Here is a 57,042-nt window from a genome sequence, read left to right on the forward strand (position 1 = left end):
GGCCGACCGAATCGCCGTCCGGCTCAGCTCCTGCGGATCTGGTCCTCGCCGGTGGCGGCCTGCGCGCGCCGCTCGTCCTCGGTGAGCGCGTCGGCCCGACCGGGCTCGCCGATGTCGGTGGCGGCCGGGTCGATCGCCGCGCCCTCGGCGTCGGGCACCTCGCCGCGGGTCTTGATCAGGCTGGCCACGGTGGCGACGAGCAGGACCACCAGGATCACCGTGAGGGACAGCCAGGTCGGGATCGCCGGGATGCTCTCCAGCGGCTCGCGCTCACCGGCGAAGGGGTACTGGTTCTCGTGCAGCGCCTCGAGGATCAGCTTGACGCCGATGAAGGCGAGGATCACGGCCAGCCCCAGCGACAGGTAGACCAGTCGCTTGAGCAGCCCGCCGAGCAGGAAGTACAGCTGACGCAGTCCCATCAGCGCGAAGATGTTCGCGGTGAAGACGATGAACGGCTCGCGGGTCAGGCCGAAGATGGCCGGGATGCTGTCCAGCGCGAAGAGCAGGTCGGTCGTGCCCAGCGCGAGGAACACCACGATCATCGGCGTCCACAGCTTCTTGCCGTTCTCGACGACCCGGATCTTGCTGTCGTGGAAGTCCTGGGTCATCGGGAGGACCTTGCGCATCCGGCGGATGAGCCCGTTCTCCTCGTAGTCCTCGTCCTCCTCGCGGTGCCGGACCAGGTTGATCGCGGTGTAGACGAGGAAGGCGCCGAAGAGGAAGAAGACCCAGATGAACCGCTCGATGACGGCGGCGCCGGCCAGGATGAAGAGGCCACGGAGCACCAGCGCGATGATGATCCCGACCATCAGGACCTCTTGCTGGAGCTTCCGGGGCACCCGGAAGCGGGCCATGATGATCACGAAGACGAAGAGGTTGTCGACCGAGAGCGAGTACTCGGTCAGCCAGCCGGCGTAGAACTCCGTGGCGAACTGGCCGTTGGTCACGGCCAGGACGATCCCGCCGAAGGCCAGCGCCAGACCCACGTAGAAGACCACCCACAGGGTCGCCTCCTTCACGGAGGGCTCGTGCGGACGACGGACGACGAGGGCGAGGTCGGCGAGCAGCAGGACGGTCAGCCCCACGAACGTCGAGATCTCGAACCAGACGGGGAGCTCCACGGGCGGGACTGTACAAGTTGGTTGCAGCCAGCACCCGGCCAGACAGGGCGCGCCGGGTGGGCGTCTGGCGGATGGTGCGCGGTTGCCCGCCGGAGGGCCCCGGGGACGACGGTCGTCGTCCCCGGGGCCGCGCCTGTGGTCAGTCGGTACGCGACTCCGGTCGGCTGACCGGCACCCCACGCGGGTCAGCCGGCGTGTCGGTCGTGTCGGCGTCCGGATCGCCCGGCGCCCCGATGTGCCGTCCGGTGCTGTCGGCGGCGGGCTCACCGGCGTCGCGCTGCTCGCGCCGCGCCGCGTCCTTCTTGTTCTTCCGCAGGCTGGCCCAGGTGGTCACCAAGAGGGTGACCAGGATGACCAGCAGCGACAGCCAGGTCGGGATCTCCGGGATCAGCGTCACGTGCTCACCGCCGTTGAGGAACGGCAGCGTGTTCTCGTGCAGGGCGTGGATCAGCAGCTTGATGCCGATGAACCCGAGGATGATCGAGAGGCCGTAGGCCAGGTACACGAGCTTGTCGAGCAGGCCGTCGATGAGGAAGAAGAGCTGGCGCAGGCCCAGCAGGGCGAACGCGTTCGCGGTGAAGACCAGGTAGGTCTCCTGGGTGAGACCGAAGATCGCCGGGATCGAGTCGACCGCGAAGAGGATGTCGGCGCTGCCGATGGCGATCAGCGCGATCATCAGGGGGGTGATGAACCGCTTGCCGTTGATCTTGGTGATCAGGCGGTCGGAGTGGTACTCCTCCGTCGTCGGGAGCACCTTGCGGGTCAGCCGCAGGACCGCGTTCTCCTCGAACTCCTCGTCGTCGTCGTGCCCACCGCTGCGGGCCTGGGCGATCGCGGTCCAGATGAGGAACCCGCCGAAGATGTAGAAGACCCAGCTGAAGTTCTCGATGGCCGCAGCCCCGAGGAAGATGAAGATCGTCCGCAGCACCAGCGCGAAGGCGATGCCGAACAGCAGGACCTTCTGCTGCAGCTCACGCGGCACGGCGAAGCTCGCCATGATCAGCACGAAGACGAACAGGTTGTCGACCGAGAGGCTCTTCTCGGTGACCCAGCCGGCGAAGTACTCACCGCCATAGGTGCCGCCCCAGACGACGAGCACCACCAGACCGAACAGCAGGGCGATCGCGACGTAGACCGCCGACCACGTCGCGGATTCCTTCAGGGTCGGCGCGTGCGGCGTGCGCACGTGGCCGTAGAAGTCGAAGACGAGCATCCCGACGATCGCCGCGACGGTGATCGCCCAGACCCACAGGGGGACGTCCATGCACATTCCTCCGGTGCTGGCAGGTGTCAGTACCGGAGGTCTCTCCCACCGACCCGAGTCACGGGTCGGCCAGCAGCGCCGGGGGTCATCGGACCCCGTGTTGACGACGGTGCCGTGCCGGGATACTCCCCTCCGCGTCGGGTCCGGTCACGGGGCAGCCGACAGCCACCCCGGTGAGGACCCGCAGAGCGAAACGCCCAGGGGCGCCGGGGAGTTCCCGCTGTGCGGAGTTTCTTCCCCGATCCCGATCCCGGCGGCGCGGGGCCGGCTGGTCCGGCCTCAGGCGTGTGCGGCGTCGAACTGCCGCAGCTCCTTCTTCAGCTCAGTGAGCTCGTCGCGCAGCCGGGCCGCCACCTCGAACTGCAGCTCACGGGCCGCGGCCAGCATCTGCTCGTTCATCGAGGTGATCATGTCGGCGAGCTCGTTGCGCGGCAGCCCCTGGACGTCGATCGACCCGGCCTTCGCCTTGCTCCGCGACGACAGTCCCGGCACCGGCGACTTGCCCCGCGACTGCTGCCGCCCCGAACCGCCCAGCAGCTCGGTCGACGTCATGTCCTCGGCGTCCTCGGCGGCCTTGTAGATGCCGTCGAGGATGTCGACGATCTTCTTGCGCAGCGGCTGCGGGTCGACGCCGTGCTCGGTGTTGTAGGCGATCTGCTTCTCGCGCCGCCGGCTGGTCTCGTCGATCGCCTGCGCCATCGACGGGGTGATCTTGTCGGCGTACATGTGCACCTGGCCGGAGACGTTGCGCGCGGCCCGGCCGATGGTCTGGATCAGCGAGGTGCCCGAGCGGAGGAAGCCCTCCTTGTCCGCGTCGAGGATCGCCACCAGCGACACCTCGGGCAGGTCGAGGCCCTCGCGCAGCAGGTTGATGCCGACCAGCACGTCGTACTCGCCCTGCCGCAGCTCCCGCAGCAGCTCGACCCGGCGCAGCGTGTCGACCTCCGAGTGCAGGTAGCGGACCTTGATGCCGAGCTCGAGCAGGTAGTCGGTGAGGTCCTCGGACATCTTCTTGGTCAGCGTGGTGACCAGGATCCGCTCGTCCTTCTCCGTGCGCAGCCGGATCTCGTGGACCAGGTCGTCGATCTGCCCCTTGGTCGGCTTGACGACGACCTCCGGGTCGACCAGCCCGGTCGGGCGGATCACCTGCTCCACCACGTCACCCTGGACCCGGCCGAGCTCGTAGTGGCCCGGGGTCGCCGAGAGGTAGACGGTCTGCTTGATGCGGTCGGTGAACTCCTCCCAGCGCAGCGGGCGGTTGTCCATCGCCGAGGGCAGCCGGAAGCCGTGCTCGACCAGCGTGCGCTTGCGGCTCATGTCGCCCTCGTACATGCCACCGATCTGCGGCACCGTCACGTGCGACTCGTCGATGACGAGCAGGAAGTCGTCGGGGAAGTAGTCGATCAGGCACGCGCCGGCGCTGCCGGGCGCCCGGCCGTCGATGTGCCGGGAGTAGTTCTCGATGCCCGAGCAGAACCCGACCTGTCGCATCATCTCGATGTCGTAGGTGGTGCGCATGCGCAGCCGCTGGGCCTCCAGCAGCTTGCCCTGCTTGTCCAGCTCGGCCAGCCGTTGCTCGAGCTCGGCCTCGATGCCACCGATGGCCCGCTCCATGCGCTCGGGACCGGCGACGTAGTGGGTGGCGGGGAAGACGAAGAGCTCGTCGACCTCGCGGATGACCTCGCCGGTCAACGGGTGCAGGTAGTACAGCCGCTCGACCTCGTCGCCGAACATCTCGATCCGGCAGGCGAGCTCCTCGTAGACCGGGAACACCTCGATGGTGTCGCCCCGGACCCGGAACGTGCCGCGGGTGAAGGCGAGGTCGTTGCGGGTGTACTGCTCGGTGACCAGGGTGCGCAGCAGCTCGTCGCGGTCGCGCTCCTCCCCCACCTTGATCTTCAGCGCCCGTTCGACGTACTCCTCGGGCGTGCCCAGGCCGTAGATGCAGGAGACCGTGGAGACGACCACCACGTCGCGCCGGGTGAGCAGGCTGTTCGTGGCGGAGTGCCGCAGCCGCTCGACCTCGTCGTTGACCGAGGAGTCCTTCTCGATGTAGGTGTCGGTCTGCGGGACGTAGGCCTCGGGCTGGTAGTAGTCGTAGTAGGAGACGAAGTACTCGACGGCGGCGTCGGGCATCAGCTCCTTGAACTCGTTGGCCAGCTGCGCGGCCAGCGTCTTGTTCGGCGCCATCACCAGGGTCGGGCGCTGCACCTGCTCGATCAGCCAGGCGGTGGTGGCCGACTTGCCGGTGCCGGTGGCGCCGAGCAGGACGGTGTCCTGCTCGCCGGCGTTCACCCGCTCGGCGAGGGCCTTGATCGCCGTGGGCTGGTCGCCGGAGGGCTGGAACTCGCTGACGACACGGAACCGCCCCTGGGTGGGCCGGATGTCGGTGGATGCACGCACGCCGACGACGGTACGACGGGCCTGTGACAGAACGGGCCCGAGCGCCGTCCCGGGCGTGACCGGCGTCCGGCTGGGCCGCATGGGCCGCGTGGGACGGGAGATCGGGTCACCGCCGCCGTGGGGCCTTGTCGACGCGCCGGTGGACCCCTACCGTCAGCGCCCGCAGGAGCGAGCAGCACCGGTCGCCGCCAGTGCCACCCGGGTCACCGGGCGAGGTCGGCGGCGCCGGGTTGCTGCGCCCGGCCGGGCCCGGCGCAGACCCTGCCGCACCCGTGCGCCGGGCCCCTCGGGTCGGCCCGGCGGGTCGGTACGGCGCGGGTGGGTGGACCCGCCTTGGCAGACTCAGTCCGAGGACCGCTCGCGATCGGCCTCCGAACGCCGACCGTGTCCTGCGCGTCACAGGTGTGCGGAGGCCGTCACGCGGGCATCCGACGACGAACCCACCGGTTCAGCCGTGACGACCCGCGCCCCCGCCCCGAGCCCAGGGGCGACCAGCTCAGGAGGACGAACTCTCATGACCACCCAGGTGTGGCCCGGTTCCGCATATCCCCTCGGGGCGACCTACGACGGCACCGGCACCAACTTCGCGATCTTCAGCGAGGTGGCCGAGAAGATCGAGCTGTGCCTGTTCGACGATGCAGGCAACGAGGAGCGCATCCGGCTCCCCGAGATGGACGCCTACGTCTGGCACGCCTTCCTCCCCGGCGTCCAGCCCGGCCAGCGCTACGGCTTCCGCGTGTACGGCCCGCACGACCCCGAGCAGGGGCACCGCTGCAACCCGAACAAGCTGCTGCTCGACCCGTACGCCAAGGCCATCGACGGCCAGGTCGACTGGGACGAGGCGGTGTTCGGCTACCACTTCGCGACCGGCGCCAAGAACGACGACGACTCGGCGGCGCACATGCCGAAGTCCGTCGTGATCAACCCCTACTTCGACTGGGGCGTGGACCGTCCGCCGAAGACGCCGTACAACAAGACGGTCATCTACGAGGCGCACGTCAAGGGCCTGACGATGACCCATCCGCGGATCCCCGAGGACCTGCGCGGCACCTATGCCGGCGTCGCCCACCCGGCGATCATCGAGCACCTGCTGGAGCTCGGGATCACCGCGATCGAGCTGATGCCGGTGCACCAGTTCGTGCAGGACGACACCCTGCTGCAGAAGGACCTGCGCAACTACTGGGGCTACAACACGATCGGCTTCTTCGCCCCGCACAACGAGTACGCGCAGCAGACCGACGGCCAGCAGGTGCAGGAGTTCAAGGGCATGGTCCGGGCCCTGCACGAGGCGGGCATCGAGGTGATCCTGGACGTCGTCTACAACCACACCGCCGAGGGCAACCACATGGGCCCGACGCTGTCCTTCCGGGGCATCGACAACTCGGCGTACTACCGGCTGGTCGAGGACGACAAGCAGTACTACATGGACACCACGGGCACCGGGAACTCGCTCAACGTCCGGACGCCGCAGTCGCTGCAGCTGATCATGGACTCGCTCCGCTACTGGGTCACCGAGATGCACGTCGACGGGTTCCGCTTCGACCTGGCGTCGTCCCTGGCCCGGCAGTTCCACGAGGTCGACCGACTGTCGGCGTTCTTCGACCTCTGCCACCAGGACCCGATCGTCAGCCAGGTGAAGCTGATCGCCGAGCCGTGGGACATCGGCGACGGCGGCTACCAGGTCGGCAACTTCCCGGCGCTGTGGACGGAGTGGAACGGGAAGTACCGCGACACCGTCCGCGACTTCTGGCGGGGCGAGAACGCCACCATCGGCGAGTTCGCCAGCCGGATCACCGGCTCGGCCGACCTCTACCAGCACTCCGGCCGGCGTCCGGTGGCCAGCATCAACTTCGTCACCGCGCACGACGGGTTCACGCTGAACGACCTGGTCTCCTACAACGAGAAGCACAACGAGGCCAACGGCGAGGACAACAACGACGGCGAGAGCCACAACCGCAGCTGGAACTCCGGTGTCGAGGGCGAGACCAAGGACCCCGCGATCCTGGCGCTGCGGGCGCAGCAGCGGCGCAACTTCATCACCACGCTGATGCTCTCCCAGGGCGTCCCGATGCTGCTGCACGGCGACGAGCTCGGCCGCACGCAGGGCGGCAACAACAACGGCTACTGCCAGGACTCCGAGATCACCTGGATCGACTGGGACGACGTCGACGAGGGCCTGCTGGAGTTCACCAAGCTGGTCACCAAGCTGCGCACCGACCACCCGACGTTCCGCCGTCGGCGGTTCTTCCACGGCCGCCCGGTGCGCCGCGCGGAGGGCGACCCGGTCCAGGACGTCGCCTGGTTCACCCACGCCGGTGAGCTGATGAGCGAGGAGGACTGGGACGCCCACTACGCCAAGTCCATCGGCGTGTACCTCAACGGCCACGGGATCCGGTCCACCGACGAGCGGGGCGAGCCCGTCGTCGACGACTGCTTCTACCTGGTGTTCAACGCCTGGCACGAGGACATCGAGTTCACCCTGCCCAGCAGCGAGTACGCCGAGGGCTGGACGGTCGTGGTGGACACCGCGGAGATGAGCGAGGTCGAGCCACTGGTGGTGAAGGCCGGTGACACGTTGACCGTCGCGGCGCGCGCCACCGTCGTCCTGCAGGCCGCCCCGTGACCCAGCCGGCCGCGAGTCACCCGGCCGAGAGCCGACGCCGGGAGGTGCCGGCCAGCACCTACCGGCTGCAGGTCACCGCCGACTTCACCCTCGACGACGCGGCGGCCGTGGCCGGCTACCTGGCCGACCTGGGCGTGACCCACGCGTACTCCTCCCCGCTGCTGCGCTCGGCAGCGGGGAGCACGCACGGCTACGACACGGTCGACCACGCGCACATCGACGAGCCGCGCGGTGGGCGGGCGGGGCTCGACCGGTTCGTGACCGCGCTGCACGAGCACGGGCTCGGCCTGGTGCTGGACCTGGTGCCCAACCACATGGGGGTCAGCGACCCGGCCGAGTCCCGCTGGTGGTGGGACCTGCTCCAGCACGGGAAGGAGTCGGCCCACGCCGACGCCTTCGACGTCGACTGGGACTTCGGCGGGGGCAGGATCCGGATCCCGGTGCTGGGCAGCGCAGGCGACGTCGCGGAGCTGCGGGTCGTGGAGAGCGCCGACGGTCCCGAGCTGCGCTACTACGACAACCGCTTCCCGGTCGCCCCGGGCACCGCTGGAGGCACGCCCCAGGAGGTGCACGACCGGCAGCACTACGAGCTGGTCGACTGGCGTCGCGCGGACGACCAGCTGAACTACCGGCGGTTCTTCGCGATCAACACCCTCGCGGGGCTCCGGGTCGAGGACCGGGACGTCTTCCGGGCCACGCACGCGCTCGTCGTCCAGCTGGTCGAGAACGGCTCCGTCGACGCGCTCCGGATCGACCACCCCGACGGGCTGGCCGACCCGAAGGGCTACCTGGACCTGCTCGCCGAGGCGACCGGCGACCGGTGGACCGTGGTGGAGAAGATCCTCGAGCCCGGGGAAGAGCTGCCGGAGAACTGGAAGACGGCCGGGACGACGGGGTACGACGCGCTGGCCGAGGTCGACGACGTGCTGGTCGACCCCGCCGGTGAGGCGGCGGTCACCGCGCTGGACACCGAGCTGGCCGGCGGCCCGGTCGACTACGCCCGGCTGGTGCACGACTGCAAGCGCGAGGTCACCGACGGGATGCTCGGGTCGGAGGTGGCCCGGCTGCACCGGATCGTCGGTGAGCTCGGGGGGGCGGGCACCGATGCAGTGGACGCCGAGCAGGTCACCGAGGGGCTGGCCGAGCTGCTGGCCGGCTTCCCGGTCTACCGCAGCTACCTGCCCGACGGCCGCGAGCACCTGGACGCCACGGTGGCCGCGGTGAAGCTCCGCCGGCCCGACCTCACCGCCGCCGTCGACGCCCTGCACCCGCTGCTGGGCTCGGCCGGCACCGAGCTGGCCACCCGGTTCGAGCAGACCTCGGGCCCGGTGATGGCCAAGGGGGTCGAGGACAGCGCCTACTACCGGTGGTCGCGCTTCGTCGCGCTCAACGAGGTGGGCGGTGACCCGGCCCGGTTCGGGTCGACGGTCGCGGAGTTCCACGCCGCCCAGCAGCGGCGCCAGGAGGTCAAGCCGGCCTCGATGACGACGCTGTCCACCCACGACACCAAGCGCAGCGAGGACGTCCGGGCCCGGCTGGCCGTGCTCGCCGAGGTGCCGTCCGAGTGGGCCGGCCTGGTCCGCGGCTGGCTGGGCCGGCACCCCCTGGCCGACCGCCCGCTGGCGCACCTGGTGTGGCAGAACCTGGTCGGCGCGTGGCCGCTGTCGCGGGAGCGGGCGCACGCCTACGTGGAGAAGGCAGCCCGGGAGGCGGGCACCTCGACCACCTGGACCAACCCGGTGCAGGAGTTCGAGGACCAGCTGCACGCCCTGGTGGACGCCGCGTTCGACGACGCCACCACGCACGCGGAGATCGAGCGGTTCGTGGCGCGGATCGCGCCCTTCGGCTGGTCGAACTCGCTGTCGCAGAAGCTGCTGCAGCTGACCGTCCCCGGGGTCCCGGACGTGTACCAGGGCAGCGAGCTGTGGGACTTCTCGCTGGTCGACCCGGACAACCGGCGTCCGGTCGACTACGGGCTGCGCCGGGAGCTGCTGTCCCGGCTGGACGGTGGCTGGGTGCCGCCGGTCGACGAGACCGGTGCGGCCAAGCTGCTGGTGGTCTCCCGGACGCTGCGGCACCGCCGGGACGTCCCGGAGGCGTGGTCGGGGTACACCCCGGTGCCGGCCCGCGGTCCGGCGGCCGACTCCGTCGTCGCCTTCGACCGCGGCGGCGTGGTCACCGTGGCGACCCGGCGGCCGGTGCACCTGGCCGAGACCGGCTGGGGCGACACCTCCGTCGGCTCGCGGACCGGCGCCTGGCGGGACCTGCTCACCGGCAGCCGGCTGGTCTCCGACTCCGGGGGCATCCGGCTGAGCGAGCTCTGCGCCCAGCTGCCGGTCGCCCTGCTCGTCCGGGACTGACCAGCCCCGGTCCTCGCCTCCGGTCTCCTGGTGGCGGGGACCGGGCGCTGCCCGGCTGCAGACGTGCGCACCGGCGACGGTTGACGGCCGGGCGCCCGGGCATGATCGACCTGCCCGTCCCCCGCACCGCCCTGGAGGCCCCCGCATGTCCGAGCCCGTCGAGTTCACCGTCTGGGCTCCGCTGCCCGCGCGGGTCCGCCTGCAGGTGGACGGCGAGGTGCACGAAATGCAGCGGGACGCCGCCGGCTGGTGGCACGCCACGGTCCCCGCCTCCCCCGAGGCCGACTACGGCTACCTGCTCGACGACAACCCGACGCCGCGCCCCGACCCACGGTCCCGCCGCCAGCCCGACGGCGTGCACGGTCTCTCCCGCCGCTTCGACCCGTCCGCGCACCGCTGGGGCGACGGCGCCTGGACCGGGCGCCCGCTCGCCGGTGGCGTCGTCTACGAGCTGCACATCGGCACCTTCAGCCGCGAGGGCACCTTCGACGCGGCGATCCGGAACCTCGACCACCTGGTCGACCTGGGCGTCGACTTCGTCGAGCTGCTGCCGGTCAACGGCTTCAACGGCACGCACAACTGGGGCTACGACGGCGTCGCCTGGTACGCGGTCCAGGAGACCTACGGCGGGCCCGCGGGCTACCAGCGCTTCGTCGACGCGTGCCACCAGCGGGGCCTCGGCGTCATCCAGGACGTCGTCTACAACCACCTGGGCCCGTCGGGCAACTACCTCCCTGAGTTCTTCCCGGTCTTCGCCGAGGGGGCGAACACCTGGGGCAACTCGATCAACCTCTCCGGCCCGGACTCCGACGAGGTGCGGCGCCACGTGCTGGACAACGCCCTGATGTGGTTGCGCGACATGCACGCGGACGGCCTGCGGCTGGACGCCGTCCACGCGCTGGTCGACGAGCGGGCCACGCACGTGCTCGAGGAGATGGCCGCCGAGGTCGCCCGGCTCTCGGTCGCCGAGGGCCGCCCCCTCACCCTGATCGCGGAGAGCGACCTCAACGACCCGCGGATGGTCACGCCCCGGGTGGCCGGCGGCACCGGCCTGGACGCGCAGTGGAGCGACGACTTCCACCACGCCCTGCACGCCCAGCTGACCGGGGAGGGGCAGGGCTACTACGCCGACTTCGAGGCGGCCGGGCTCGGCGGGCTGGCGAAGGTGCTCACCGGCGCGTTCTTCCACGCCGGCGACTGGTCCAGCTTCCGCCGGCGGCACCACGGCCGCCCGGTGGACACCGCGGCCCTGCCGGGGTGGAAGTTCCTCGCCTACCTGCAGGACCACGACCAGATCGGCAACCGGGCGGTCGGCGACCGGATCTCCGCCTCGCTCTCCCCCGGGCTGCTCGGCGTCGGCGCCACCCTGGTGCTGACCAGTCCGTTCACCCCGATGCTCTTCATGGGCGAGGAGTGGGGCGCCGCCACCCCGTGGCAGTTCTTCACCAGCCACCCGGAGCCGGAACTGGGCCGGGCCACCGCCGAGGGCCGGATCGGCGAGTTCGCCGAGCACGGCTGGGACGCCGCCGTGGTCCCCGACCCGCAGGACCCGGCGACCTTCACCCGCTCGAAGCTGGACTGGTCGGAGCTGGACCAGGAGCCGCACGCGCACGTGCTCGCCGTGCACAAGGCGCTGCTCGCGCTGCGCCGCCGGCACCCGGAGCTGGTCGACCCCGACCTGTCCGCGGTGCAGGTGCACTGGGACGACGCGGACCGGTGGCTGGTCGTGCACCGCGGGTCGTTGCGGGTGGTCGCCAACCTGTCCGACCAGCCGCGGGAGATCGACCTGGACACCGCAGCCACCCAGGTGCTGTTCGCCAGCGGCGAGCTGCCCGAGCTGGACGGGGCGCAGGTGACGGTGCCGGCGGAGAGCGCCGCCGTCCTGGCCACCCACTGAGCGTGACGCCGCTCCCGCACGACCCTGCCGAGCTGGCCGACGCCTACCGGGTGCCGGCCGGCCGGCACCTGCGGGTCAACTTCGTGGCCTCGCTCGACGGCGCGATCAGCGTCGACGGCCGCAGTGGCGGCCTGGGCTCGGACGGCGACCTGCGGGTGTTCCGCACGCTGCGCGCGCTCGCCGACGCCGTCCTGGTCGGCGCCGGGACGGCGGCAGCCGAGGGCTACCGGCCGGTGCTCCCCGACTCCGCCGTCGGCCGGCTGCGCACGCAGCTCGGCCGCCCGGGCGTCTGCCCGGTGGTGGTCGTGTCCCGGCGGGCGTCCCTGCGACCGGACGACCAGCTGGTCACCGCCGCGGTCACGCCGACCCTGCTGGTCACCTGCGCCGCGGCCGACGCCGAGCAGCGAGCGGCGCTCACCCAGGCCGGCGTCGAGGTGCTGGTCTGCGGCGACGACGAGGTGGACCTGCCGACCGCCCTGGACACCCTCGCGGGACGCGGTCACGAGCAGGTGCTGTGCGAGGGCGGTCCGGCGCTGTTCACCGCCGCCCTGGCCGCCGGGGTGGTCGACGAGCTGGACCTGTCGATCGCCCCGCTGCTGGTCGGCGGCGGCCCCGGCCTGCTGCCGCACGCCCTGCCCTCCCCCGTGCCGGCCCAGCTGCGGCAGGTGCTGGACGAGGACGGCGTCCTCTTCACCCGGTACGCCCTGCGCTGAGGTCGGGCACGCGGGTCGACCCGAAGGGCTGCCCGGCGTCGTCGGCGACTGCTTGACTGGCCGGCATGGACCTGCCCGTGAGCCCTCCGGTCAAGCCGATGCTCGCCAAGCCGGCGGCGACGCTGCCCACCGGTGACGGCTGGTTCTACGAGCCGAAGTGGGACGGGTTCCGCTGCATCGTCTTCCGGGACGGCGACGAGGTCGAGCTGGGCAGCCGCAACGAGCGCCCGCTGACCCGCTACTTCCCCGACGTCGTCGAGGCGGTGAAGACCCAGCTGCCCGAGCGCTGCGTGGTCGACGGGGAGATCGTCGTCCCGCGCGGGGACCGGCTGGACTTCGAGTCGCTGCTGCAGCGGATCCACCCCGCCGCCTCCCGGGTGACCCGGCTGGCCACCGAGACCCCGGCGTCCTTCGTCGCGTTCGACCTCCTCGCACTGGGCGAGGAGTCGCTGCTGGCCACGCCCTTCGCCGAACGGCAGGCCCGGCTGCGCGAGGCGCTGGCCGGTGCGCAGGCGCCGGTGTACGTCACCACGGTCACCTCCGACGCCGAGGTGGGGCAGCGCTGGTTCGCCGAGTTCGAGGGTGCCGGCCTGGACGGCGTCATCGCCAAGCGGGGTGACCAGCCCTACTCCCCCGACCAGCGGGTGATGACCAAGGTCAAGCACGTCCGGACGGCGGACTGCGTGGTGGCCGGCTTCCGCTGGCACAAGAGCGGGCCGGTGGTCGGCTCGCTGCTGCTGGGCCTCTACGACGACGCCGGCGCGCTGCAGCACATCGGCGTCGCGGCGTCCTTCTCGATGAAGCGCCGGGCCGAACTGGTCGAGGAGCTGGCCCCCCACCGGGCCGAGGCGCTGGACGGGCACCCCTGGCAGGACTGGGCGAACGCCCAGACGGACTCCGACGGCGAGCACCGGATGCCGGGGGCCACCAGCCGCTGGAACGCCGGCAAGGACCTGTCCTGGGTGCCGCTGCGGCCCGAGCTGGTGGTGGAGGTCAAGTACGACCAGCTGGAGGGCAGTCGGCTGCGGCACACCGGCCACTTCCTGCGCTGGCGCCCCGACCGGGACCCGCGGTCGTGCACCTACGAGCAGCTGGAGGTCCCGATCCGCTACGACCTCGCCGAGGTCCTCGGCGGGTCATCGGCAGCCGGGTCCGCGGGAGACTGAGCGCAGCCTCACGCCGAACCTGGCTGCCGCTCCCAGGTTCGGCTCCTACCCTTGCCGATCATGACCGCGCACCGCCGCCTGGCCACCGCCGGAGGAGCGTTCCTCGCCCTCGCCCTGACCCTCGCCGGGTGCACCTCCTCGGGAGAGGAGGAGACGGCCGCGGCCGGTTCCTCCTCCTCGGCGGCCCCGCCGGCCGAGCTGGAGGCGCCGCTGATCGAGTGGACCGACTGCGACAGCGAGATCGACCCGATCATCGCCGGGCGCCCCGGTTCGGAGCGCGACCTCCTCTTCTCCTGCGGGACGACGACGGTGCCGGTCAGCTACGAGGACCCCGAGGGCGGGACCCTGCAGCTGTTCCTGGTGCGGGCCAGCCTCGCCGGGCAGACCTACCCGATCGGCTCGCTGATGGTGAACCCCGGTGGCCCTGGGCAGTCCGCCGCCGATGCGGCCATCCAGGCGGCGCTGACCCTCCCCGACGCGGTCGTCAACCAGTTCGACATCGTCGGCCTCGACCCGCGGGGGACCGGGCTGTCCACCCCGGTCGAGTGCATCTCCGACGAGCAGAAGGACGAGCTCTTCGCGGCCGACCCGCGGGCCACCGACGCCGCCGCGCAGGACGCCCTGTTCACCCAGGTCGAGGAGGTCGCGGCCGGCTGCAGCGAGGAGTACCAGGAGGCGCTGGGCGCCTTCTCCACGGTGGACTCGGCCCGCGACCTGGACCTGGTCCGGCGGGCCCTCGGTGACGACCAGCTCAACTACCTGGGGTACTCGTACGGCACCACGCTGGGCTCCACCTACGCCGAGCTGTTCCCCGAGCAGGTGCGGGCGATGGTGCTCGACGGTGCGGTCGACCCCGACGCCACCCCGCAGGAGGCGGCCGAGGCGCAGGCGCAGGGCTTCGAGGCGGCCTACGACGCCTTCGCCGCCAACTGCCTGTCGCTGATCAGCGGCTGCCCGCTGGGGCCCGACCCGCGCGCGTTCCTCGACGAGCTGCTGGGCCAGGCCGCCGCGGCCCCGATCCCGAGCAGCCGGGAGGGCGAGACCCGGCAGGCGACGCCCGGCCTGATCCTGGGCGGCGTCCGCTCGGCCCTCTACCAGCCCTCGGCCTGGCCGCAGCTGGCCCAGTCGCTGGCCGCCGCCCGGAACGGTGACGCCGCCGGCATCCTGACCCTGGCGGACACCTACACCGGCCGCAACGACGACGGCAGCTACAGCAACGTGGTCGACGCCAACCTGGCGGTGAACTGCGCCGACACCGACGAGGAGTTCAGCGCCTCCGACGTGCAGGCCCTGGCCGCGGACTGGAACGCGCGCTACCCGCTCTTCGGCGCCGACGCTGCACTGAGCCTCTACACCTGCTCGGCGTGGGAGGCCCCGCGCACGCCCCTGCCCGAGCGGGACGCCGCGGGCAGTGCGCCGATCCTGGTCATCGGCACGCAGGGCGACCCGGTGACCCCGCTGACCGGCGCGGTCGACCTCGCGGAGGACCTGGAGAACGGGGTGCTGCTCACCTGGCAGGGCAGCGGGCACACTGCCTACCCCAAGACCGAGTGCGTGACGGCGGCGGTGAACGCGTACCTGATCGACCTCGCCGTCCCGCAGGACGGGGCGACCTGCCCGGCGTGACCGGCTCGGGCAGGATCGACCCCGCACCCGGTCCTGCCTGACCCGAACGGAGCCTCATGGCCAGCAGCAAGGACGCCGTCGTCCTGGAGCTCGACGGCCACGAGGTGCGGGTGAGCAATCCGGAGAAGCCCTACTTCGGGGACAAGGGCATCCGCAAGATCGACGTCGTGGAGTACTTCGTCGCCGTCGGCGAGGGCATCCTGTTCGCGCTGCGCGACCGGCCGACGACGCTGGAGCGCTGGCCGGGCGGGGTGTTCGAGGGCGCCCGGCTCTCCACCCGGGTCGACAACACCGGCGACGCGTTCTACCAGAAGCGGGTGCCGAAGAACGCCCCCGACTGGGTGCCGACGGCGCACATCAGCTTCCCCAGCGGCCGGACCGCGGACGAGATCGCCCCGGACTCCGTCGCCGTCGTCGCCTGGTGCGCGAACCTCGGGACGCTGACCTTCCACCCCTGGCCGGTGTCCAAGGGCGACGTCGAGTCCCCCGACCAGGTCCGGATCGACCTCGACCCGCAGCCGGGCACCGACTTCTCCGACGCCGTGTGGGTGGCCCCGCACGTGCGCGAGCTGCTGCACGAGTTCGGCATGGAGGGCTGGCCGAAGACCTCCGGCGGCCGGGGCGTGCACGTCTACGTCCCCATCCAACCGCGCTGGACCTTCCCCGAGGTGCGCCGGGCGGTGATCGCGTTCGGCCGGGAGCTGGAACGCCGCATCCCCGACCGGGTCACGATGAACTGGTGGAAGGAGGAACGCGGCGAGAAGATCTTCATCGACTACAACCAGATGGCCCGGGACCGCACGATCGCCAGCGCCTACTCGATCCGGCCGAAGCCGCACGCCCCGGTGAGCGCCCCCGTCGAGTGGGACGAGCTGCCCGACGTCTCGCCCTTCGACTTCGACGTCCGCACCATGCCGGCCCGCTTCGCCGCCGTCGGTGACAAGCACGCCGGCCTCGCCGACCACGCCTTCGACCTCACCCCGCTGATCGAGCTGGCCGACCAGCAGGAGCGGGACCTCGGACTGGGTGAGATGCCCTATCCGCCGGACTACCCGAAGATGCCCGGCGAGCCGATGCGGGTGCAGCCCAGCCGCGCGAAGAAGGTCCCCGCCGCGGAGGACTGACCCAGCAGGACCCCCGCGCTAGCGTCGCACCGTGGCCGAGCACCCGACCCAGGTCTGGGATCTGGTGGCGCAGGGGCATGCGCACCGGGTGGAGACGACCGGTTCCGTGTCGCGGACGGTGCGGTGGCGCGTCGACGGGCAGGTGGTGGCCGCCAAGAAGTCCAGCGAGGACACCGTGCGGCTCAAGCCGGGTGACCGGCTCGAGGGCGAGGACGACGTCAGCGAGGACGACGCCAGCCCGGACGACCAGCCGGCCGACGTGGAGCCGGACGTCGGCTCGGTCGCGGTCCAGTACACCGGCCTCGGGAAGCCGAAGCGGGCCACCTGGTACCCGCCCGCGGACGGCGCCGCCGTGCGCGCGGCGCTCGGCACCGGCGGGATCGACCTGGAGCCGGAGCCGGGGTCACCGGCCGCGCTCCGGGAGGAGCGGATCCGGCAGCACCCCCGCCGGTACGCCCTGGTCGCCACGGCCGGCGGCGTGGCCAAGGTGGTCCTCCCCCTCCTCCTCGGGCTGCTCGCCGTCCGGCTGACCGTCGCGCTCCCCTGGCCCGACTGGGACCTGCCGTCGATCCCGTGGCCGGACGTCGAACTGCCGTCGATCCCCTGGCCCGACGTGGACCTGCCCGACGTGGACCTGCCGGACTGGCAGGCCCCGGCCTGGATCCGGTGGATCGCCGACCAGGCCCAGTTCGTCTGGCCCGTCCTGCTGGCCGCCTACCTGGCCCGTCGGGAGATCCGGCGCCGGCGCGAGCAGGACGCCCTGCGGGCTCAGCGCCGGGCGGAGCAGCAGGCCCAGGCCGCCCACGAAGACGGCCGCGAGGCCGGTCACGAGGCGAGCCGCGAGGACGACGACCGGCCGCCGTCCGCCTGACGGGCCGCCGCCGGCGCCGGTGGCGCTCAGCCGGCCGGGCGACGGGCGGGCAGCTGACCGGCGACGTTGGCGCCGACGATCGCGGCGATGGCCAGCCACGCGTCCCAGGGCTGCCCCTGGCCCAGCACCACCAGGCCGACCACGGTGGCGATCACCGGGTGGATGCTCATGAACACCCCGTAGGCGCCGGCGGGCACCCGGCGCAGCGCCAGCAGGTCGAGGAACAGCGGCACCGCCGAGGCGAGCACGCCCGCGGTGACGGCGTACCCCACGGTCACCAGCGACGGCGGGTGCGCGACCAGCACCGCGATGCCGATGGGGAGGAACACCAGCGCCGACAGCCCCGCTGCAGTGGCCGGGCCGGTGCCGCCGGGCACCCGGGCACCCAGCTGCCGGTTGACCAGGATGTAGCCGGCCCAGCAGGCGGCGGCCAGCAGGCCCAGCGCGATCCCGGCGTGGTCGGTCGTCGGCTGCGGCCGGCTGAGCGCGACCACCCCCGCCAGGGCCACCAGCGCGCAGACCAGGTCGCGCCGCCGCCGCGAGGCCGCCAGCGCCACACCGAGCGGGCCGAGGAACTCCAGCGTGACCGCCAGGCCCAGGCCGATCCGCTCGATGGCCGCGTACAGCGACAGGTTCATCGTCGCGAACACCACGGCCAGCAGCAGGACGGGCCGCCACTGGGCGGCCGTGAGCCGCCACGGCCGGGGCCGGACGACGCCCACCAGCACGATCCCGGCGACCCACTGCCGCACGGCCACCACCCCGACCGCTCCGATCACCGGGAACGCCAGCGCCCCGACCGCCGCACCGACCTGGTTGGCCAGCGCACTGCCGAACATCAGCGCCACGCCGGCGCCCGCTCCCAGGTCACCGCCGGGGAGGTGGCTCGCCCGGCGGGCGGCGACCGGCGCGGTCCCTCCCGCCGCGGGCTGGTCGGTCGGCCGGGTGGTGGTCACCGGTCGACCCTGATCCCTGCGGCTGCATGCGCACAATGCACACACCGACCCATGCATACGCTGAGCGCATGAGCGTCGAGCTGCGGCACCTGCGGTGCCTGGTCACGATCGTGGACACCGGCACCTTCACCGATGCCGCGATCGAGCTGGGTGTCTCCCAGGCCGCCGTGTCCCGCGGCCTCGCCGCCCTCGAGGCCGAGCTCGGCACCCGGCTCCTGCGTCGCACCGCGCGCGAGGTCTCGCTCACCGCCGCCGGGCAGCGGGTGCTCGACCGCGCCCGCCGGGTCCTGGCCGAGGTCGGCCAGCTGGTCGAGGAGGCCGGCGGCACCGCGGCCCGGCTGCGGATCGGGCACGCCTGGTCCGCGATGGGCCGGCACACCCTGGACTTCCAGCGCCGCTGGGCGACCCAGCAGCCGGGCACCGAGCTCCGTCTGGTGCGCACCAACTCCCCCACCGCCGGCCTCGCCGAGGGCGCCTGCGACGTGGCCGTGCTCCGGGTGCCGCCGGACCCACAGCGCTTCGACAGCGTGCTGGTCGGGGTGGAGCGGCGCGTGTGCGCGGTCGCGGCCGACGACCCCTGGGCTCGCCGCCGTTCGCTGCGGATGGCCGAGATCGCCGAGCGGACCCTGCTGGTCGACCGCCGGACCGGGACGACGACGCCGGAGCTGTGGCCGGAGAGGGCGCGCCCGGCGATCGTGCACACCCAGGACGTCGACGACTGGCTCACCGCGATCGCCGCCGGCCGCTGTGTCGGGGTGACCGCGGAGGCGACCGCCGCCCAGTACCGGCGCCCCGGGGTCGCCTACCGGCCGATCCGGGACGCCGAGCCGGTCGCCGTCCGGCTGGCCTGGTGGCGTGACGACCCGCACCCGGCGTCCCCGGCCGCCGTCGCCCTGGCCACCGAGCTCTACCGGCGCACCTGACGCCGCCGGCTCACCCGCAGGGGTGAGCCGCCCGGCGTCGGCTGTCGCGAGGGGCGGTTCCTGTCGTTGAGGAAGCGTTCGGTCCAACGGTCAGACAGGCGACAGGAGCGGGGTCATGCGGGTCGCGTTCCTGGTGTACGGCGTGCTGTACGTCGTCATCGAGGTCGTCGGGTACCAGCTGGAGCAGGTCAGCTGGCCCGAGCTCACGACCCTGGACGTGGCCAGCGCGCTGACCAACGCCTTCCTCACCGTCGCCGTCCTCGTCGCCGTGCTCGTCGGGATCGACCTCGCCGGACACCGCTGGCGCCGCCATCTGCGGGCGATCGCGCAGGAGCGGGCCCGGCTGGCACTCGAGGAGTGGGCGACCCCGGAGCCGCTCACCGTGCAGGCCTGGCGGCCGGGGCCCCGGGCGCTGACCGCGGCCCCACCCCGCCCGACGGGGAGTGCGCGGCCCCGGGCCGGCGCCGCTCGAGACAGCTACGCGCCGAATGCCTACGCCCGCCAGGCGTGGTCCGAGGACGCCGCCCGGGACACCTCCGGACGCCTGCTCTGACCCGCCGCGCCACGGCCCGGATCGGCTCGCCGGGGATCTTTGTCCCCCTGACCTCCCACAGATCGCCAGAACCCGCTAGGGTCGTACACGTCGGGAAGGCCCTGCGCATTGGCAGGACCCCGACGCACGACCTCAGCTAGGAGCGAGCAATGCCCGAAGGAACAGTGAAGTGGTTCAACGCAGAGAAGGGGTTTGGCTTCGCCACCCCGGACGGCGGCGGCCCGGACGTCTTCGTCCACTACTCGGCCATCCAGACCAGCGGGTACCGCTCGCTCGATGAGGGCCAGCGCATCTCGTTCGACATCGAGCAGGGCCAGAAGGGCCCGCAGGCGGCGAACGTCAACCCGGTCTGATCTCCAGACCGAGGAGCTGAACGCAGCCCTCTCGAACCACCGACAGTGCCCCCGCCCGAGCAATCGGGCGGGGGCACTGTCGCGTCCGGCCCCGGTGGTCAGCGCGCCCGGGGCACGTACCCGCCGATCAGGGCGGACATCAGCAACGCCCCGTCGTCGGGCCCGATGGCAGCTGCTGCGTCGGCGAACGCGCGCCAGCGTTCCCGCTCGACGTCGGTCATCGCTCCGGCGGCCCGAGCGCGCGCCTGCTCCAGGAGCCGGTCCCACTCGCTCTGCGGCGTGGGCCAGAGCCCGGTGAGCCGGCGGGCCTCACCGGAGACGGCGGTGAACCGGACGATCTCCCCGGCGTGGTTGGTGAGCGCCTCGGCGTAGCCGGCGGTGACCAGGGCATTGGCCGCGGAGACGACCTGCGGCTTGGGCAGGCCGCTGGCCGGCACGACCGCCCCCAGGTAGGGCGCGCTGCCGTGCGGGGGCTCGTCGATCAACCGGGCGATCGCCCGGAGCACGGGGAGATCGCGGGTGAACCAGGTGTCGGCCAGGGGCTGCGGGGTGCTCATGGTTCCTCTCGGCGGACGGCGGCGCCACCGGACGCGGCGCCGGGCTCACGGTACGAGCACCTGCCCGTGACATCACGGGGCGCACATCACGGGGCACCCGATCGCTGCTTAGCCGGGCAAACTTCGTTACCGGATGTTGATCGACCGTTGCGCTGGGCGATGCCAGGATCGAGGGGTCCGCCACCCAGCACGCGAACTCTCCGTCCGCCCGTCCGAGGAGACCCGTGTCCCGACGCAGCACGTCCCGCGCCGTCCGCGGCCGCGTCCTCGGCCCCGTCCTCGGTCTGGTCCTGGCGGCATCCACCCTCGGGGTCGCCGGTGCGGCACCGACCGCCGACGCCGGGCCGCCGACCGTGGCGGTGGCCGCGGCCGACGGGCCGACCGACCCCGGTGACCTCATGCCCTCCCCTGCCGCTGACCTGCACCCGACCGCCGCCGCCGGCCCGTTCTCGATCGACGCCGGGCCGACCGCGAGCGTCAGCGACCCGCAGCCGCTGCGGGAGGAGGAGCTGACCGTTCTCGGGACGGGGTTCGCGCCGGAGGAGAAGGTCACCGCCGAGCTGCCCGCTCGCCTGCGGGGACAGCTCGGTTCCGGGGTGGCCGGTCCGGACGGCAGCGTCTCCCTCACCGTGCGGGCGCCGATGGTGCTCCAGGCCGGCGCGCACGAAGTGCTGCTCCGAGGGACGTCGGGTGCCACCGCGAGCACGAGCATCCAGCTCCGCCCGCTGGTCGAGGACCAGCTCACCCGGCTCGCCCGCTGGTGGCCGCGAGGCTGAGCCGCAGGTCCCGGCAGCACGTCCGAGCGCTGCCGAGCGGGCGGCACGGGCCCGGCGCAGCTGGCGGAGCCGCCGTACCGTGGGGCCATGACCACATCCGCCCACCAGCCCCAGGTCGTCAAGAGCGACGAGGAGTGGCGCGCGCAGCTGTCGCCGGAGGAGTACGCCGTGCTCCGCCAGGCGGGCACCGAGCGGCCGTGGACCGGTGAGTACGTCGACACCAAGGCGGTCGGCACGTACTCCTGCCGGGCCTGCGGCGCCGAGCTGTTCCGCTCCGAGACCAAGTTCGACTCGCACTGCGGCTGGCCCTCGTTCTACGAGCCGTCGGAGCAGGACAACGTCGTCCTCCGCGAGGACCGTGCGCTCGGCATGGTCCGCACCGAGGTCCTCTGCGGCAGCTGCCACAGCCACCTCGGCCACGTCTTCGCCGACGCCCCCCAGACCCCCACCGGCGACCGCTACTGCATCAACTCCGTGAGCATCAAGCTCGACTCCCCCGACGCCTGACCTCACAGCACACGGAAGGCCCGTCCCCCACCGGGGACGGGCCTTCTGCGTCGTCGGGCACGAGTACGGACCCGCCGCTCTGTCGCGCCAGCGACCCCGCGGGACCCGGCGCGGGCCCGGAGGGTCCCGCCGGGAACCGCGGCCAGCGGCTCTACGTGGCTGTCGCGGGGCCCGGAGGGTCCCCGACAGCCACGCAGGCAACAGCTCAGCGCAACTGGGGCACGGCTCCTGGCTGCGGTGTCATCGCGGAGCGATGACCATGTGCACCATCACGGCAGGTCGGCGACGAGCTCCGCGACCTCCTTGCGGGTGCCGGTGTAGAACGGCACCTCCTCGCGCACGTGCCGGCGGGCGCGGCTGGCCCGCAGGTCGCGCATGAGGTCGACGATGCGGTGCAGTTCGTCGGCCTCGAAGGCGAGCATCCACTCGTAGTCGCCGAGCCCGAAGGAGGAGACGGTGTTGGCCCGCACGTCGGGGTACGGCCGGGCCTGCATGCCGTGCTCCTTGAGCATGTCCCGCCGCTCCTCCTCGGGCAGCAGGTACCACTCGTAGGAGCGCACGAACGGGTAGACGCAGACGTAGCGGCGCGGCTCCTCGTCGGCGAGGAAGGCGGGCACGTGGCTGCGGTTGAACTCGGCCGGGCGGTGCAGCGCCATCTGCGACCAGACGGGGTCGAGCCGGCGACCCAGGGTGGTGCGGCGGAAGCGGCCGTAGGCCTCCTGCAGCGCCTCCGGGGTCTCGGCGTGCCACCAGACCATCAGGTCGGCGTCGGCCCGCAGGCCGGCGACGTCGTAGACGCCGCGGACGACGACGTCCTTGCCGGCCAGCTCGTCGAAGAGCGCGGTGACCTCGTCGGCGGCGGCGCTGCGCTGGTCGTCCTCGAGCGGCCGGGCCAGCTTGAACACCGACCACATCGTGTAGCGGATGAGGGCGTTCAGCTCGTTCGCCCGCTTGCCGATGCTGCGCTCTTCGGTCTGCTCGCTCATGTCCTCATTGTGGACCGCCGGCCGACGGTGCGAGGCGGGACGTCGGTCCACCCCGGTCGTGAGGCCGGACACGCGTGCATGCGGTCGCCGGGACCGGGAACAACACCCCCCATCCGGATCTTGTACCGGAGGACACCTTCCCGACCGTAGGAGGAACAGCATGGCCGTCATCCAGAGCCCGTTGTCCGAAGACGTCCAGAAGGTCACCGGCGAGGCGCTGCAGGGTGCCGTCGTCGACCTGATCGACCTGAGCCTGGTCGGCAAGCAGGTGCACTGGACGCTGGTGGGCCGCAACTTCCGCAGCATCCACCTGCAGCTGGACGACGTCGTCGACACCGCCCGCGAGTACCAGGACACCGCCGCCGAGCGGGCCGCCGCGATCGGCGTGCTGCCCGACGGCCGCGCCGCCACGGTGCAGTCCAGCGGCATCCCCCAGCCGCCGGTCGAGTGGGTGCACGCCGACGACGCGATCCGCTACTTCGTCGACGTCTTCACGCTGGTCGTGGCCCGGATGCGCGACCGCATCGAGGCCACCGAGGACGACGAGGTCACCCAGGACCTGATCATCGAGATCACCGGGGCCCTCGAGAAGCACCACTGGATGTGGCAGGCCGAGGCAGCGCAGAACTGAGCCCGCTGCACTCCCACCGGAGGCCGGCACCCCGACCGGGGTGCCGGCCTCCGGTGCGTCCGGGGGCGTTCAGCCCAGCGCCTGGACCGCCCGGCGGGCGTCGCGGACGCAGGCGGGCACCCCGACCCCGCCGTAGGCCGCCCCGGCCACGGCCAGCCCGGGGACGGCGTCGACCGCCGAGCGGATCGCCGCGACGCGCTGCGGGTGGCCGACCAGGTACTGCGGCAGCCCGTCGACCCAGCGCACCAGCTCGGTCTGCACCGGTTCGGGCCGCTCGAGGTCGAGGAGCTCGGCGACGTCGGCGACCACTGCGGCGGTGAGCTCGGCGTCGTCCCACTGCAGGGCGGCGTCGTCGCCGAAGCGACCCACCGACGAGCGGACCCGCAGCACCGGCGCGCCCTCGGGCCCGGACAGGTGCGGCCACTTCGACGAGGAGACGGTGACGCCCTTGACCAGCCGGCCGGTCACCGGCGGCACGAGCAGCCCCGAGCCGGCGGTGACCGGCTGGTCGGGGAACGCCATCGCGACCACGGCCATCGACGCGTACGGGATCCCCTCCAGCGGCTCGACCGCGTCGGGGACGACGTCGGCGAGCAGCCGCGCGGTCGGGCCGGCCGGCGTGGCCAGCACGACGGCGTCCGCGGTCAGCGTCCCGCCGCCGTCGACGTCCAGCTCGAACCGGCCGGCGGTGCGGCGCAGCGCCGTCACCCGGGTGTGCAACCGGACGGCGGCACCCGAGGCGCGCACCAGAGCCGCGGGCAGCGAACCCACCCCGTCGCGGACGGTGACGAACACCGGGCCGTCGACGTCGCCGCGGCTGCGCGCCCCGGCGTCCCGGGCGGCGACGGCGGCGCCCAGCAGCGACGTGGCCGCCGGCAGCTCGGCAGCGAGCGCCGGCATGGTCGCGGCGAGGGAGAGGTCGTCGGGGCGACCGGCGTAGACGCCGCCGAGCAGCGGCTCGACCAGCCGGTCGACCACCTCGTCGCCCAGCCGCTCCCGCAGCAGGCCACCGACGGAGACGTCGCCGTCCAGCTGCAACGGGGGCAGCTCGGCCTCGGCCCGGAGCCGAGCGACGCCGGTGGGGGTGAGCACGCCGTCCAGCCCGTCGGCGGTCGTCGGCACCCCTTGCAGCGTGCCGGCCGGGAGCGGGAACCGGCCCTCGGGCAGCACGATGGCGGCCTGGGTGGTCCGCGCCGGAACCAGCTGGTCGGCCAGGCCGAGCTGCTCGATCAGCTCGACCGCCTCGGGCACCCGGGCGAGCACCGCCTCGGGCCCGGTGTCGTACCAGCGACCGGCGAGGTCCACCCGGTCCAGCTTGCCGCCGATCCGCCCTCCTGCCTCCAGGACGACGACCTCGCCGTCCGGGTGGGCGCGGTGCCACTCGAACGCCGCGGTGAGCCCGGTGATCCCGGCGCCCACGACGACCAGCCGGGGAGTGCTCATCTCGCGGTGAGCTCGTGCACCAGCTCCACGACGTGGGTCAGCACGCCGGGGTCGGTGTCGGGCAGCACGCCGTGGCCCAGGTTGAACACGTGCCCGCGGGCGGCCCGGCCCTGCTCGACGATGCGGCGCACCTCGCGGTCGACGGTCTCCCGGTCGGCCAGCAGGACGGCGGGGTCGAGGTTGCCCTGCAGCGAGTACCCCGGACCGACGCGGCGGGCGGCCTCGTCCAGCGGGACCCGCCAGTCGACACCGACGACGTCGGCACCGGCGTCCCCGATCAGCGGCAGCAGCTCCCCCGTGCCCACGCCGAAGTGCACCTTCGGCACCTCCGGGCGGGCCAGCCCGTCGAAGACGGCACGCGAGTGCGGCAGCACCCGGCCGGCGTAGTCGGCTGCCGACAGCACCCCGGCCCAGGAGTCGAAGAGCTGCACCGCGCTGGCCCCGGCGTCGACCTGCACCCGCAGGAACGTCGCGGCGCTGACCGCGAGCCGCTCCAGCAGCCGCTGCCAGGCCGCCGGCTCGGCGTACATGAACGCCTTGGTGCGGGCGTGCTCCTTGGAGGGCCCGCCCTCGATCAGGTAGGTCGCGAGGGTGAAGGGCGCCCCGGCGAAGCCGATCAGCGGTGTGGCACCGAGCTCGGCCACCAGCCGCTGGACGGCGGTGGCGAGGAAGTCCAGCCGGTCGGGCTCCAGCGGCGGCAGGGCGTCGACGTCGGCGACGGTGCGCAGCGGGGACGCGATCACGGGCCCGACGCCCGGCTTGATCTCGATGTCGACCCCGGCCACCACCAGGGGCAGCACGATGTCGGAGAAGAGGATGGCCGCGTCGACGCCGTGCCGGCGGACCGGCTGCATGGTGATCTCGGCGACCAGGTCGGGGTCCTGGCAGGCCTCGAGCATCGCGGTGCCCTCCCGCAGCGCGCGGTACTCGGGCAGCGACCGCCCCGCCTGGCGCATGAACCAGACCGGTGTGCGCGACACCGGGAGGCCTCTGGTCGCTCGGACGAGATCGGAGTCGGCGGCCGGTCCTGCTGCTGTTCCCACGGACGCCGATCCTCCCAGACGTCAGCGGGGTCGGCTCCGCCCCTCCACCGGGCCGCGCACGGACTTGAGATCACGGCACGAGGTCACGGCTGTGCGTCGGCCGGGCGGGGCGGCGCGTCGGGGCCTCCGCTGCGGTGACGGGCGACCTACCCTGCCCAGGTGGCCCAGCAGCGCAAGCGCCTCGACGACGGCGCCCCGCCGCCGGAGCGACCGGCTGCGTTCCAGGCCGCCCTGGATGCCCTGGCGACCGTGCGCCCGCGCCCGGAGGTCGTCGTCGAGCACATCCCGGCGCCGCAGCGACTCGCCCCCTGGTCCCACGCCATCGGCCTGCGGGTCGGCCACCCCGAGGACGAGGAGGAGGAGCTGGCCAGCGGCCGGTTCATCCTGCTGTTCGACCCGGAGGGGCACGAGGCCTGGCAGGGCACCACCCGCTGCGTCGGCTACGTCTCGGCCAGCACCGACTCCGACATGGTCGACGACAGCATGTTCTCCGAGGTCGCCTGGAGCTGGCTGATCGACGCGCTGGCCGAGTCCGGGGCCGCGCACCACTCCGTCGGTGGCACGGTCACCCGCACCGCCTCCACCCGTTTCGGTTCCATCGCCGCCCCGGAGCACTCGGTCGACGTGGAGATCCGCGCCTCCTGGACCGCGGAGGGCACCGACCTGGACCGGCACCTCACCGCCTTCCTCGAGGTGCTGGGCACGGCCGCCGGCCTGCCCCCGCCCGGCATCCGGCTGATCGCCGCGATCGAGCAGGCCCCGACCGACGACGCCTAGACTCCGGCCCGTACTGCACTCGGCGTGATCAGACGTCGCTGAGTGCGCGGACACGCCGGGCCGTTCGCCGGGTGGTCAGCTGCTGATCACCCGCGTCCTCGGTCCGGTCCGACCACGGGAGGGCCGATGCCCCAGGGCCAGCAGTGGTCCGACGGCGTCCTCGCCCGCCCGCTCGCCGGCGCCGCCCGCACCGGGGTGGAGGAAGCTGTCGGGGAGTTGTCCGCCCGGGAACGGGACGCCCTGCGGCTCGTCGCCGGCGGCCACACGAACGAGGAGATCGGCGAGAAGGTGGACCTGTCCGCACTGACCGTGAAGAGCCACCTGGCGCACCGCCCGCGCGCGGGCACCGGCTACCGGGCGCACCCGGTGCCCCGGAGCCTCCGCTCGGGGGTCCTCCAGTGAGCACCGACCCCGTCGCCGAGCTGCCCACCGACCCGGCGGTGGAGCCCGCCGTCGACGAGGGCCCGCCCGCGACCCCGCTGCTCGTCCCGCGGGACGGGCTGCCGCCCGTCATCGAGACCTCCACCGCGCTGGTCGCCTACGCCGACGCGCTGGCCGCCGGCAGCGGCCCGGTCGCCGTGGACGCCGAGCGGGCCTCGGGCTACCGCTACGGCCAGAGCGCCTACCTGGTGCAGCTGCGCCGGGCCGGCGCCGGCACCGGCCTGGTCGACCCGGTGCCGCTGCCGGACCTGACCGCGGTGCAGGACGCGATCGGTGACGCGGAGTGGGTGCTGCACGCGGCCAACCAGGACCTGCCCTGCCTGGCCGAGCTGGGCCTGCTGCCCACCCGGCTGTTCGACACCGAGCTCGCCGCCCGGCTGGCCGGGCTGCCCCGGGTGGGGCTGGGCGCCGTCGTCGAGTCGCTGCTGGGCCTCTCGCTGCAGAAGGGGCACTCCGCGGCCGACTGGAGCACCCGCCCGCTGCCGGCGGACTGGCTGGTCTACGCGGCGCTGGACGTCGAGGTCCTGGTCGAGCTGCGGGACGCCCTGGCGGAGATCCTGGCGGAGCAGGGCAAGACCGAGTGGGCCCGGCAGGAGTTCGCCGCGATCCTCACCGCCGGCCCCCCGGCACCCAAGGTCGACCCGTGGCGGAAGACGTCCGGGATGCACGGCCTGCGCAGCCGGCGCCAGCTGGGCATGGTGCGGGCGCTGTGGCAGGCCCGCGACGAGCTGGCCCGGCGACGCGACATCGCCCCCGGCCGCGTGCTGCCCGATGCCGCCATCGTCTCGGCCGTGCAGGCCGACCCGAAGAGCGAGGGCGCGCTGCTGGAGCTCCCGGTGTTCCGCGGCCGGGCGAACCGGAAGCTGGTGACCACCTGGTTCGGTGCCCTGGCCCGGGCCCGGGAGCTGCCGGAGGACCAGCTGCCGCTGCACAGCCGCCCCGGTGACGGGCCGCCGCCGGTGAGCCGCTGGGCCGACCGCGACCCCGATGCCGCAGCCCGGCTCAAGGCCGCCCGGGCCGCCCTGGCGCAGGTGTCGGAGCAGTGGTCGGTGCCGGTGGAGAACGTGCTCTCCCCCGACCTGGTCCGACGGCTGATGTGGGCACCACCCCGGCCGGCCGACGCGGCCGCCGTGGCGGAGGCGCTGCGCGCCGGTGGCGCGCGCGAGTGGCAGGTCGAGCTGACCCGCGACCTGCTCACCGAGGCGATCGCCGGCTGATCCCCGGCCCGGCAGGACGACGGCGGCCCACGGCCCGGGTGCAGCACTGCGCCCGGGCCGTGGGCCGCCGTCGTCGTCCCTGCGTCAGCGCGCCGTGGCCGCCCGCCGCCGGGCCAGCGCGTCGACGGAGGCCGCCAGCAGCAGCACCCCGCCGGTGATGACGAAGTTCAGGTACGCGGCCACGCCGAGCAGCCCCAGCCCGTTGGCGATGATCGCGATGACCAGGCCACCGAGCAGCGCGTCGCGGGCCCGCCCGCGCCCGCCGAACAGGCTGGTGCCACCGATGACCGCGGCACCGACCGCGTACAGCAGTGTGTTGCCCGCACCGGCGTCCGGCGTCACCGAGCTCAGCCGGGAGGTGGCGAGGATGCCGCTGATCGCCGCCAGGCTGGAGGAGATGACGAACGCCATCACCCGGATCCGGGTCACGTTGATGCCCGCCCGGCGGGCCGCCTCGGCGTTGCCGCCGACCGCGTACATGTGCCGGCCGAAGCTGGTGCGGGACAGCACGAAGGTGACCACCAGCAGCAACAGGATGACCAGCGGGATGGCGTACGGGATGCCGGCCAGGTCGACCGCCGCCGACAGCGCCCGGTCCTGACTGAGGATCGCGGTCACGCCCAGCACCACCACGGCCATGAGCACCACGCGGAGGACGACCAGCACCAGCGGCTGGTGGGCCAGGTCGCGGGCCCGCTTGGCCCGCCAGCGCCAGAGCTCGGTCACGGCGTAGCCGACCGCCACCAGCACGGCCAGCGCCCAGCCGACCGCCAGCGGCAGGTTCTCGTTGGCCAGTGCCCGGATCACCGGCTCCCGCACGGGCACGGTGCCGCCCTGGCCGATCAGCCGGAGGGTCACGCCCTGCCAGCCGAGGAACAGCGCCAGGGTCACCACGAACGACGGGATGCCGACCATGCCGACCAGGCTGCCGGTGAACACCCCGATCACCGCACCGGTGACGATCGCGGCGAGCACGGCGACCGGCCAGCCGAACCCGCCCTGCACCAGCAGCTGCGCCAGCACCGCCGAGCAGACCCCGCTGACCACGCCGGCGGACAGGTCGATCTCGCCCAGCAGCAGGACGAAGACCAGCCCCATCGCGAGCACGATGATCGGGGTGGCCTGCACGGCGAGGTTGGCCAGGTTCAGCGGGGTCAGGAAGGTGCCCGGCCGCAGCACCGTGAAGAGGATGCCGAGGGTGATGATGCCCAGGACCGCCGGGAGCGCCCCCAGGTCGCCGCCGCGCAGCTTGTCCAGGTAGCCCCGGACGGCACCTCCCAGGGTGTTGTCCTGCCGGTCGCCCTCGAAGCCCGCCGCGGGCTTCTGCGGACCGCTCGCCTCGGCGGCGGTGAGTGTGTTGCTCGACATGACGTCCTCTCAGTCCTCGAGGTCTTCGGCCGAGAGGCCCAGGTCACCGGACCGGCCGGAGGTGATGAGCTCGATGACCTGGGTGCGGTCGACCTGGTCGATCGGGACGTCGGCGGCCACCCGGCCCAGGTAGAGCGCGGCCACCCGGTCGGCGACCTCGAACACGTCGACCATGTTGTGCGTGATGAAGACGACGGCGTGGCCGGCGTCGGCCAGCCGGCGGACCAGGTCCAGCACCTGGCGGGTCTGGGCGACCCCCAGTGCGGCGGTCGGCTCGTCGAGGATGACGAGCTTGGACTCCCAGAGCACCGCCTTGGCGATGGCGACGGTCTGCCGCTGGCCACCGGAGAGGCTGGACACCAGCTGCCGGACGGACTTCAGCGTGCGGACCGACAGCTTGCCCAGGGTGTCCCGCGCGGCCTCTTCCATGGACTGCTCGTCGAGCAGGATCCCGCGCTTGCGCTCCCGGCCCAGGAACATGTTCTGGACGACGTCGAGGTTGTCGGCCAGCGCGAGGTCCTGGTAGACGACCTCGATGCCGAGCCGGGCGGCGTCCCGCGGGCTGTGCAGCGTGACCCGCTCCCCCTCGAACTCGACCTCGCCCGAGTCGAACGGGTGGATCCCGGCGATGCCCTTGATCAGCGTGCTCTTGCCCGCTCCGTTGTCACCGACCAGTGCGGTGACCTTCCCGGGGTAGACGGTGAGGTGGACGTCGTGCAGCACCTGGACGGCGCCGAAGCTCTTGTCCACCCCGCGCAGTTCGAGGGTGGGCCGGCCGACGGCCGTGGTGCCGTGATCGCGCTCTGGAGCGGACACGTGGGTCCCTTCTCGGCTGGACAGGCCGGCAGGGGCGCCCCCCGGGGAGGGCGCCCCTGCCGGCAGGTGGACTACTGGATGCCGAGCTCGGTGCAGGCGGCGGCGTACTCACCGGTGCACAGGTCGGCGGCGTCGACGTAGCCGTCGTCGACGACCTCCTGGACGTTGTCCCGGAAGACCGAGACCGGGTCCAGCAGCACGGCAGGGACGGTGCGGTCGCCCTCGACGTCCTCCACTTCACCCTCGACCTCGGGGGTCTCGCCGTTGACCAGGGCGACCGCGAGCTCGGCGAGCGCGTTGGCCTCGTCCTGGATCGGCTTGTAGACGGTCATGCACTGGTTGCCGGCCAGGATGTTCTGCAGGCCCTCGGTGGTCGCGTCCTGTCCGGTCACGGGCACGGTGCCGGCGACGTTGTTGCGGGCGAGGATGGAGATGACCGCGTTGGCCAGCCCGTCGTTGGCGGCCAGGACGCCCTGGATGTCACCACCGGCCTGGGTGTACATCTGCTCGAAGATCGTCGCGGCCTGCTGGTTGTCCCACTCGGGCACGGACTGCTCGGCGACCACCGTGTACTGGCTCATCGGGTCGAGCACCTCGTGGGCACCCTCGGAGAACAGCGTGGCGTTGTTGTCGTCCGGCGAGCCGTTGAGGAACGCGATGTTCGCCGGCTCGTCGCCGAGGCACTGGGCCAGGCCCTCGCCCTGCAGGCGGCCGACCTCGGTGTTGTCGAAGGAGACGTAGTAGTCGGACTCCCCGCCGAGGGTGAGCCGGTCGTAGTCGATCGTCTGCACGCCCTGCTGCTCGGCCTGCCGCTGGATGGCCGCGCCGGAGGCGGAGTCGAGGTTGGTGATCGCGAGGACGGTCACCCCGCCGGTGATCATCTGCTCGGCGATCGTCGCCATCCGCTGGGCGTCACCCTGGGCGTTCTGGATGTCGTGCTCGACACCGGCCTCCTCGAAGGCGGCCTCCAGCAGCGGGCGGTCCGCGCTCTCCCAGCGGGCCGAGGACGCGGTGTCGGGGAGGATCACCCCCACCTTGCCGGCGGCCTCACCGCCACCACCGCCGCCGCCACCGCCGTCGTCGTCGCTGCCGCAGGCGGCCATCGAGAAGACGAGTGAGGCTGCGAGAGCAGTCATCAGAGTGCGCTGTCGCGCCATGTTCGACCTGCCGTTCCGTCGTTGGATCCGGGAGATTTCCGGAAGTGATCTTCGACCGACCCAGGTGTGACCGCAAGCACATCCCGGCACCGTGTCCGGACCGTGATCCGAGACGGGCCGGTCACCCCCGTGGGTGTGGAGCTTGCAGTTACCAGCGGGTAACTTCGGCCCGTCGTCCTGTTCGGGGCGGCACCGAGCGCATCGCGGAGGTCCTGTGTCATCTGGAGAGCGGTTGCCACGCCAACTGCGCGAGGTCGTCTTCGTCGACGGCGTGCGCACCCCGTTCGGCAAGGCCGGTCCCGCGGGGATCTACGCCGAGACCCGCGCCGACGACCTCGTCGTGCGCTGCATCCGCGAGCTGCTGCGGCGCAACCCGTCGCTGCCGGCCGAGCGGGTCGACGAGGTGGCCATCGCCGCCACCACCCAGATCGGCGACCAGGGCCTGACCATCGGCCGCACCGCCGCGCTGCTGGCCGGGCTGCCGAAGAGCGTGCCCGGCTACGCCATCGACCGGATGTGCGCCGGCGCGATGACCGCCGTGACGACGACGGCCAGCGGCATCGCCTTCGGCGCCTACGACGTCGCGATCGCCGGCGGCGTCGAGCACATGGGGCACCACCCGATGGGTGAGGGCGTCGACCCGAACCCGCGGTTCGTCAGCGAGGAGATCGTCGACGGCTCCGCGCTGGTGATGGGCTCGACCGCGGAGAACCTGCACGACCGGTTCCCGCACCTGACCAAGGAGCGGGCCGACGCCTTCGCGCTGGCCAGCCAGCAGAAGTACGCCGCGGCGGTGGCCGCCGGACGGATCGGCCCCGAGCTGGTGCCGGTGGCGACCCGCTCGGCCGAGGCCGGCTGGGGGCTGGCCACGGTCGACGAACCGCCGCGGCCGAACACCACGCTGGAGGGGCTGTCGGCGCTGAAGACGCCGTTCCGCCCGCACGGTCACGTCACCGCCGGCAACGCGGCCGGGTTGAACGACGGCGCGACCGGCTGCCTGCTCGCCGCCGAGGAGGTCGCCGAGGAGCTGGGGCTGGACGTCGGCATGCGGCTGGTCGGCTTCGGCTTCGCCGGCGTGGAGCCCGAGGTGATGGGCGTGGGGCCGATCCCGTCGACGGAGAAGGCGCTGGCCCGGACCGGGCTGTCCATCACCGACATCGGGCTGTTCGAGCTCAACGAGGCCTTCGCCGTCCAGGTGCTGGCGTTCCTGGACCACTTCGGCATCGCCGACGACGACGCGCGGGTCAACCCGTGGGGCGGCGCGATCGCCGTGGGCCACCCGCTGGCCTCCTCCGGCGTGCGGCTGATGACCCAGCTGTCCCGGCAGTTCGCCGAGCGGCCCGACGTCCGCTACGGCCTCACCGCCATGTGCATCGGCATCGGCATGGGCGGCACCGTGATCTGGGAGAACCCGAACTGGGAAGGGGCTGCGGCATGAGCGCCGTGTTCACCGACGAGGTCGTCACCGCCGCGAAGGTGCGGTACCTGCGGGTGCCCGGGCTGGCCGGTGAGCTGGCGCTGATCACCCTGGACAACGGGCACGACCACACCCGGCCCTCCACGTTCGGCCCCGGCGGGCTCGCCTCGCTGGACGCCGCACTGGACGAGATCGAGTCCCACTCCCCCGCCCCGGCGGCCATCGCCGTCACCGGCAAGCCGTTCGTCTTCGCCGTCGGCGCCGACCTCTCCGGCGTCCCGTCGATCGCCTCGGCCGCCGACGCCCGGGAGATCGCCGAGACCGGGCACCGGGTGTTCCGCCGGCTCAAGGACTCGGCTGTCCCGACGTTCGCGTTCGTCAACGGCGCGGCGATGGGCGGCAGCCTGGAGCTGGCGCTGCACTGCCACCACCGGACGATCGCCAGCACCGCCGTCGTCGCCTTCCCCGAGGTCTTCCTCGGCCTGGTGCCCGGTTGGGGCGGCACCCAGCTGCTGCCGGAGCTCGTCGGCATCGACGCCGCGGTCACCGTGATCGTGGAGAACGCGCTGGCGCAGAACAAGGTCACCCCGGCGCCGAAGGCCGGGAAGCTGGGCATCGCCGACGCGGTGTTCGAGCCGGCCGACTTCCTGGAGCGCTCGCTGGAGTGGGCGGCCGGCGTGCTCGCCGGGGAGATCGCCGTCCGCCGTCCCGCGGTGGACCGGTCGGCCTGGGACGACGCGATCGCCCGGGCCCGGCAGCTCGTCGCCGCCCGCACCCGCAACGCCTCCCCCGGCGCGCTGCGTGCGGTGGAGCTGCTCGACCTGGCCCGGGCCGGCGACGCCGGCTTCACGGCCGGGACGGCGGCCGAGGACGACGCGCTCACCGACCTGCTGATGAGCGAGGAGCTGCGGGCCGGCCTGTACGCCTTCGACCTGGTCAACAAGCGGGCCAAGCGCCCCGCGGGTGCACCGGACCGGAAGCTGGCCCGGAAGGTGACGAAGGTCGGCGTCGTCGGTGCCGGGCTGATGGCCTCCCAGCTGGCGCTGCTGTTCGTGCGCCGGCTCGAGGTGCCCGTCGTCCTCACCGACGTCGACCGGGCGCGCGTCGACAAGGGCGTCGGCTACGTGCACGCCGAGCTGGAGAAGCTGGCCGGCCGGGGACGGCTGTCCCCCGACGCGCTGAACCGGCTCCGCGGCCTGGTCACCGGCTCGCTGGACAAGGGCGCCTTCGCCGACGCCGACCTGGTGATCGAGGCGGTGTTCGAGGAGCTGTCGGTCAAGCAGCAGGTCTTCGCCGAGGTGGAGGCGGTGGTGCGGCCCGACTGCGTGCTGGCCACCAACACCTCCGCACTGTCGGTGACCGAGATGGCCGCCGGGCTGCAGCACCCGGAGCGGGTCGTGGGCCTGCACTTCTTCAACCCGGTCGCCGTCCTGCCGCTGCTGGAGGTGGTGCGGGCCGGGCGGACCGACGACGCCACGCTGGCCACCGCGTTCGCCGTCGGCAAGCAGCTGGGCAAGTCCTGCGTGCTGGTCGCCGACGCCCCGGCGTTCGTGGTCAACCGGCTGCTCACCCGGTTCCTCGGCGAGGTCACCGCGGCCGTGGACGCCGGCACCCCGGTGGCGGTCGCCGAGACGGCGCTGGAGTCGCTGGGCCTGCCGATGACGCCGTTCGAGCTGCTCACGCTGGTCGGCCCCCCGGTCGCGCTGCACGTGGCCGAACGGATGCACGAGGCGTTCCCCGACCGTTTCGGCGTCGGCGAGGGGCTGCGCCGGATGGTCGAGCTGGGCAAGACGTCGGTCTTCTCCGAGCCGGGCGTCATCGACCCGGAGCTGGCCGGGATCGACGCCGGTGACTCCCCGCTCACCGCCGACGAGCTGCGCGCCCGAGCGGAGCGGGCGCTGGCCGAGGAGATCCGGCTGATGCTCGACGAGGGCGTCGTCCAGGCCGTGCAGGACGTGGACCTGGCGATGCTGCTGGGCGCCGGGTGGCCGTTCTGGCTGGGCGGCATCTCCGCCTACCTCGACCGCGCCGGGGTGTCGGAGGCCGTCACCGGGCAGCGCTTCCTCCCCCGGGGAGTGGCCTCGCTCCCCGCCTGAGGTCGGACCCCCTGGGATCAGGTCACCTGGTCCCAGGGGCACCTACCCGGTGGCAGACCGCGCGGTAGGTGCCCACACGATCAGGTCACCTGATCCTGGGCGTGCCGCCGCAGGAGGTGGTCAGCGGAACTTGTGGGTGAGGCTGTCCATCGTGCGGTCCACCGAGGCGATCTTGACGTGCGAGATCCCGGCGTTCGCGCCGGCGGCCAGCATCGCCTCGTGCGCGGCCCGCAGCGTCGCCCAGACCGTGTCGGCGTCGCCCTCCAGCGTCGTGCCCAGCGCCCCGACCTCGGCGCGCAGCCCGGAGGCCTGGATCACCCGGATCGCCGCCTCGACGTGGGCGTGCGGGTCGTCCGGGGTGCCGGGCGGCGACGGCGCGACCTGGATCTCGGCGATGACCTGACCACTCACTGCTGCTGCCCCTCGGCGCCCTCGGGCTGCGGCTCGGTCGACGCGGCGGCACGGTCGGCGACCCGGGCGGCCCACTCGACGATCCGCCGGGCGACGTCCTGCTCGGTGAGGCCGACGTCGGCGAGCACCTGACCGCGGCTGCCGTGCTCGAAGAACTGCTGCGGCAGGCCCAGCGTGCGCACCGGCACGTCGCAGTCGGCGTCCTGCAGCGCCTGGGACAGCAGGGTGCCCACGCCGCCGGCCCGGCCGCCGTCCTCGACGGTGACCACCAGCCGGTGCTCGGCGGCCAGCGTGACCAGCTCGTCGGCGACCGGCATCACCCAGCGCGGGTCGACGACGGTGACCTCGATGCCGTGGTCGGCGGCGCGCTCGGCGACCGCCAGGCACATCGGCACCAGCGAGCCGACGGCGACCAGCAGCACCTCGGGGGTCACACCCCGGCGCAGCACGTCGACCCGGCCGCGCCGCTCGAGCGCCGGCACCTCCGGCGGCAGCGCGCCCTTCGGGAAGCGGATGACGGTGGGCCCGTCGGAGACCTGCACCGACTCGCGGAGCGCCTCGCGCATCGTCGCCTCGTCCCGCGGCGCCGCCAGCTGCAGCCCCGGGACGATCGAGCAGATCGACATGTCCCACATGCCGTTGTGCGAGGCGCCGTCGGAGCCGGTGACGCCGGCCCGGTCGAGCACCAGGGTGACCGGCTGGCCGTGCAGCGCGACGTCCATCAGCAGCTGGTCGAAGGCGCGGTTCAGGAAGGTCGAGTAGATCGCGACGACGGGGTGCAGGCCGCCCATCGCGAGCCCGGCGGCCGAGGTCAGCGCGTGCTGCTCGGCGATGCCGACGTCGTAGGTGCGCTCCGGGAAGCGCTCCGCGAACGGCGCGAGACCGGTGGGGTGCAGCATCGCCGCGGTGATCGCCACGACGTCGGAGCGCTCGGTGCCGATCCGCACCAGCTCGTCGGCGAAGACGTCCGTCCACTCCGGGCCCTTGGCGGCCGAGGAGAGCCCGCTGTCGGGCTCGAAGACGCCGGTGGAGTGCCAGGCGTCGATGGTGTCGGTCTCCGCCGGCGGGTAGCCGAAGCCCTTGGTCGTGACGGCGTGCACGATGACCGGCCCGCCGAAGGACCGGGCCCGGCGCAGCGCCGACTCCATCATCTCCACGTCGTGGCCGTCGACCGGGCCGACGTACTTCATGCCGAGGTCCTCGAACATGCCCTGCGGGGCCAGGACGTCCTTGAGCCCCTTCTTGATCGCGTGCAGCGCGTCGTAGAGCTTGGTGCCGACGACGGGTGCGCGGTGCAGGGCCTGCCGGACGGCGGCCAGCGCCTCCTCGTACCCCGGGCGCAACCGCAGGGTGGCGAGCGCGTCGGCCACCCCACCGATCGTCGGGGAGTACGAGCGGCCGTTGTCGTTGACCACGATGACGACGGGGCGGTCCTGCGCGGCGGCGATGTTGTTCAGCGCCTCCCAGGCCATCCCGCCGGTGAGCGCACCGTCGCCGATCACCGCCACCACGGGGCGGACGTCGCCGCGGACGGCGAAGGCCTTGGCCAGCCCGTCGGCGTAGGACAGCGACGTCGAGGCGTGGCTGTTCTCCACCCAGTCGTGCTCGCTCTCGGCCCGGCTGGGGTAGCCGGACAGCCCGTCCCGCTGGCGGAGCTGGGCGAAGCCGTCGAGCCGGCCGGTGAGCAGCTTGTGCACGTAGGCCTGGTGCCCGGTGTCGAAGATGATCGGCTCGCGCGGGGACTCGAAGACCCGGTGGACGGCGATGGTCAGCTCGACCGCACCGAGGTTCGGGCCCAGGTGCCCACCGGTCTTGGCGACCGCGGCCACGAGCGCATCACGGATCTCGCCGGCCAGGACCGGCAGCTGGTCGGGGCGCAGCGCCCGGAGGTCGGCGGGCCCGGTCAACGAGCTGAGCAACGACACGACGGGGCAGGGTCCTCTCGACGTCGGCGGCGTCCGGTGGGGCGCAACCGGTGAAACCCCACTGTAACGGCGAACCGGCGACCTGCCCTGTGGGCGACGGACTCAGAGCCGGGGCACCCAGCGCTCGCCCCGCAACGCCCCGGCGACCACCTCGACCCCGCGCGCGGCCCGGGTGAGCCGGGCACCCTCCCGCTCGTAGGCGCTGATCGCCGCCTCCATCGCCTCCGGCGGCAGCTGGTCGGCGAGCTCCACCCGCACGGTGCGCCAGCCGGCCCGCGCCGCCTCGAGCCCCGCGGCGACGTGGTCACCGGCGAACCGGGCCAGCAGCACCGGGTAGCGCCGGAGCACCTCGTGCGCCCGGTAGTCCGGCGGCACGAGGTCGAACAGCCAGCTGACCGCGGTCCGCTCCCAGTCCGGGGCGCCGGGCGGCCAGACCTCGTCCGGCCAGCCCGGTGGCAGTGCGACGTCCACCCGGTCAGTGTGCGCGGACGCCGCGGCGACCTCGACCGCGGATCGCACGTGTGTTCGAAGCGTGACCTGCCGGACCCGGTGCGCGACGGATCCCACCCGCGCGATCATGGAGCCGGCGGGGCGGCTCGCCGGCCCTCCTCGGCGGGTCGCCACCGCGGCTCCATGATCGCGCGCCCCAGAGGTGCCTCGGGCTCCGCAGTGACCTGTCGGGGCCGCGTCGTACGGTCCCCGGCGTGACCGAGCCGGGCGACGCCACCGACCACCTGGGCGAGACCCGTGCCGCCTACGACACGGTCGCCGTCGACTACGCCGACCTGCTGCGGGACGAGCTCGCCGCCCGCCCGGTCGACCGGGCCGTGCTCGGGCTGTTCGCCGAGCTGGTGCACGCCGGCGGCGGCGGGCCGGTGGGCGACCTCGGCTGCGGACCGGGCCGGATCACCGCCCACCTCGCCGGCCTGGGGGTGGAGGCCTTCGGCGTCGACCTCTCCCCCGGCATGATCGCCGTGGCCCGGCGGAGCCACCCGCAGCTGCGGTTCGACGTCGGCTCGATGACGGCGCTGGACCTGCCGGACGGCAGCCTGGCCGGCGCCGTCGCCTGGTACTCGGTGATCCACACCCCGCCGGCCCAGCTGCCCGCCGTGTTCGCCGAGGTGGCCCGGGTGCTGCGACCGGGCGCGCCGCTGCTGGTCGCGTTCCAGGCGGGCGACGACGATCCCGTGCACCACCGGCAGGGCTACGGGCACGACATCTCGCTGCACGGCTGGCGACTGGACCCCGACCGGGTCGAGGAGCAGCTCACCACCGCGGGGTGCATCGTGCGGACTCGGGTGCTCCGCGAGCCGGAGCCCCCGCACGAGAAGAGCCGCCAGGCCTACCTGCTGGCCGTGCGCGCCTGACCCGACGGCGGCCGGTCCTCGCCGGTTCCGCACAGGGCCCACAGCCGCGAGCCGGCGACCCCGGCGAGCAGGACGCCGAACACCGCCGACACCCAGTTGCCGTCGGCCGCGTTGGCGACGGCGGTCCCGACCAGGAAGACCGCTGCCACGATCCAAAACCCGCGGCTCACCGGGCGCAGAAGCAGCCAGGTGTACGTCGAGCGCGCCCAGTCGACCAGCCGTTCGCCACCCGTCGGATCAGCCACGGTCCCAGCGTAGGCAGGGCGACCTGACCGCCGGGCCGACGCGCAGGCCCGGGCCAGCCACCACCCTCGAGTGAGGGCGGACCCGGCCGGAGTACGGATGACGCTCGCACCCGCCGATGACCACCGTGACCCAGGACACAGGGATCGACCGACCGGCCGACCCGGGGACGCCTGACCCGCACGCACTCGGCAGTACTGGAGGCCCTGACGTGACCACCTACCGCAACGTCCGCGACCTGCTCACCGAGGCCGTCCACGAGGCGTTCCTGCTCGCCGACTTCCTCATCCGCAAGGCCGATGACCGGTGGGTCCTGCCGCGCGAGGACACCAGCCGCAGCCCGCTCTGAGCCTCCCCGCGCCCTGCTACGCCCGGACCAGCAGGGCGACGCACTCCACGTGGGCGGTCATCGGGAAGCAGTCGAAGGCCCGTAGCTCGGCCAGTCGGTAGCCGACGCCGGCGAACGCGGCGACGTCGCGGGCCAGGGACGCCGGGTCACAGGCGACGTAGACCACGGCACGGGCACCGGAGCCGGCGAGCACCCGGCTGACGTCCTCACCGGCCCCAGCCCGGGGAGGGTCGAGCACGACGACGTCGGGGCGGCCGAGGTCGCCGAGCAGCTCGGTGAGACCCGGGGCGTCCACGTCGCCCTGCCACACCTCGGCCTGCGGCAGGTCGGCGAGGTTCACGTCGGCAGCGGCGCAGGCCGCCGCGTCGGACTCGACGCAGACCACCCGCCCCGCGGCACCGACCCCGGGCGCCAGCGCACCGCCGAACAGGCCGGCGCCGGCGTAGAGGTCCAGCACCGTCTCCCCCGGCTGTACCGCGGCGAAGCCCAGGACGGCGTCCACCAGGGCGTCGGCGGCGGCCGGGTGCACCTGCCAGAAGCCGGTGCCCTCGACCTCCCAGTCCCGGCCACCGGCGGTCCGCTGCGCCCGCCCGGCCGGCTCCTCGGGCACCTCGGCCCCGGGCCGCAGCACCTGGGTGTCCAGCGGCCGGCCGCGGCGGTCCAGCGTCGTCGTGGTCACCACGCCGGCCGAGTCGACGGCGACGTCGACGGCGCCGGCGCCGGCGTCCAGCCAGCGCCGGGCCAGCACCGCCTGGGCGGCCGGCTCGGCGGTGATCGGGCAGTCGTCGAGCGGGACGACGTCGTGCGAGCGGTGCCGGCGCAACCCGGGCGAACCGGTGCGGTCGACGGCGAACCGGGCCCGCGACCGCCAGCGCAGCGGCCCGCCGGGCAGCGCCTCGACGGTGACGTCGACGTCGAGCCCGGCGAGCCGGGACAGCTGCTCACGGACGACGTCGGCCTTGAGCCCGAGCTGGCCGGCGTGGCTGACGTGCTGCCAGTCGCAGCCACCGCACAGCCCGGGGCCGCTGTACGGGCACGGACGCTCCACCCGCTCCGGGGCCGCCTCCAGCACCTCGACCGCGTCGCCGCGGCAGAAGCCCTTCTGCCGGTCCTCGGTCACCTCGACGACCACGCGCTCCCCGGGCAGCGCGTGCCGCACGAAGACCACCCGGCCCTCGTGCCGGGCCACGCAGTGCCCGCCGTGCGCCACCGGGCCGACGGTCACCTCGACGCGCCGCCCGAGCCAGCCCAGGCCCTTCGGCCCCGCTGCGGGGGCCCGCCGGGAGCCGGGACGGCCCCGTCCGGAGGCTCGCCCCGAGCCTGCGCCGGGCGAGGGGGACGGGGTCCTGCCCGGGGGGACGCCGGGTCCGTCGTCAGCCATAGGGCGTCTGCTCGGTCTCGGAGGTCAGGCCGCGCCGCAGGTCGCCGGGAGCCGGGCCGCCGCCGTTCCCGCCGTCCCGGTCGTGCGAGCCCTCCAGCTGCCACGGCACGCTGGTGATCATGACGCCGGGCAGGAACTGCAGCCGGGTGCGCAGTCGCAGTGCGCTCTGGTTGTGCAGCAGGTTCTCCCACCAGTGGCCCAGCACGTACTGCGGCACGAAGACCACGACCAGGTCCCTGGGGCCGGCGCGCCGGATGTCCTTGACGAAGTCCAGGACGGGGCGGGTGATCTCCCGGTACGGCGACTCCAGCACGGTCAGCGGCAGCGGGATGTCGTAGCGCTCCCAGTCCCGCTGGAGTGCGCGGGTGTCGGCGTCGTCCACGTTGACCGTCAGCGCGGTCAGGACGTCGGGCCGGGTCGCGCGGGCGAAGGCCAGCGCCCGCAGCGTCGGCTTGTGCACCTTGGAGACCAGCACGACCGCGTGCACCCTGCTGGGCTTGGTCCGCGCATCGCTGTCGGGCACCAGCTGCGCGGCCACCTGCGAGTAGTGCCGGTTGATCCCGCGCATCAGCAGGAAGATCACCGGCATCGCGGCGAGCACGATCCAGGCCCCGCCGGTGAACTTGGTGACCACGACGATGAGCAGGACGACGCTGGTCAGCGTGCCGCCGACGGCGTTGATCACCCGGGATCGCTGCATCCGGCCGCGGGCAGCGGGCTCGGTCTCGCTGCGCAGCTCCCGGTTCCAGTGCCGCACCATGCCCCACTGGCCGATCGAGAAGCTGGTGAAGACGCCCACGATGTACATCTGGATCAGCTGGGTGGAGTCGGCCTCGAAGGCGATCAGCAGCAGGATGGCGAACCCGGCCAGCATGAGGATCCCGTTGCTGTAGACCAGCTTGTCGCCGCGGGTGTGCAGCTGACGCGGCATGAACCGGTCCTGCGAGAGCACCGAGCCCAGCAGCGGGAAGCCGTTGAACGCCGTGTTGGCCGCCAGGATCAGCACCAGGGCCGTGGCTGCCTGGACGAGGTAGAAGCCGAGGGAGTCCGGGCCGCCGAAGGTCGCCGCCGCCACCTGGGCGATGACGGTGCGCTGCGGCTGGCCCTCGCAGTCGAAGCCCACCAGGTCGCAGGCGTTCTCCACGTACCTGACGTCCGCCAGCAGGGCCATCGCCGTGACACCGGCGAACATCGTGGCGGCGATGCCGCCCATCAGCGCCAGCGTCGTGGCCGCGTTCCGGCTCTTCGGTGGGCGGAACGCCGGCACGCCGTTGGCGATCGCCTCCACCCCGGTGAGCGCCGTACAGCCGGAGGCGAAGGCCCGCAGCACGAAGAAGATCAGCGCCAGGCCGGTCACCTGCTCGTAGCCCGGCTCGGGCTGGATCGCGTAGCCCGCGCTCTCGGCCACCACGTCGCCGCCGGTGACGAACTCCCGGATCAGCCCGGTGCCGATCATCACCAGGATGCAGGCGATGAACGCGTAGGTCGGGAAGGCGAAGGTCCTCCCCGACTCCCGCACCCCGCGCAGGTTGATCGCGACGAGCAGGACGACCAGCACGACGGAGATGAGGACGCGGTGCTCGGCGAGCTCGGGGAACGCGGAGATGATGTTGTCCGTGCCGGAGCTGACCGAGACGGCGACGGTGAGCACGTAGTCCACGAGCAGCGCGCTGGCGACGACCAGCCCGGCGAACTGGCCGTGGTTCTTCATCGCCACCTCGTAGTCGCCGCCGCCCGAGGGGTAGGCGTGCACCACCTGGCGGTAGGACAGGACGACGACGGCCAGCAGCAGCACCACGAGCGCGGCCAGCCACGGGGTGAGGAACAGGAACGTCGTCCCGGCCAGCGTCAGGAAGATGAGGATCTCCTGCGTCGCGTAGGCGACGGAGGAGAGCGGGTCACTGGCGAAGACCGGCAGTGCCAAGCGCTTGGGCAGCAGCGACTCGCCGGCACGGTCGCTGCGGACCGGCCGGCCGAGGACGAGTCGTTTCGGGAGTTGTCCGAGGTCGGACAGGGATGGCACGGCGGCGATGGTACGGACGCGGCGCCCACCCGTGGGCCGCACCGGGGCGACCTCACTCACATGGGCAACCCACGGTGCTCCGCACGCCCCGATGCGCCACCACGGCCTGGCTTCGGGTGTACGTTCGCGCGCTGTACGCCCCGGCGGTCCGCGGGGGCGGCACGGTTCGGCAGACGGGTGGGACACAGGTGCACGTGGTCGTGATGGGCTGCGGCCGCGTCGGTTCGGCGATCGCCCGGCGACTCGAGGTGATCGGCCACAGCGTCGCGGTGATCGACCAGGACCCCGAGGCCTTCCGCAGGCTCGGCCCCGAGTTCGGCGGCCGCCAGGTCACCGGGCTCGGTTTCGACCGGCAGACCCTCCTGGACGCCGGCATCGACTCCGCCGGGGCCTTCGCCGCGGTCAGCAGCGGGGACAACTCCAACATCATCGGCGCGCGCGTCGCCCGCGAGACGTTCGGCGTCGAGCACGTCGTCGCCCGGATCTACGACTCCAAGCGGGCCGAGGTCTACGAGCGGATGGGCATCCCCAGCGTCGCCACCGTCCCGTGGACGGTCAGCCGGCTGATGCGGGAGCTGCTCTCGGTGAAGGTGACCGAGATCTGGCGCGAGCCCACCGGCACGGTCCTGTTGATGCGGATCACCGTGACCGACGTCTGGGTCGGCCGGCCGCTCGCCGAGCTGGAGAGCGCCTCCGGTGCCCGGGCCGCCTGGCTGGTGCGCTTCGGCGAGGCCCAGCTCATCACCCCGACCACGGTGCTGCAGACCGGCGACCACCTCGTCGTCGCCGCCACCGACGAGCTCACCGACCGGGTGCACGAGGCCGTCGAGCAGGGTCCCGCGGGAGGGCAGCACTGATGCGCGTCGCCATCGTGGGGGCCGGCGCGGTCGGCCGGTCCATCGCCACCGAGCTGCTGGGCAACGGCCACGCCGTGATGCTCATCGAGAAGAACGGCTCCCGGGTCAAGCCGCGGGCGGTCCCGGGCGCCGAGTGGGTGCAGGCGGACGCCTGCGAGGTCTCCTCCCTCGAGGAGGCCCAGCTGGCCACCTGCGACGTGGTCATCGCGGCCACCGGTGACGACAAGGCCAACCTGGTCGTCTCGCTGCTGGCCAAGACCGAGTTCGCGGTCGCCCGGGTGGTCGCCCGGGTCAAGGACCCGCGCAACGAGTGGCTCTACACCGAGGCGTGGGGCGTGGACGTCGCCGTCTCGACCCCCCGGGTGCTCGCCGCCCTGGTGGAGGAGGCGGTCACCGTGGGCGACGTCGTCCGGCTGATGAGCTTCCGCAAGGGCGCGGCCAACCTGGTCGAGATCACCCTCGCCGAGGACACCCCGTGGGTGGGTCGGCCGGTGCGCGAGGTGCCGTTCCCCCGGGAGACGGTGCTCACCACCATCCTGCGTGGCGACCGCGTCATCGCACCCGATCCCGACGAACCGCTCGAGGCCGGGGACGAGCTGCTGTTCGTCACCCACGGCGACATCGAGGAGCAGCTCCAGGCGGTCATGTGCCCCGACGGGAGCTGTTGACCGACCCAGCCCACGGCGGGGGCCGTCAGACGGTGGGGCGGTCCTCGGGCTCCGCCGGGTCCTCGACCAGCGGCGGCTCGGAGCGGTGCCGGTGCAGCCGGGCCACCACCCACAGGGTCACCACGAGCTGGGCGGCGGTCAGCGGCAGGCCCATCACCAGCGAGGACGTCGCCAGCAGCTCGACCTCATCGCGCAGGTAGAAGAACCCCTGCACAGCGGCCCGCAGCAGGAACACCGCTGCCCACAGCACGGTCAGCCAGCTGTAGGCCCGCAGCATCCGCGGGTCGTCGCGCCAGTGCCGCTCCGGCTCGGGGTCCGGAGCCCGGGGGCCGGGCGCCACCGGCACGGTGGCGCCGCCCTCCACCGGTACGGGCGTCGCGGCCGGGTCCCGGCGAGCGCGACCGCGCAGCGACGGCAGCCGGTGGGCGGACATCGCCCCCAGGTGGCTGGGCGCCAGGAACTCGGCGATCACCCCCACCAGGGGACGGCGGAAGAGGATCGAGCCGAGCAGGATCACGGCTATCGCGGCGCCGCGCACGATGCCCAGCACGAAGAAGTCCCGGGCCTGTCCGGAGTACGCGGTGATCGCCACGGCGACGGCGACGGCGAACAGCCCACTGACGGCCTGCTGGAGGCCCTCCCGGCGGAGCAGCCGCAGCAGGAAGACCAGCACTGCGGCGGCGAGGGCCGCCCAGATGCCGACGGTCAGCCCGCCGACCGAGTTGGCCACGATGAACGCGATCGTGGGCAGCGAGGCGTCGACCATGCCGCGCCAGCCGCCCAGCTGGTCCAGCACCAGGTGGCGGTCGAACGACACCCCACCGCGTCCGGGCTCGCTCACCGGCCGGTCCCTCCGGTCATGCCCGCATCGACGACCGGGTCACCCGGCGCTCAGCTCGTACCAGGGGTTGTAGATGACCTGCCGACCCTCGAAGGCGGCGAACCGGCCGCGCGCGGTCAGCCGACGACCCGGCTCGATCCCGGGGATGCGGCGGCGGCCGAGCCAGACGAGCGTGACCGAACCGGAGCCGTCGAAGAGCTCGGCCTCCAGGGTCGGGACCGTCTCTCGCGGGGTGTAGACCACCGACTTGATCCGCCCGGTGACCGTGACGACCTCGCCCTTGCGGCAGGTGCTGACCGCCGAGCAGCCGGCCGACGCCACCCCGGAGCGCAGCTCCTGGGCGTCCACGGTCCGGTCGTCGGCGGTGAGCTTCTGCAGCTTGCGGGACAGCCAGCCCCGCGCGCCGGGCTCCGTGGAGGCACCGGTCCTGGTCTCGGTCACGATCCCAGGGTAGTGCTGCCAGGGGCCGCTGTCCGACGCTCGGCCAGCCAGTCCACGGTGCGTTCCCACGCCGCACCGGAGACGTCGATCAACATCATGTGGTCGCCGGGGACGACCACCACCTCGACGGTGTCCCCTACCGCGGTCGCGGCGGCGGCGTACCGCCGGCTCTGGTCCAGCGGCACGGAGCTGTCCTCGTCGCCGTGCACGCACAGCGCGGGGAGCCCGGTCGGCAGCAGCCGCACCGGGTCGGCCGCGGCATACCGGTCGGGCACCTCGTCCGGCGTGCCACCGAGGAAGCCGACCGTGGCCCCGTCGCCGAGGTCGGCGGTGACCGCGGCCTCCAGGTCGAGCACGCCGGCCTGCGCGACGACCGCGCTGACCGGGACCCGCGGGTCGGCCCCCGGCGCCCCGGCGGGCAACCGGCCGCGACCGGCGACCCACGCCGCGAGGTGCCCGCCCGCGGAGTGGCCCAGGACGGTCACGTCGGTGAGGTCCAGGCGCGCTGCGCCCGGCACGTCGGGGAGGGCGTCCACCGCCGCGGCGACGTCCTGGAGCGTCGTGGGCCAGCCACCGCCGGCGCCCACCCGGCGGTACTCCACGGCCACCGCTGCCCAGCCGCGGACGGCCAGGTCGGCGGCCAGCGGGCGGGCCAGCTCGATGCCGTAGCGGGCCCGCCAGAACCCGCCGTGCACGACCACCACCACCGGTGCCGGACCGTCGCCGTCCGGCAGGGACACCTCGACGAACTGGTCGGGCCCGGGGCCGTAGTCGTGCCGGACGGGCTCGCTCACCCGGCGTCCCGGGGCTCGGTGGGGGGCTCGGTGGGGGGTGCCGGCGCAGGTGTGGCCGACGGCGGCGCCACCGGCGAGGCAGGCGGGGCGACCGGCGAGGCGGCAGCCGGCGAGGCGGCAGCCGGCGAGGCAGGCGGGGCGGCCGGCGCGGCGGCAGGGGGCGCGGCGGCGGGCGGCGCGGCAGCCGGCGGGCCGGCGGGGCGGCGGGCCGCCGGGCGCGCACCCTGGCCGGCGGCCTGCCTGCGGGCGACCTGCTGGGCTGCCTGCGGGGGCAGCGTCAAGGGGAGCTGCTCGCGCACCGGCATCGGCTGCGCCCCCCGGACGACGACGACGGACCGGAACGCCGCCTCCAGCGGCGCAGCCGCCTCGGGTGTGCTGGCCGCCGAGCCGCTGATCATCCCGCGGAGGAACCACCGGGGGCCGTCGACGCCGAGGAAGCGGGCCGGACGGCGCACCGGCTTCGGGGCCCCGGTCTCCCCCTGCTGCGGCGGCGCGGCGACCAGGACCGACCCGACCAGCTCACGGCCGAACGGCCCGTCCACCTCGGTCAGCCGGCCGCCCTGCCCGCTCGCCCCGCGCATGAGCTCGGCGCGCACCTCGTCCCAGAGACCGCCGGCGCGCGGCGCGGCGAAGACCGACAGCTGCAGCAGGGAGTCCCCGGCGCGGAGGCTCGCCCCGACGACCTGCTGCTGGGCGTTGACGTCCACCCGCAGCTCCATGCCCGGGACCGCCGGGAGGCGCAGCGAGCCGAGGTCGACCCGCTGCCGGCCGTCCTCCGGGGCGTCGGCCTCGTCCCACGGCCCACTGGTGGCGGTCTCCTCACGCTCCCGCACCTGCGGTTCCGGGGGCACTCCCCGCTCCCGGAGGCTGCGGTCGATCCGGTTGCGTCGACGTCCGAACGGCATCGTCAGGCCCGTCCTTCCAGAGAGGTGTGGGTCAGGTCGGCGGCCAGCGCGGCCGAGCCGCCGGTGGAGCCGTGCCCGCCGCTGCCTCGTTCGCTGCCGGGCAGCTCTCCGACCGGCACGAAGCGGGCCCGCACGACCGGCTGGACCACCAGCTGGGCGACCCGGTCGCCCCGGGACAGCCGGAGGGTGGTGATGGGGTCCAGGTTGACCAGGTTGACCTTGATCTCGCCCCGGTAGCCCGCATCGATCGTGCCCGGTGCGTTGACCAGGCTGAGCCCCAGCCGGTGCGCCAGACCCGAGCGCGGGTGCACGAAGCCGGCGAACCCCTCGGGGATCGCGACCGCGACCCCCGTGCCCACCAGTGCGCGTTGGTGCGGTGCGAGCTCCACGTCCTCGGCCAGGCACAGGTCGGCACCGGCGTCACCGGGCAGGGCGTAGGCCGGGAGGACGGCGGCGGAACCGAGGACGACGGGCACGTCGACCTCGGCGGCGACGCCGGCCAGCGGCTGGTCGGGCAGGGGAACGGGCACGGCGGCGAGGCTAGCCGCGCCGACCGGTGGACATGTGGGCCGACCCGGCGGTCAGGCGCCCGGACCGGCCGGGGGCAGCCCCAGGTCGGACCGCAGCCGATCCGCCAGCGCGGCCGTCGCCTTGCGGTTGCCGCGGGCGGCCAGCGTCGCCCCGACCAGCAGGGGGGCCACCGACGTCGTGCTCCGGGCCAGGCGCCGGGTGACCCGCCGCCGCAGCGCCGTCGTCCCGGCCGTGCTCAGCGCGCCGAGCAGCCCACCCGACGACGAGCTCCCCACCGCCCGCTGGGTGCTCCAGCTCGCCAGGTAGGCACCGGCCCGGGCCCGGGCGTCGCCCGGGGCCGGCCGGCCCGCCAGCTCGTGCAGCTCCCCGACGAGCACGACCTCGACGGCGGCCACCAGCACGGTCTGCGCACCGAGCTCCAGCGGGACGGCGACCAGGGTCGGTGGCGCGAACCACTGCGCCGCCGCCAGCCCACCGGTCGCGGCACCGACCCCGCCGGTGAGCCGGGCCGCCCGGGCGACCAGGGCGTCGGCGATCTCCGCGTCCGAGGCCCCCGGATGAGCCCGTCGCAGGCGTGCCCCGTCCCGGATCGGGAGGCGAGGGGCAGCCGCGTCGAGGAGGTCACTCAGCAGGCCGGAGGGTGCCGCGCCGCCGCGGGCGTCCGTGCCGGGGCCGGTGGCGCGCTCCCGCCCCGAGGCGGCCCGGGCGTCCCGCGCCGAGCCGGTCCGCGCGTCCCGCGCCGCGGCGGCGACCGCGGACACGACATCGGACAGGACCCCGCTCGCCGCCCGGGCACCGGCAGTCGACCGGCCCGGTCCGCTGCCGCTCCGAGTGCGGGTGTCCCTGCCGGGCTCGTCCCGGCCGAGCAGCCCGGAGACGGCGTCGGCGAGGGCCCGCGCCGCCGCGCCGAGTCCGCTGTCGGCACCCACGACCTCGCCCTCGACCGGCGTCCCGCCCACGGGGCGGGGCGGCGGGACGTCACGCGGCTGCTGGCTCATCGGTTCCCCTCGACGGTGACGTGCTGGAACGGCCCCCCGTGCAGAGGCCCGCCGTGAGCCGGCGAGCAACGCGGGGTACGGGCGTCCCTCTTCAGGCCGCGCAGTCGCGGCAGACCGGCTGCCCGTTGCGGGTGGCGGCCAGCCGGCTGCGGTGGTGCACGAGGAAGCAGCGCGAGCAGGTGAACTCGTCCTCCTGCTTGGGCAGCACCCGGACGGTGAGCTCCTCGTTGGAGAGGTCCGCTCCGGGGAGCTCGAGGGCCTCGTTGAAGTCGGTCTCGTCGACGTCCACCGAGGAGGACTGCGCCTCGGCCCGACGGGCCTTCAGCTCCTCCAGGGAGTCCTCGCCGAGCTCGTCGGTCTCGTTGCGCCGGGGGGCGTCGTAGTCCTGGGCCATGGGGTGCCCCTCACTCTCTCTTCGTCGCGGGCACACGGGCCCGCTCGTCTGCCGTCGGCAGCGGGCGCCGACGGCGGTGGTGCCGGCCGCCAGGGCGGCCGGGGATCTCGCGCCGGTCCGGAGGCCACGTGGCCCCTGTCCCGGGTCGCTCGGTCGTGCACCGGACCACGTCCGGCTCGGCTGGTGGACGAACAGGCCTGCTGCTCGTCCTGCACCCCCGCCAGCCGCCCAACGCCGTCCGGCCCCGGTTTGTGCCCGCCTGCGGGAGACCGACACATCCAGCCGGCCGGGAGGCCGGTCGAGGCGGGGAGCGCCAGAGGCTACCCTGCCGCCGTGGGGACTCCAGTGGGTGCTGATCCGGGGGTCGTCGGCCCCTACCTGGCGGGTGCTCTCGGGCACGAGAAGTGGCGTTCGGTCCGGGTCGAGCTGATCGCCGCCGGCATGTCGAACCTCACCTACGTGGTGACCCCGGAGGGCGGCTCCGAGGACGACGCGGTGATCCTGCGCCGGCCGCCGACCGGGGCCGTGCTGGCCACCGCGCACGACATGGTGCGCGAGCACCGGGTGATCTCCGCGCTGGCCGGCACCCCGGTTCCGGTCCCCCGCACGTTGCACCTGGCGACCGACACCTCGGTCCTCGGCGCCCCGTTCTACGTGATGGAGCGTGTGGTCGGCGTGCACGTGGTCAGCGAGCTGCCGCCCGGGTACGCCGACGAGCCGGCCCAGCGCCGGGCGGTCGCCGACGGCCTGATGGACACCCTCGCGGCCCTGCACGGCGTCGACCCCAACGCGGTCGGGCTGAGCGACTTCGGTCGGCCCGAGGGCTTCCTGGAGCGCCAGGTGCGCCGCTGGACCAAGCAGTGGGACGCCACCCGCGACACCGACCGGCCGGCGCTGGACGCACTGGCCGCCCGGCTGGCCGAGACGGTGCCCACCACCCGGCGCACGGGCATCACGCACGGCGACTACCGGCTGGACAACTGCCTGCTCGACCCGCAGACCCCCGGCCGGGTGCGCGCGGTCCTGGACTGGGAGATGTCCACGCTGGGCGACCCGCTCACCGACCTGGGGATGCTCTTCGTCTACTGGCCCCAGGCCGGCGAGGAGCGAGCCGTCTCGGTCTCCCAGGTCACCACGCTGCCCGGCTTCCCGACCCGACTGGAGCTGGCCGAGCGGTACGCCGCGAGCAGCGGCGCCGACCTGTCGGACCTGGACTGGTACGTGGGCTTCGCGTACTTCAAGTTCGCCGCGATCGTCGCCGGCATCGTGGCCCGGTCGGCGGCCGGTGCGATGGCCGGCAAGGACACCACCGGCTACGCCGACAAGATCGACCCCTGCGTCGAGCTGGGACGCGCCGCACTCGAGGACGGTGCGCTGTAGCCGCTCCCGCCGCCGCTAGGGTCGACTGCGTGTACGTGCCGGCCGCCGTGAGGACCCAGTGACCGAGCTCAGCGACGACACCGCGGAGCGCCGCACCGACGCTCCGCGCCGCAACCGCCGGCCGGTGCCCGCCCTGGTGTTCCTGCTGGTGCTGGCGCTGGCCGCCATGGCCGTGTGGTGGAACGTGCTCGGCGACGAGCGTGCCCGGGAGCAGGCCGCGGCCGCGGTCTGCAGCAGCGCCAGCAACGTGCCGACCGAGCTGGACCCGGCCACGGTGTCGATCAGGGTCTACAACGCCACGGACACCCCCGGACTGGCCGGCGAGGTCACCACGACCCTGGAGAGCCGCGGGTTCGTCGTCAACGAGACCGCCAACGACCCCGGCAGCGCCGAGGTGACCGGCGTCGGTGAGCTGCGCTTCGCCGGCCCGGGCCGGGAGGCCGCCGAGTTCCTCCGGCTCTACCTCCCCGGGGCCACCGACCGGGTCGACACCCGCTCCACCGGCGTCGTCGACCTCGTGATCGGGCCGGACTTCGCCGGACTGGCCAGCGAGGAAGAGGTGGCTGCCGCGCTGGTCGCGGCGGCGAGCGTCGAAGCGGACTGCTGACCGGCGACCGGGGCGACCCGGTCAGCCGGCGGCGTGCAGCCGCTCCAGCAGGGCGAGCAGGGGCGCGGCCACCGACGCGGCGACCGCGACGGCCATGGGCTCGGCGAACGGGCGCCCACCGGTCCCGGTGACGACCAGGCCCGCCTCTGCCGCGATCAGCGCCCCGGCGGCGTGGTCCCAGGGCTTGAGGTCCAGCTCGTAGTAGGCGTCGACCCGACCGGCCGCTGCGGCGCAGAGGTCCAGCGAGGCGCACCCCCAGCGCCGGATGTCGCGGACCTCGGGGAGCAGCTGGGCGACGACCGCCCCCTGGGCGCGGCGCTGCTCCACCCGGTAGCCGAAGCCGGTCGCCACCAGGGTCTGCTCCAGTGAGGCGGGTGAGCTGCCGTGCAGCTGCATCGCTGCCGCGCCCGGTGCGGTGAGCCAGGCACCCTGGCCGCGGACGGCGGTGAACAGCTCGCCGGTGCCGACGTTGAGCACCACGCCGACCTCGGTGCGGCCGTCGACCTCACCGGCGATGGAGACGGCGTAGGCGGGCAGGCCGTAGAGGAAGTTGACGGTGCCGTCGATCGGGTCGACGACCCAGCGGACGCCGCTGGTCCCCTCGTGGGCGGCGCCCTCCTCCCCCAGCACCCCGTCGTCGGGCCGGGCCTCGAGCAGCCGGCGCACGATCAGCGCCTCGCTGGCGGTGTCGACCGCGGTCACGACGTCGACCGGACTCGACTTGGTGTCGACCTGCTCGGCGGCGCTGCTGCGCCCCGCACCGACGAGGACCGCGGCCTCCTCGGCGGTGGCCCGGGCCAGCTCCAGCAGCTCGGTGGACAGGGCGGGTGCGGCAGCGCCGGAGGTCATCACGGAGAGCGATCTTGCCCGACCGGTGCACCTCCGGTGGGCGGGGTCGCTAGCCTGCCTGCGTGCAGGGCTTCGGAGTGGACATCGGTGGCAGCGGCATCAAGGGCTGCGTGGTCGACCTGGACAAGGGCGAGCTGGTCGGGGACCGGGTGCGGATCCCGACTCCCCAGCCGGCCTTGCCCGACCCGGTCTACGGCGTCGTGGCCGAGATCGTCGGTCGGTTCGGGTGGGAGGGGCGCATCGGCGTCACCTATCCGGGGGTGATGAAGCACGGGGAGGCCTTCACCGCCGCCAACATGGACTCCAGCTGGATCGGCACCGACATGGCCGCCGGGCTCGAGGCCGTCATCCCGGGCACCGTCCAGACGCTCAACGACGCCGATGCCGCCGGCATCGCCGAGATGGCCTACGGCGCCGGCCGGGGTCAGCGCGGCCTGGTGCTGATGCTCACCTTCGGCACCGGCATCGGCAGCGCGCTGTTCATCGACGGCACCCTCGTCCCCAACACCGAGTTCGGCCACATCGAGGTCGACGGCCAGGACGGCGAGAAGCGCGCGTCGGCGTCGGCACGGGAGCGCGAGGACCTCAGCTACCCGCAGTGGGCCAAGCGCGTCGACCGGTACCTGGACACGCTGGAGGCCAGCCTCTGGCCGGACCTGATCATCGTGGGCGGCGGGGTGAGCAAGAAGGCGGAGAAGTGGGTGCCGCTGCTGTCCACCCGGACCCGCGTCGTCCCCGCCGAGCTCCTCAACGACGCCGGGATCGTCGGCGCAGCCCTGGCGGCCGAGCAGCACATCGGTCAGTGACGCCGGGCTGACGGCGACCGCCCTGCCGCGGGTGCCGACCGGACGTGCCTGGCATCGAGCCGCATCCGGTACAGAACCTGTGGACCGCCGGGTGCGCATCGTTACAATGAACACGCTCCAACGCGTCGCTCCCCAACCAACAGTTCATCCCCAGTCACGACCCGGCGAAACACCGCACGGCGTGCGCCTCGTCGAGCTGACCGTTGGGGTCCTGCCACGTCGGAACGCCGTACGGGGCCGCTCTCCGCGGGCCCACGGCCCTCCAGGAACGCACCGCAGTAGTACGGGAAGGAACCCCGAGTGCCCGCCGACCAGCCAGGACCGGACGTGACCACGGTGAGCAGCCAGGGTCGCAGCAGGACGGTCGCCGCCCGTACCAGTGCCTCCTCGTCGGCCACCGCACCGGTGACCCCTGCGGCGAGGAAGCCCCCGGCCAAGCGGGCTCCCGCGAAGAAGGCCGCAGCCCGCAAGCCGACGATCGCCCCCTCCCCCGGCACCGGTGAGGGCACCGTCCTGACCGCCGTCGCCTCCGACGGGGCGACCGTCGCCGTCGTCGACGCCGGCGCCGAGGGCCTCAAGCTCGACGAGACCGTCGTCACCGGCAAGGACGGCGTCGCCGTCACCGAGACCGAGGAGAAGGACGCCGAGACCAGCGGCGACTTCGAGTGGGACGACGAGGAGGAGTCCGAGGCGCTGCGCCAGGCCCGCAAGGACGCCGAGCTCACCGCCTCCGCCGACTCCGTCCGTGCCTACCTCAAGCAGATCGGCAAGGTCGCCCTCCTCACCGCCGAGGAGGAGGTCGACCTGGCCAAGCGGATCGAGGCCGGCCTCTACGGCGCCGAACGGCTCCGCCAGGTCGAGGAGGAGGGCCAGAAGCTCTCCCCGCAGATGCGCCGGGACCTCAACTGGATCATCCGGGACGGTGAGCGCGCCAAGAACCACCTGCTGGAGGCCAACCTGCGCCTGGTGGTCTCCCTGGCCAAGCGCTACACCGGCCGCGGGATGGCGTTCCTGGACCTGATCCAGGAGGGCAACCTCGGGCTGATCCGCGCGGTGGAGAAGTTCGACTACACCAAGGGCTACAAGTTCTCGACCTACGCGACCTGGTGGATCCGGCAGGCGATCACCCGCGCGATGGCCGATCAGGCCCGCACCATCCGCATCCCGGTGCACATGGTCGAGGTCATCAACAAGCTCGGCCGCATCCAGCGCGAGCTGCTCCAGGACCTGGGCCGCGAGCCCACCCCGGAGGAGCTGGCCAAGGAGATGGACATCACCCCGGAGAAGGTGCTGGAGATCCAGCAGTACGCCCGGGAGCCGATCAGCCTGGACCAGACCATCGGTGACGAGGGCGACAGCCAGCTCGGTGACTTCATCGAGGACTCCGAGGCCGTCGTGGCCGTCGACGCGGTCAGCTTCACCCTGATGCAGGACCAGCTGACGTCGGTGCTGCAGACGCTGTCGGAGCGTGAGGCCGGCGTGGTGCGGCTGCGGTTCGGGCTCACCGACGGCCAGCCCCGCACGCTGGACGAGATCGGCCAGGTCTACGGGGTCACCCGGGAGCGGATCCGGCAGATCGAGTCCAAGACGATGTCCAAGCTGCGCCACCCCAGCCGCTCCCAGGTGCTCCGGGACTACCTGGACTGAGCCGCAGGCTCCCGGACGGTGCTGTCGCGGCCGGTGACCCGATGGGTCGCCGGCCGCTGGCGTGTCCGGCGCACGGAGCGTCCGCACCGCTCCCAACGGGTGACGGGACGGTGTACGGCGGCACACAACGGGTAGACGGCGTAGCGTGGGGGACGTCAGAACAGCAGCGGACCCACTCACCGACAGCCGGTGAAGCACCACCAAGCACGTGTTCCATCCGGACCCAGTTCCGAACCAGTGACGTCCCCTGCTGACCCGCTCCATCCGCACCTCGAGTGTCACGACCGCATCTCTTTCGGCGAGTCCGTGCACAACAGGCGCCGGAACGGGAACACGAGGGGCCATCCTGGCGCTGTGCAGGAGGCCGATCCGCAGCCGCGGGTCCGTGCGGTAGAGAGCGAGTGATGAGCCAGATGACCCAGACGCTGACGACGACCCCGCCCACCGAAGAACTCGTCGTTCCCTTCCACTGCGACCGTTGCGGTGCTCTGGCCAAGGTGCGCGTGGTCCTCCCCAGTGGGAGCGACCTCGTCTTCTGTGGACACCACGCACGTGAGTACGAGGACAAGCTGCGCGACATCGCAGCCGACATCATCGAGACCGACGGCGAGGCGCGCCTCTCCAACTGAGCGGGGCAACTATCGTCGCGCCAGCGATGAAGCCCTCACCCGACGAAGCCGCCGACAGTCCGGACCCGCAGCGCGGGGACGGGCAGTCGGCGGCTTCGTCGTCCTCAGGACCGGCTGCCGGTCCCGATCAAGCCGGAGATCGACCGATGCCGCAGGAGCCCCGCGGGGTCTCGGACACCGTGCGCCTGCAACCCGACGGCACCGTCGGCAGCAGTCGCCCGGCGCCCCCCGCACCACCGGCCCCGCCCAGCGCGGGGCCCGTCGGTGCCGATGCACCGGCCGAGTCCGAGCCGCCGGCACCCGCCGAGGACTCGGACGCCCAGCAGCCATCGGACACCGCGGATCCGGCCGACGACCCACACCCCGCAGCCGCCGCACGACCCGCGGACACCGCGGGGCCGGTGGAAGACGCACAGCAGCCGAGCACCCCACCGCCCGGGGACACCCAGGTGATCGGTCCGCCCGTCGAGGGCGACGCCGCCCCACCGCTGGCTGCACCGGGGCAGTCCCCGGCCACCTCGGCATCCGCACCGTCGGCCGGGACCACCGCACCGGCCGACGCCCCGACGACCTCGGGCACCCCGGCAGCCGGGTCTGCGGTCGAGGACACCGCCGTCGTCACCCGGGTCGCCTCCCCGCCCCCGGCGCCCGAGACCGGCCACGACGACGGGGCGCACTCGACGCCGCCGGCCGGGTCCTCGCCCGTCGCCGACCGGGGTGGGCCCGGCGGCCCGCCACCGGCGGACCCCTCCTCCGGCGGGGAGGGCGACGACGGTCCCCCGTGGCGGCGACGTCGGGTGCTCGTCCCGGCGGCCGCGCTCCTCGCGCTGACCGTCCTCTACGGCGCCGACCTGGCCCTCGCGGGGGGCGACGTGCCCCGCGGGACGGTCGTCGGTGGCGTGGACGTGGGCGGTCTGTCCCCCGCTGCCGCCGCACAGCGGCTGGAGGGCGACCTGGCCCCCAAGGTCGCCGCCGACCACCCGGTGGTGGCCGACGACGTGACCGGGGTGCTGCACCCGGCGACGGCCGGGATCGCCCTGGACGTGCCGGCCACCGTCGACGCCGTGGACGACCAGCCGCTCAACCCGTGGACGCGGCTCACCTCGCTCTTCGGCGACCGCGAGGTCGACGCCGTCCTCACCGGGGACGAGACGGCTCTGGCGGCACAGGTCGACCAGCTGGCCGCCACCGTCGACCGCGCGCCGGCCGACGCCACGATCACCCTCGAGGGCACCGAACCGTCGGTCGTGGAACCGCTCGAGGGCCGCACCCTCGACCGGGCCGGCGCCGCCGAGGCGATCACCGAGACGCTGGCCGCAGGTGGGGCGGTGGACGAGCCCATCGACCTGCCGGTCGAGAAGACCGAGGTCCAGGTCCAGTCCGACGAGGCCGCGCGGGTGCTGGAGGAGACGGTGACCCCGGCGCTCTCCGCGCCGGTCACCGTGGTCGGCCCCGAGGGTCCGGAGTCCGTGGAGATCCCGGTCACCGCGATCGCCGCGTCCCTCACGTTCACCCCGCAGGAGGACGGCACCCTCGCCGTCGGCATCGACCCGGAGGCGCTGCAGGCGGAGGTGGGCGAGGACTTCGGCGTCTTCGGCTCCCCCGCCCAGGACGCCCGGTTCGAGGTCTCCGGGGACACGATCAGCATCGTCCCGTCGGTCGACGGCCAGGGCATCAACCCCGTCCAGCTGGCCGACCAGCTGCTCCCGGTGCTCTCCGAGCCGGCTCCGCGCACCGTCACCGGCGTGCTCGGCCCGGTACCGGCGTCCCTCACCACCGAGCAGGCGCAGGCGCTGGGGATCACCGAGAAG

At 73.5% G+C, this 57,042-nt stretch carries 54 protein-coding genes (1 of these 54 cut by a window edge); 29 read left to right on the forward strand and 25 right to left on the reverse strand.

The features are described from left to right. Positions 1–23: 23 nt before the first annotated feature. From O2V61_RS19855 to uvrB, 3 genes are all read right to left on the reverse strand, one after another. Entirely contained in the window at positions 24–1,121 is a 1,098-nt protein-coding gene (locus O2V61_RS19855) for a TerC family protein (protein WP_269184993.1), read from the reverse strand. Between the two features lie 139 nt (positions 1,122–1,260). Continuing rightward, positions 1,261–2,385 (reverse strand): TerC family protein, encoded by a 1,125-nt coding sequence (locus O2V61_RS19860; RefSeq protein ID WP_269184994.1) that lies wholly within the window; start codon positions 2,383–2,385, stop codon positions 1,261–1,263. A 279-nt stretch (positions 2,386–2,664) separates the two neighbouring features. Then, complete coding sequence (gene uvrB, locus O2V61_RS19865; protein ID WP_269184995.1) at positions 2,665–4,788, reverse strand: excinuclease ABC subunit UvrB; 2,124 nt, start codon at positions 4,786–4,788, stop codon at positions 2,665–2,667. Between the two features lie 514 nt (positions 4,789–5,302). On the opposite strand from uvrB, the gene glgX reads away from it, so the two are divergent. The 8 genes from glgX (at position 5,303) to O2V61_RS19905 (ending at position 17,168) form a co-directional block, all read left to right on the forward strand. Beyond that, positions 5,303–7,411 (forward strand): glycogen debranching protein GlgX, encoded by a 2,109-nt coding sequence (glgX, locus tag O2V61_RS19870; protein ID WP_269184996.1) that lies wholly within the window; start codon positions 5,303–5,305, stop codon positions 7,409–7,411. Continuing rightward, positions 7,408–9,771 (forward strand): malto-oligosyltrehalose synthase, encoded by a 2,364-nt coding sequence (gene treY, locus O2V61_RS19875; protein ID WP_269184997.1) that lies wholly within the window; start codon positions 7,408–7,410, stop codon positions 9,769–9,771. The genes glgX and treY overlap by 4 nt, the downstream gene beginning before the upstream one ends. A gap of 145 nt (positions 9,772–9,916) precedes the next feature. Beyond that, complete coding sequence (gene treZ, locus O2V61_RS19880; RefSeq protein WP_269184998.1) at positions 9,917–11,668, forward strand: malto-oligosyltrehalose trehalohydrolase; 1,752 nt, start codon at positions 9,917–9,919, stop codon at positions 11,666–11,668. 2 nt (positions 11,669–11,670) lie between these two features. Continuing rightward, positions 11,671–12,381 carry a dihydrofolate reductase family protein gene (locus O2V61_RS19885; RefSeq protein ID WP_269184999.1) on the forward strand — a complete coding sequence of 237 codons (711 nt, stop codon included), beginning with the start codon at positions 11,671–11,673 and terminating at the stop codon, positions 12,379–12,381. Between the two features lie 65 nt (positions 12,382–12,446). Then, positions 12,447–13,547, forward strand: coding sequence for an ATP-dependent DNA ligase (locus tag O2V61_RS19890; RefSeq protein ID WP_269185000.1), 1,101 nt, complete (start codon positions 12,447–12,449; stop codon positions 13,545–13,547). A gap of 60 nt (positions 13,548–13,607) precedes the next feature. Beyond that, the gene (locus O2V61_RS19895; protein WP_269185001.1) at positions 13,608–15,173 is read left to right on the forward strand and encodes an alpha/beta hydrolase; all 1,566 of its coding nucleotides are present in this window, start codon (positions 13,608–13,610) and stop codon (positions 15,171–15,173) included. A 56-nt stretch (positions 15,174–15,229) separates the two neighbouring features. Further along, positions 15,230–16,297 carry a DNA polymerase domain-containing protein gene (locus O2V61_RS19900; protein WP_269185002.1) on the forward strand — a complete coding sequence of 356 codons (1,068 nt, stop codon included), beginning with the start codon at positions 15,230–15,232 and terminating at the stop codon, positions 16,295–16,297. A gap of 31 nt (positions 16,298–16,328) precedes the next feature. After that, the gene (locus O2V61_RS19905; protein WP_269185003.1) at positions 16,329–17,168 is read left to right on the forward strand and encodes a hypothetical protein; all 840 of its coding nucleotides are present in this window, start codon (positions 16,329–16,331) and stop codon (positions 17,166–17,168) included. A gap of 26 nt (positions 17,169–17,194) precedes the next feature. On the opposite strand, the gene O2V61_RS19910 is transcribed toward O2V61_RS19905, so the two are convergent. After that, positions 17,195–18,124 carry an EamA family transporter gene (locus O2V61_RS19910; RefSeq protein WP_269185004.1) on the reverse strand — a complete coding sequence of 310 codons (930 nt, stop codon included), beginning with the start codon at positions 18,122–18,124 and terminating at the stop codon, positions 17,195–17,197. A 68-nt stretch (positions 18,125–18,192) separates the two neighbouring features. Here O2V61_RS19910 and O2V61_RS19915 point away from each other — a divergent pair, with 68 nt between their 5' ends. The 3 genes from O2V61_RS19915 (at position 18,193) to O2V61_RS19925 (ending at position 19,953) form a co-directional block, all read left to right on the forward strand. Next, positions 18,193–19,047 carry a LysR family transcriptional regulator gene (locus O2V61_RS19915; RefSeq protein ID WP_269185005.1) on the forward strand — a complete coding sequence of 285 codons (855 nt, stop codon included), beginning with the start codon at positions 18,193–18,195 and terminating at the stop codon, positions 19,045–19,047. A gap of 115 nt (positions 19,048–19,162) precedes the next feature. Further along, positions 19,163–19,600: a hypothetical protein gene (locus O2V61_RS19920; protein ID WP_269185006.1), complete on the forward strand. Its 438-nt coding sequence runs from the start codon at positions 19,163–19,165 to the stop codon at positions 19,598–19,600. Positions 19,601–19,749: 149 nt separating this feature from the next. Then, positions 19,750–19,953 (forward strand): cold-shock protein, encoded by a 204-nt coding sequence (locus tag O2V61_RS19925; RefSeq protein ID WP_014741881.1) that lies wholly within the window; start codon positions 19,750–19,752, stop codon positions 19,951–19,953. A 98-nt stretch (positions 19,954–20,051) separates the two neighbouring features. Here the strand turns inward: O2V61_RS19925 and O2V61_RS19930 are convergent, their stop codons facing one another. Next, a complete protein-coding gene (locus O2V61_RS19930) occupies positions 20,052–20,510 on the reverse strand; it encodes a hypothetical protein (RefSeq protein WP_269185007.1) in 459 nt (152 codons plus the stop codon). Between the two features lie 224 nt (positions 20,511–20,734). On the opposite strand from O2V61_RS19930, the gene O2V61_RS19935 reads away from it, so the two are divergent. Continuing rightward, entirely contained in the window at positions 20,735–21,286 is a 552-nt protein-coding gene (locus O2V61_RS19935; RefSeq protein WP_269185008.1) for a hypothetical protein, read from the forward strand. A gap of 87 nt (positions 21,287–21,373) precedes the next feature. Then, positions 21,374–21,793: a peptide-methionine (R)-S-oxide reductase MsrB gene (gene msrB, locus O2V61_RS19940; protein ID WP_269173847.1), complete on the forward strand. Its 420-nt coding sequence runs from the start codon at positions 21,374–21,376 to the stop codon at positions 21,791–21,793. Between the two features lie 269 nt (positions 21,794–22,062). Here msrB and hemQ read toward each other — a convergent pair whose 3' ends face one another. Continuing rightward, positions 22,063–22,779, reverse strand: coding sequence for a hydrogen peroxide-dependent heme synthase (hemQ, locus tag O2V61_RS19945; protein WP_269185009.1), 717 nt, complete (start codon positions 22,777–22,779; stop codon positions 22,063–22,065). Positions 22,780–22,939: 160 nt separating this feature from the next. Between hemQ and O2V61_RS19950 the strand changes: the two genes are divergently transcribed. Then, positions 22,940–23,410 (forward strand): Dps family protein, encoded by a 471-nt coding sequence (locus O2V61_RS19950; protein WP_269185010.1) that lies wholly within the window; start codon positions 22,940–22,942, stop codon positions 23,408–23,410. A gap of 69 nt (positions 23,411–23,479) precedes the next feature. Here O2V61_RS19950 and hemG read toward each other — a convergent pair whose 3' ends face one another. Together hemG and hemE are read right to left on the reverse strand one after the other, a co-directional pair. Continuing rightward, positions 23,480–24,853 carry a protoporphyrinogen oxidase gene (hemG, locus tag O2V61_RS19955; protein WP_269185011.1) on the reverse strand — a complete coding sequence of 458 codons (1,374 nt, stop codon included), beginning with the start codon at positions 24,851–24,853 and terminating at the stop codon, positions 23,480–23,482. Beyond that, positions 24,850–25,896 carry a uroporphyrinogen decarboxylase gene (hemE, locus tag O2V61_RS19960; RefSeq protein WP_269185012.1) on the reverse strand — a complete coding sequence of 349 codons (1,047 nt, stop codon included), beginning with the start codon at positions 25,894–25,896 and terminating at the stop codon, positions 24,850–24,852. The genes hemG and hemE overlap by 4 nt, the downstream gene beginning before the upstream one ends. Positions 25,897–26,055: 159 nt before the next feature. On the opposite strand from hemE, the gene O2V61_RS19965 reads away from it, so the two are divergent. The 3 genes from O2V61_RS19965 to O2V61_RS19975 all read left to right on the forward strand — a co-directional run bounded on the left by O2V61_RS19965 (position 26,056) and on the right by O2V61_RS19975 (position 28,331). Then, positions 26,056–26,673 carry a DUF3000 domain-containing protein gene (locus O2V61_RS19965; protein WP_269185013.1) on the forward strand — a complete coding sequence of 206 codons (618 nt, stop codon included), beginning with the start codon at positions 26,056–26,058 and terminating at the stop codon, positions 26,671–26,673. A 126-nt stretch (positions 26,674–26,799) separates the two neighbouring features. Continuing rightward, entirely contained in the window at positions 26,800–27,075 is a 276-nt protein-coding gene (locus tag O2V61_RS19970) for a response regulator transcription factor (protein ID WP_269185014.1), read from the forward strand. Continuing rightward, positions 27,072–28,331, forward strand: coding sequence for a ribonuclease D (locus tag O2V61_RS19975; RefSeq protein WP_269185015.1), 1,260 nt, complete (start codon positions 27,072–27,074; stop codon positions 28,329–28,331). The genes O2V61_RS19970 and O2V61_RS19975 overlap by 4 nt, the downstream gene beginning before the upstream one ends. A gap of 84 nt (positions 28,332–28,415) precedes the next feature. On the opposite strand, the gene O2V61_RS19980 is transcribed toward O2V61_RS19975, so the two are convergent. The 3 genes from O2V61_RS19980 to O2V61_RS19990 form a co-directional block, all read right to left on the reverse strand. Continuing rightward, positions 28,416–29,699: a sugar ABC transporter permease gene (locus O2V61_RS19980; protein WP_269185016.1), complete on the reverse strand. Its 1,284-nt coding sequence runs from the start codon at positions 29,697–29,699 to the stop codon at positions 28,416–28,418. 9 nt (positions 29,700–29,708) lie between these two features. Further along, the gene (locus tag O2V61_RS19985; RefSeq protein WP_269185017.1) at positions 29,709–30,515 is read right to left on the reverse strand and encodes an ATP-binding cassette domain-containing protein; all 807 of its coding nucleotides are present in this window, start codon (positions 30,513–30,515) and stop codon (positions 29,709–29,711) included. A gap of 71 nt (positions 30,516–30,586) precedes the next feature. Continuing rightward, the gene (locus O2V61_RS19990; protein WP_269185018.1) at positions 30,587–31,651 is read right to left on the reverse strand and encodes a sugar ABC transporter substrate-binding protein; all 1,065 of its coding nucleotides are present in this window, start codon (positions 31,649–31,651) and stop codon (positions 30,587–30,589) included. Positions 31,652–31,904: 253 nt separating this feature from the next. On the opposite strand from O2V61_RS19990, the gene O2V61_RS19995 reads away from it, so the two are divergent. Both O2V61_RS19995 and O2V61_RS20000 read left to right on the forward strand, forming a co-directional pair. Next, the gene (locus O2V61_RS19995; RefSeq protein ID WP_269185019.1) at positions 31,905–33,110 is read left to right on the forward strand and encodes a thiolase family protein; all 1,206 of its coding nucleotides are present in this window, start codon (positions 31,905–31,907) and stop codon (positions 33,108–33,110) included. Then, entirely contained in the window at positions 33,107–35,185 is a 2,079-nt protein-coding gene (locus O2V61_RS20000; protein ID WP_269185020.1) for a 3-hydroxyacyl-CoA dehydrogenase NAD-binding domain-containing protein, read from the forward strand. Before O2V61_RS19995 ends, O2V61_RS20000 begins: the two co-directional genes overlap by 4 nt. A 120-nt stretch (positions 35,186–35,305) precedes the next feature. Here O2V61_RS20000 and O2V61_RS20005 read toward each other — a convergent pair whose 3' ends face one another. The 3 genes from O2V61_RS20005 to O2V61_RS20015 all read right to left on the reverse strand — a co-directional run bounded on the left by O2V61_RS20005 (position 35,306) and on the right by O2V61_RS20015 (position 37,992). Then, on the reverse strand, positions 35,306–35,596 hold the full coding sequence (locus tag O2V61_RS20005) for a thiamine-binding protein (RefSeq protein ID WP_269185021.1): 291 nt from the start codon (positions 35,594–35,596) through the stop codon (positions 35,306–35,308). After that, complete coding sequence (gene dxs, locus O2V61_RS20010) at positions 35,593–37,521, reverse strand: 1-deoxy-D-xylulose-5-phosphate synthase (protein ID WP_269185022.1); 1,929 nt, start codon at positions 37,519–37,521, stop codon at positions 35,593–35,595. The genes O2V61_RS20005 and dxs overlap by 4 nt, the downstream gene beginning before the upstream one ends. 102 nt (positions 37,522–37,623) lie before the next feature. Then, on the reverse strand, positions 37,624–37,992 hold the full coding sequence (locus O2V61_RS20015; protein WP_269160465.1) for a hypothetical protein: 369 nt from the start codon (positions 37,990–37,992) through the stop codon (positions 37,624–37,626). 233 nt (positions 37,993–38,225) lie between these two features. Between O2V61_RS20015 and O2V61_RS20020 the strand changes: the two genes are divergently transcribed. Further along, positions 38,226–38,888 (forward strand): class I SAM-dependent methyltransferase, encoded by a 663-nt coding sequence (locus O2V61_RS20020; protein WP_269185023.1) that lies wholly within the window; start codon positions 38,226–38,228, stop codon positions 38,886–38,888. On the opposite strand, the gene O2V61_RS20025 is transcribed toward O2V61_RS20020, so the two are convergent. Beyond that, positions 38,864–39,133, reverse strand: coding sequence for a hypothetical protein (locus O2V61_RS20025; protein WP_269185024.1), 270 nt, complete (start codon positions 39,131–39,133; stop codon positions 38,864–38,866). The two genes, O2V61_RS20020 and O2V61_RS20025, sit on opposite strands and share 25 nt — an antisense overlap. Before the next feature lie 209 nt (positions 39,134–39,342). Between O2V61_RS20025 and O2V61_RS20030 the strand changes: the two genes are divergently transcribed. After that, complete coding sequence (locus O2V61_RS20030; protein ID WP_269165195.1) at positions 39,343–39,480, forward strand: hypothetical protein; 138 nt, start codon at positions 39,343–39,345, stop codon at positions 39,478–39,480. Positions 39,481–39,496: 16 nt separating this feature from the next. Here the strand turns inward: O2V61_RS20030 and O2V61_RS20035 are convergent, their stop codons facing one another. Continuing rightward, positions 39,497–40,705, reverse strand: coding sequence for a class I SAM-dependent RNA methyltransferase (locus O2V61_RS20035; protein WP_442929185.1), 1,209 nt, complete (start codon positions 40,703–40,705; stop codon positions 39,497–39,499). 148 nt (positions 40,706–40,853) lie between these two features. After that, on the reverse strand, positions 40,854–42,884 hold the full coding sequence (locus O2V61_RS20040; protein ID WP_269185025.1) for an APC family permease: 2,031 nt from the start codon (positions 42,882–42,884) through the stop codon (positions 40,854–40,856). Positions 42,885–43,072: 188 nt separating this feature from the next. Between O2V61_RS20040 and O2V61_RS20045 the strand changes: the two genes are divergently transcribed. Then, positions 43,073–43,741 (forward strand): potassium channel family protein, encoded by a 669-nt coding sequence (locus tag O2V61_RS20045; RefSeq protein ID WP_269185026.1) that lies wholly within the window; start codon positions 43,073–43,075, stop codon positions 43,739–43,741. After that, entirely contained in the window at positions 43,741–44,409 is a 669-nt protein-coding gene (locus tag O2V61_RS20050) for a potassium channel family protein (protein WP_269173869.1), read from the forward strand. Before O2V61_RS20045 ends, O2V61_RS20050 begins: the two co-directional genes overlap by 1 nt. Before the next feature lie 25 nt (positions 44,410–44,434). On the opposite strand, the gene O2V61_RS20055 is transcribed toward O2V61_RS20050, so the two are convergent. The 7 genes from O2V61_RS20055 to O2V61_RS20085 all read right to left on the reverse strand — a co-directional run bounded on the left by O2V61_RS20055 (position 44,435) and on the right by O2V61_RS20085 (position 49,313). After that, entirely contained in the window at positions 44,435–45,250 is an 816-nt protein-coding gene (locus O2V61_RS20055; RefSeq protein ID WP_269185027.1) for a DUF3159 domain-containing protein, read from the reverse strand. A 39-nt stretch (positions 45,251–45,289) separates the two neighbouring features. Then, positions 45,290–45,691 (reverse strand): OB-fold nucleic acid binding domain-containing protein, encoded by a 402-nt coding sequence (locus O2V61_RS20060; protein WP_269185028.1) that lies wholly within the window; start codon positions 45,689–45,691, stop codon positions 45,290–45,292. Further along, positions 45,688–46,485: an alpha/beta hydrolase family protein gene (locus tag O2V61_RS20065; RefSeq protein ID WP_269185029.1), complete on the reverse strand. Its 798-nt coding sequence runs from the start codon at positions 46,483–46,485 to the stop codon at positions 45,688–45,690. Before O2V61_RS20065 ends, O2V61_RS20060 begins: the two co-directional genes overlap by 4 nt. Beyond that, positions 46,482–47,390: a DUF3710 domain-containing protein gene (locus tag O2V61_RS20070; RefSeq protein WP_269185030.1), complete on the reverse strand. Its 909-nt coding sequence runs from the start codon at positions 47,388–47,390 to the stop codon at positions 46,482–46,484. Before O2V61_RS20070 ends, O2V61_RS20065 begins: the two co-directional genes overlap by 4 nt. A gap of 2 nt (positions 47,391–47,392) precedes the next feature. Beyond that, positions 47,393–47,920 (reverse strand): dUTP diphosphatase, encoded by a 528-nt coding sequence (dut, locus tag O2V61_RS20075; RefSeq protein WP_269185031.1) that lies wholly within the window; start codon positions 47,918–47,920, stop codon positions 47,393–47,395. Between the two features lie 51 nt (positions 47,921–47,971). Beyond that, positions 47,972–48,919, reverse strand: coding sequence for a hypothetical protein (locus O2V61_RS20080; protein WP_269185032.1), 948 nt, complete (start codon positions 48,917–48,919; stop codon positions 47,972–47,974). A 91-nt stretch (positions 48,920–49,010) separates the two neighbouring features. Next, positions 49,011–49,313 carry a DUF4193 domain-containing protein gene (locus O2V61_RS20085; RefSeq protein ID WP_269185033.1) on the reverse strand — a complete coding sequence of 101 codons (303 nt, stop codon included), beginning with the start codon at positions 49,311–49,313 and terminating at the stop codon, positions 49,011–49,013. A 333-nt stretch (positions 49,314–49,646) separates the two neighbouring features. Between O2V61_RS20085 and O2V61_RS20090 the strand changes: the two genes are divergently transcribed. Together O2V61_RS20090 and O2V61_RS20095 are read left to right on the forward strand one after the other, a co-directional pair. Beyond that, a complete protein-coding gene (locus tag O2V61_RS20090) occupies positions 49,647–50,693 on the forward strand; it encodes a phosphotransferase family protein (protein ID WP_269185034.1) in 1,047 nt (348 codons plus the stop codon). Positions 50,694–50,751: 58 nt separating this feature from the next. After that, positions 50,752–51,300, forward strand: a complete 549-nt coding sequence (locus O2V61_RS20095) for a LytR C-terminal domain-containing protein (RefSeq protein WP_269185035.1) — start codon at positions 50,752–50,754, stop codon at positions 51,298–51,300. A 21-nt stretch (positions 51,301–51,321) separates the two neighbouring features. Here O2V61_RS20095 and O2V61_RS20100 read toward each other — a convergent pair whose 3' ends face one another. Next, on the reverse strand, positions 51,322–52,149 hold the full coding sequence (locus O2V61_RS20100; protein WP_269185036.1) for an inositol monophosphatase family protein: 828 nt from the start codon (positions 52,147–52,149) through the stop codon (positions 51,322–51,324). Between the two features lie 62 nt (positions 52,150–52,211). On the opposite strand from O2V61_RS20100, the gene ppgK reads away from it, so the two are divergent. The 4 genes from ppgK to O2V61_RS20120 all read left to right on the forward strand — a co-directional run. Next, positions 52,212–52,955 (forward strand): polyphosphate--glucose phosphotransferase, encoded by a 744-nt coding sequence (gene ppgK, locus O2V61_RS20105; RefSeq protein ID WP_269185037.1) that lies wholly within the window; start codon positions 52,212–52,214, stop codon positions 52,953–52,955. A gap of 327 nt (positions 52,956–53,282) precedes the next feature. After that, the gene (locus tag O2V61_RS20110; protein ID WP_331254238.1) at positions 53,283–54,602 is read left to right on the forward strand and encodes an RNA polymerase sigma factor; all 1,320 of its coding nucleotides are present in this window, start codon (positions 53,283–53,285) and stop codon (positions 54,600–54,602) included. A 404-nt stretch (positions 54,603–55,006) separates the two neighbouring features. Then, the gene (locus tag O2V61_RS20115) at positions 55,007–55,231 is read left to right on the forward strand and encodes a DUF7455 domain-containing protein (protein ID WP_231558401.1); all 225 of its coding nucleotides are present in this window, start codon (positions 55,007–55,009) and stop codon (positions 55,229–55,231) included. Positions 55,232–55,680: 449 nt separating this feature from the next. Then, positions 55,681–57,042: the 5' portion of a VanW family protein gene (locus O2V61_RS20120; RefSeq protein WP_269185039.1), read on the forward strand. The gene runs 741 nt beyond the window's last position; 1,362 of the gene's 2,103 nt are visible here — the first part of the coding sequence; it begins with the start codon at positions 55,681–55,683; its stop codon lies beyond the right edge, outside the window.

This window comes from Modestobacter sp. VKM Ac-2985 (assembly GCF_026967925.1).
Lineage (GTDB): Bacteria > Actinomycetota > Actinomycetes > Mycobacteriales > Geodermatophilaceae > Modestobacter.

What these genes read in the sequence shown, in the direction of transcription:
- O2V61_RS19860 (WP_269184994.1), bottom strand. Translation starts at nt 2,385, where the DNA reads ATGGACGTCCCCCTGTGGGTCTGGGCGATCACCGTCGCGGCGATCGTC.
- glgX (WP_269184996.1), top strand. Translation starts at nt 5,303, where the DNA reads ATGACCACCCAGGTGTGGCCCGGTTCCGCATATCCCCTCGGGGCGACC.
- treZ (WP_269184998.1), top strand. Translation starts at nt 9,917, where the DNA reads ATGTCCGAGCCCGTCGAGTTCACCGTCTGGGCTCCGCTGCCCGCGCGG.
- O2V61_RS19890 (WP_269185000.1), top strand. Translation starts at nt 12,447, where the DNA reads ATGGACCTGCCCGTGAGCCCTCCGGTCAAGCCGATGCTCGCCAAGCCG.
- O2V61_RS19895 (WP_269185001.1), top strand. Translation starts at nt 13,608, where the DNA reads ATGACCGCGCACCGCCGCCTGGCCACCGCCGGAGGAGCGTTCCTCGCC.
- O2V61_RS19900 (WP_269185002.1), top strand. Translation starts at nt 15,230, where the DNA reads ATGGCCAGCAGCAAGGACGCCGTCGTCCTGGAGCTCGACGGCCACGAG.
- O2V61_RS19915 (WP_269185005.1), top strand. Translation starts at nt 18,193, where the DNA reads ATGAGCGTCGAGCTGCGGCACCTGCGGTGCCTGGTCACGATCGTGGAC.
- O2V61_RS19920 (WP_269185006.1), top strand. Translation starts at nt 19,163, where the DNA reads ATGCGGGTCGCGTTCCTGGTGTACGGCGTGCTGTACGTCGTCATCGAG.
- O2V61_RS19925 (WP_014741881.1), top strand. Translation starts at nt 19,750, where the DNA reads ATGCCCGAAGGAACAGTGAAGTGGTTCAACGCAGAGAAGGGGTTTGGC.
- O2V61_RS19930 (WP_269185007.1), bottom strand. Translation starts at nt 20,510, where the DNA reads ATGAGCACCCCGCAGCCCCTGGCCGACACCTGGTTCACCCGCGATCTC.
- msrB (WP_269173847.1), top strand. Translation starts at nt 21,374, where the DNA reads ATGACCACATCCGCCCACCAGCCCCAGGTCGTCAAGAGCGACGAGGAG.
- hemQ (WP_269185009.1), bottom strand. Translation starts at nt 22,779, where the DNA reads ATGAGCGAGCAGACCGAAGAGCGCAGCATCGGCAAGCGGGCGAACGAG.
- O2V61_RS19950 (WP_269185010.1), top strand. Translation starts at nt 22,940, where the DNA reads ATGGCCGTCATCCAGAGCCCGTTGTCCGAAGACGTCCAGAAGGTCACC.
- hemG (WP_269185011.1), bottom strand. Translation starts at nt 24,853, where the DNA reads ATGAGCACTCCCCGGCTGGTCGTCGTGGGCGCCGGGATCACCGGGCTC.
- O2V61_RS19970 (WP_269185014.1), top strand. Translation starts at nt 26,800, where the DNA reads ATGCCCCAGGGCCAGCAGTGGTCCGACGGCGTCCTCGCCCGCCCGCTC.
- O2V61_RS19980 (WP_269185016.1), bottom strand. Translation starts at nt 29,699, where the DNA reads ATGTCGAGCAACACACTCACCGCCGCCGAGGCGAGCGGTCCGCAGAAG.
- O2V61_RS19990 (WP_269185018.1), bottom strand. Translation starts at nt 31,651, where the DNA reads ATGACTGCTCTCGCAGCCTCACTCGTCTTCTCGATGGCCGCCTGCGGC.
- O2V61_RS20000 (WP_269185020.1), top strand. Translation starts at nt 33,107, where the DNA reads ATGAGCGCCGTGTTCACCGACGAGGTCGTCACCGCCGCGAAGGTGCGG.
- O2V61_RS20050 (WP_269173869.1), top strand. Translation starts at nt 43,741, where the DNA reads ATGCGCGTCGCCATCGTGGGGGCCGGCGCGGTCGGCCGGTCCATCGCC.
- O2V61_RS20070 (WP_269185030.1), bottom strand. Translation starts at nt 47,390, where the DNA reads ATGCCGTTCGGACGTCGACGCAACCGGATCGACCGCAGCCTCCGGGAG.
- O2V61_RS20080 (WP_269185032.1), bottom strand. Translation starts at nt 48,919, where the DNA reads ATGAGCCAGCAGCCGCGTGACGTCCCGCCGCCCCGCCCCGTGGGCGGG.
- O2V61_RS20085 (WP_269185033.1), bottom strand. Translation starts at nt 49,313, where the DNA reads ATGGCCCAGGACTACGACGCCCCCCGGCGCAACGAGACCGACGAGCTC.
- O2V61_RS20100 (WP_269185036.1), bottom strand. Translation starts at nt 52,149, where the DNA reads ATGACCTCCGGCGCTGCCGCACCCGCCCTGTCCACCGAGCTGCTGGAG.
- O2V61_RS20115 (WP_231558401.1), top strand. Translation starts at nt 55,007, where the DNA reads ATGAGCCAGATGACCCAGACGCTGACGACGACCCCGCCCACCGAAGAA.